Here is a 57,671-nt window from a genome sequence, read left to right as displayed (position 1 = left end):
TATCAGCAGGTCTTGAATTTCTTGAGGTATTACAACGGGTTCATAGCTGATATCTAGGTCTTTCATAATGCGTTCAGCAGCCGTGATTTTGATATACACTTCTGACGCTGTTTGAGGCGTTAATTCATCATGCTCAATGTCCCATAGCATATGAATTTCAGCTTCCTTGCGCTTAGCTTCGGCAAAAACGGCATCGACAATATAGTCGTTCTTACAGTCTACACATTCTAATAGGTTAACTTGTGTACGTAGGCTACAACCTGTTGAAGTGCAGTAAACGCCAGGGGCGACGGCGTGGATGTGGCGCTTTTGATCTCGGATTTGCTTTTTCCAGTAGTTGACCGAGAGCATGTCGTTATCGACCTTATCTTTAAACAGGTTACGCTCAGCCTTCATCATATTTTTGGCAAACTCTTTGCCCTTGCCGCCAGCGACACGTTCTTTATTTGCGAGCTTCTTGAAGATGTTCAGGTACACCTGCGCTTTTTGAACAATCCTTTCTTGATCAATGTCGTGAGCCAAGTTTTGCTTTTGCTTTCTGATTTTCTGGAATTTACTGGCGTTCTTAGCGTAATGGCGTGTCATTGCCATCGATACATGGCTGAACTGCTGCTTGAGCTGGGGGAACGCACAAAGCTCGAAGCCGATAAGATAGTAGGCAAACGAGCGACGCAGCTGATGTCCTGAGAATTCATAGTCATCCCCCACATTAAACGAAAGGTTAGGGTCAGAAACTTTCAAATCGATGACATCGTCATCGGTTAGCGCTAGCTTCTCTCCCAGTGCGCCTTCAAACCAAGCCGTTAGATGCTTTCCTAATTGGTTTTTATTAATTGCACCACAGTCCCCTTTAGTCTTGTGGAAAAAGGCTTGGCTATCAGGGTGACGCTGTCTAAGTGGCGAATGTAGCGCTTGCAGTATCTCGTAAGCCCTTTTGCCGACCTCTGTGCTGACAAACTCATCTTGCTTTGACTGAGAGCCTTTGGTGGTTTTTGAGAGGTCTGCATGAATAACGTGAATGGTTTGCCCTGATATGATTTCTGTTGTGCACCCATTTGCAGTATGTAGGTGAAAGGTTTCATCTGAGCGCATACCTGTGCGGGACATTAATGCCCAGAGGCAACCACCATTGAGTTGTTTAAATAATGATTGCGCCTCTCTAAGTCCGGTCACCTTCCTGTTGCCAACCCTCAATGTTCGCTCAGGGCGGAATTTGTCGATGTAGTTAGTCATGGTCGTAGGTTTGTACTTGCTGAGTAGTTCAAGGGTCGATTCTTGTGTCGGGTTATTGAGTGCACGAAAAGCAGCTTGAAAGGATATTTTCTTTTCCTTATCACCTTTATTTGATGAAGATAAATACCACTGAAGCCCGCCATTTTTCAGCTTTGCCTCATCGCAGACAAGATAGTTTGCATATCCTATATAGGTTTTATCAAAGTAGGTGGCTATGTAATCAGATAGTTTGCTCAGTTCGTCACGAATGGGGTATAGCTCGTTCACTAATGCTTCTGATTGTTGAAGTCCCAAATAGTACAGTCGCTGCGGGATAACCGTGAACTGCTCTTGCTCTTTAATGGTTAAACCAAAATCCGAGGCAGATAACGTTTTGGTCAAATTAACCTTGAACGGTAGTCGTGTTGCCTCTATGAACAGTTTGTTGAGTGGTGTATAAGTTTTTTCTCGTTCGAAGTCCAAATCGGTAACATCACCTAATACCCAAGCCTCTAACAGCTCAAAACTTAATAACTCAAAGCTATTGTGACCTTCATTCAGTAGAGCGGTGGCGACTTTCTTTAACCCAGTGATAGTTTTCACAATGCTCATAAATGAATAATCTTTGGGTGAGAGCCAGATCATACTCAATGCAAGTGCTCTCAATTGGTTTGTCAGGTTGCGCTCCATCACCTTTCCGTCTAGAAAGAAATCTAGAGTAAACGTTGCGGTAACATTAGGCTCAAAGAACGGTTGGAGATGACGCCAAGCGTTGTTGTCTCCAATTTTACCCAGTGACTCACCTGTGACGCCAAAACCAATATCTAGCGCCTCAAAGTTATCCCACTCGGCCGATTTAATGGCAGGCTCTAACACATTTTTCAGGTAATTTGTGTAGCTTCCAACGTGATTTTGCGCACTTAACAGGGCATCTTGTTGGCCGATGTTGTACTTAGGTAACTTTATCATGATTGGCTCCCAACTAACGGTGTAGGGCTAAAATGGCGTGTTCCATAGATACCCGAGGGTGACGCCCGTTTTGGTTAAATAATGCCATCGCATTGTCGTACACATCCTTGCTGGCGCCATCGAGAGTAACCTCAAAAGCGGCGATTCTTTCATGGACTTCCTCTTGCGCGTTAGGGTACAGGTTTACTGCCTCCTTCAGCACATCTATGAAAGAGATAAGTTTATAGATGGATTGAGTCTCATTGACGGCTTTAGCTGATTGGCATTTATGGCACATGTCGTATTCAGCACAAGGTAGTTGTAGCTTCATGGCGTTATTGGTTTCACGCTGGGTGTTTTTTCCACCTACAATGTTTTGTTGCCCATTGCAATGAATGCCATTGGGATTGGTTTTTGCCCTTTCTTCCTCTTGCTTCTTTTTCCATTCATCATGCGTCAGCATTGTGATGCCAAGTTTGGCTGCAACTATCTCTTTTGCCAGCTCTAACCCCGTGTCTTCATCCAATAGCTCCATCACTTGTAGAGCTTGTGAGATGATGATTTTGTTGAGTCTTGGGTCACCATTAGCATAATGTTTATCAATGGTTTGAAGAAGGTTTTGCAGGAGGCTTTGAACGCCTCCAGCACCACTCACTGAGTACACTTGGTTACTGGTCATTTCTCGCCAGCGGCTTGATTGAAGCGATATGAAGTATTCGTTGGTTTCAATTGACCATGTACTCATTAGATTAGCGCTGATAGGGCTTATTCCGTCCCAGTCTTTAGGGGCCTCATTCTGATGGCCTCGCTTGAGCAGCAAACGCTCAGCTCTTTTAGATTTTTGCTTATCGGCTAACTCTGTGGCGAATTGTTCAATATCTTTGATCAACGCCTTGTCAGCAGCAGGAACAGAGAAGTGGTGGCTCTCGCCATTGCGGTATTTGAACGACACACTGATGTTGCCCTCTGCGTCTTTATCCGAATAAGTCAGCGGCAGTAAGATGCCCTTGAGGGGTAAGTCTGTGTAACACGATAGAATGCAGTAGGCGCTATTTGTTGCGCCTTGAGTGGATTTTGTTTTTGAGCAAGGGCGAGTGACTTTACTTACGACAGTTCGGCCTAGCGTATTCGTCTCTTTTTTTAGCTCGATAACATGCTGGTTTCGATAGCTGTGAAACAACTCCTTAAACCATGGCAGGCAAGATGCACGAGTGGGTGAGAGTAAGTTTAATTCTACCATTAGATGCTTATTTATTTCCTGCAAATCAAACGAGCTATTTTTCTCCCCTTGGTTATTCAGCTTGAACAGTAACTCAGAGCCTTCTGCGCCACCGCCGTAGAGAGCTGAAAGCGTTTCAAGGGTTTTAATAAACTTCACTCCATCCCGTTTATCAACATCGAAGCTTTGGTTGGTAAGTACAGCGTCTACCTCTTTATTTGCGCGTGCCTTAAAGCTCGATACCTTAACCACTTGTAAGCTTTTATCCCGCTCATCAGTATGAATCGTGGTTGGATGAGCGATGCTCTGTATGTCGCCATCGTTTAATGAGGTAAAAAAACACATAAGGTGATAAGCCGCCCCCATCGCCATGTTAAACGCAGCGGAAGACCTTACGGATATTCCCGTTTTACTCATCCAAAGGTTTCGGGGTTTGAGAGACGTTTTAATTGAAATGATTTCTTGGTGGCCACCAAAGCCAATAACGACAGGCAATTCGTCAGGCAGGACAAGGTTTTCTTTTTTTGCCGCAATGAGCTGTGGGGCTAGGGTGAAAAATAACTCACTCAACCGAGCAACAAGCAACTCTTCTTCAGCGTTAGAGTAACCCTTATATGATGTCGTTTCGCCAGTAAACCCTCGGTGATGGGTTGCCCATGTTTCAGCGGGTAATCCACACAATGAAAGGGCGGTGCGAAGTTCTGAGGTTATTTGACAGGCTGAGGTTTCCATAATACCCAACTCATCGCCATGACTCATCTCCCATAGCCTTTTGGATGGGCGGTACATTTTCATCCGGTGCCGCAGTTCGCCATCATTGCCGGCATATTTTAAATAGCCAGCTTCAGAAAAGGGGTCAACGTTTACGGCGTCACAAAAGACAATGAAGGCTCTTAATATATCGTATAACTCCGAGACGGTTGCTGCCGACCTGCCATTATCAACATACTGGTGGGCTTTTTTACAAAAGTTCCTTAAAAAAGGAATACGGCTGTTGATTTTGACTTTATTGCTGTTTGCGGCAAGGTGTAACAGGTGTGATATATCAAACTCGGTTGCATTCCTGCTTTTGCTGTCCTTATAGGGGATGGTAAGGTGCAACGGAACCACATTCTTACTATTTCTAACGTGCTTAACCGTCTTTGAGTTCTTCGCGAGTGGACTTTTTCCCATGCTACCACCCCTTGTTAATCTTGTTGTTTTTGCTCTTTGCAACCCGTAACTGCTCATCAAACTTATTCATGAACTTAATGTACTTTTCCGTCGTTGCGGTGCTTGCATGCCCCATCAGTTCCGCCAACTCATCCATCAGGAAGTCATAGGCAACATGTCGCTTTTGGGATTCACTCCAAAGCCAATGAGTCGCAAAGGTTGAACGCAAATCATGAACTCGGTAGTACCAAGTAGGTTCTATCGTTTGGATTAGCCTTCTCAATACTCCAAAATGGACTTCCACAGTGTTTTCTGTATACGGGCGTCCTTTATTGGAAACAAAAAGGTAATCAGTGCAATCCACCTCTTCTTTAGAATCAATCAGCTCTTTGCGTTTAACTAGGTGCTTTTGTCGTTGTTTACTTTCTTTGTATTGCTCTAATTCTTCGTAAAGCTCGATAGGGATTTCAACAATACGGGGCTTACTGCCCTTGGTGCGTGTAATGTGAACGGGTACAACGTCTAATTCACTAAAATCCTTGTTACCAATGTTGTGTGCTGGGAAGTGAGTGGCTTCTTCAACCCTAAGTCCTGACTCCTCACACAACCTTAGCATTAGGGAGATAGGCTTTGGCAACGTATCGATATGTTGGTTGAACAACGCTTTCTGTTCGAACGTCATAGGTTTTAATTTTTTATCAGCAGGCGTTTTATCATTCTTTGGAAACATCTTCATGATGTTTGACATTTCATAAACACGTTTTGAACCAGATTGAGTATGTGCAAGCATATCGTGTTGATTAATGCCTTCATAAATCTCAACGGTAGTGAAATGCGTTAATACATGTTCATCATCATTTTTGAGGTAACCATGTCTGTACATCCACTTGTAGAAGCCAATAACGGCCCCCATATAGCTTCTTGCAGTGGCAAGAGAGTATGCTTCATCACCTGTTGAATTTTGTTTAGCACGACAGTTTGCTAAAAGGTGTTCAGCAAAGCGCCAAGGCGCACCTTCTTCTTCATACTTCGTTAGAGACTTATACGTTAAATACTCAGTTGGTATTTCGTTACCATCGTCATCAAATCGAGGGTAATGTGTAGAATCTAAGTAGCGAGTATAAGCCAGTAACCCCTTTGCAATTGAGTCGGTGTCCTTAACGGCTCCCTTACCACGTAACTTAGAGACTAGGTAAAGAGATTGTGGGTAAACAACACTCCCATCAGGCGCAATGATAATATCTGTTTTCTTGGAGTATGATTGAAGTTTGGAAGGGGAAAGGTAGGGTGAATAAGTCACCTCTCCAGAGTCAGTATTTATGCTCTCTGAAACTTGGAGTTTTGCTAATGTATCAACCTCTATTGAAAGCAGTTGGTAGTCATCATAAATATTAGAATGTTTTTCATCATGTGTTCTTATCACAAACTATCCTCAATATGTTTACCACATATTAAAGATAGTTTCGTCATAAAAAACTATCAAGGTTTTTTGTCATGAAACTTTATCAAGGGTAAACTTTTTCTCGCCCCATACCCCAAATGCATCTGCAATAGCATGGTCTTCATCGCTTAACAGGGAGAAATTCAGTTCCTGTTTCTCGGCAAAACGGCTGAGTTTAGGTACAGGATCAGGGCTAATGCCTAATACCGTCACATTCAACGTATTGAGCGCTTTTTTACTGTCTCTCAGCCCACAGGCCTGTACAGTACAGCCTGGAGTCGATGCTTTCGGGTAAAAATAAACGAGTACCGGACCGCTCTCAAGGCATTGTGATAGTGAGATAAGCTGGTCGTCTTGGTTTTTCAGCTCAAAAAGAGGGGCTGAGTCGCCTTTTATCAGTGTGTTCATTGGTTTTCCTGTGCGGTCTCGATTATTTTGATGTTATGCCTTGCATACGCTTGATTGTGCAGTCTAACGCCACCTCATCAGCGAGTTCATTAATGCTGGTTTCTAATTTATCCAGATCAACTTTCTCTGGAACATTAATGGTGAGGAAAACGTTTTGGGACGGGTCGCCTTGATCATCCTCATCGGCGTGGGATCTCACGGCTGCCAGATCCAAGGAGCGGTCGGCAAGAAATTGAGTTATCTTCTTCATGGTGCCGCGTTGGTTGCTACCGCTGAAAGTGACTTCGAGTCTGGATATGTAATTTTGAGCTGTATGCTTCGAGGTTCGCTTCATCACTGTCATCAATTCGAGTTCGACACTGAGGCTCGGAAGATTCGTTTCCACCTTAGTGATTGAAGCCCAAGAGCCGGATAGCATCATGATTAATGTGAATTCGTTACCAAATAAGGCCATTCGACTATCGACAATATCGCAGTCACATTCACTTGCAAGTCTTGCAAATTTACTGACAATTCCAGGGCGATCGGCACCCAGCGCAGTAACAACAAGATGGTTGGACATGAATTCTCCTTATCTATTCGAATTATTAGAAAAAACGTAATATGTAACACCACGTTTAATAACAGCCGCTAATGTTACCATAAGTTGCGCAAGATGAGATCCCCATCTTATCCCTTGGTGTCTCCAAAGTGTTAGGCTCTGTGGTCTGCATATTGAATCGGATTGGCTCTATCTAACATTGAGGGTGTTGAATACTTTTCATGATGAAAAAGTCTTAACGCTAACCAAACGCTGAAATGCTTGTTTTTAGCTGTTAGCATCAGTACCATAGCGAATCCTGAATTCTTGGGGAAGTCACATGATAAACGGAAGCATCGTAGCCTTAATCACACCAATGAATAGTGATGGCTCAGTAGATTACAAAAGTCTTGAAAATTTAGTTGAGTACCATATTGCTGAAGGTACAGATGCCATCGTTGCCGTAGGCACCACAGGTGAATCTGCTACTTTACCTATTCCTGAGCATATCGAAGTCGTATCTCAGACTGTTAAATTTGCCGCGGGTAGATTACCTGTAATTGGCGGGAATGGCGGAAATGCAACGGCCGAAGCTATAGAGCTAACCAAAGCCCAGTCTAAATTGGGAGTCGCCGCTATGTTGGGTGTGACTCCTTATTACAACAAACCTAGCCCTAAAGGGATCATCGCGCATTATAAAGCCGTTGCAGCGAGTACTGATATTCCTCAAATACTCTATAACGTACCGGGTCGTACCGCTGTCGATATGTTACCCGAGACAGTGGCTGAATTGGCTGAAGTGCCAAATATTATCGGTGTCAAAGAAGCTACCGGTGATCTTAGTCGCGTTAAACGTCTGCGTGAGCTGTGTGGAGATGATTTTCTTCTCTATAGTGGCGATGACGCAACGGCCAGAGAGTTTCTGACTCTGGGCGGCGATGGTGTCATTTCCGTTGCTAATAATATAGTACCGAAACAGTTTAAAATGATGTGTGACGCTGCGTTAGCGGGTAATCTTCAGGCCGCGATGGCGGCCGAAGATTCAATCAAGGGGTTATTCAGTGCTCTGTTTTGCGAAGCGAATCCAATACCTGTGAAGTGGGCAGTTCATCGAATGGGGCTTATCAGCCAGGGCGAAATCCGTTTACCTTTAACGGAACTTTCTACCGAGTTTCATGGTCTGTTGTTAGATGCAATGAAAAATGCTCGAATTGAGGTTAAATAATAGATGTTAAAGCAAGTGACTCCTTTAGTACTCATCGCCGCAGTGACGGCCTGTAGTTCACCGATCGAACGCAGACAAGCGAACGGTGGGGACGAGTATACCAATGTTAAAGTACAACCCGCTTTGACCATTCCAGAAGGGTTAAATACTCCGACTTATAGTAAGGAATTTGATATTCCAAAGCTTAATTCGAAGGCCGATGACAAATTGGTTGGTAAGCTTTTGGATATCAGACCGCCATTGCAAGTGTTACCCATGGCGGAAGGCACTCATGTAGAAGAGAGTGGTGATAGCATCAAGATCGTTGTCGAGTCCATCGATAAAGATATCGATCTGAAACAAGAACTCTATACCGTGTTGAATAACTATTTGGCGAGTCAGTCGATTACTGTCCTCAGTGAAGATTACGACAAAGGCTTAATAGAAACGGATTGGATAGAAAACCAAGAGGTCATCGATTCAAGCTTCTGGGGCAGTGATGAGATCTATGAACTTCGTCAACGTTATCAGTTTGAGGTGGATGTTCGTCCCCATGGACGCAGTGGTAACATAGCTATAAACTTGATTGACCATGAAGAAAGTTTTGATGGTAAGCAGCAAAATATCCTCCTGAGTGGCGAAGATAAACGTCGCTATACCATTGATATGTTAAATAGTGCTGTTGCTTATATGAGTGTAAAACGCACTCAGGCTATCAAGGCCAAACGTCTCAGAGAGAGCCTGGGTATCGACGTTAATATTGTACAAGGTGCACCAGCAAGTGTTGAAGGAGAAGCGGCTGAACAGTCTTATTGGTTAGCCGATGCACCTTTCCAACGTACCTGGGATCGCTTACGTATCGTATTACCGGAAATGGGTTTCGAAATTGTTGATATGGACAGTAATAAGGGACTTTATTATATCAATGTTAACGATGATTCAGGCTTCTGGAGCTCACTATGGAGTGAAAAGAAACTCCCTGTTGAGGAAGGTTCTTATCGAATGTTACTCAAAGAGGGTGACAGCGAAGATAAGACACGCATCTACCTCCACAACTCAGAAGATAAACCCTTGGATAATGTAGTGGTCGAAGCTGTGTATGAAGGCTTCTCAGAGCTTATGCAAGAAGATCGTAAAATTCGTTAGTTAGTTTCAGTTCAATAGAACCTAAAAGGAGGCTAATGCCTCCTTTTTTTTATTTTTAAATAGCCGACTCAGTAGAGTAAATGACTCGATACAGCATCTATTCCAGTCGTTAGCATTAATCATCTCACCTCTGTTCGAGTATACCGATACCTTAAGTTGGTGTAATGAATGTGTTTAATTGTAAGTAAAGGTAAAACAACTTGATGCTGTGTTGCGCAAGGGTAAACTGTCATATATCAAAAGAAGTAGTACCTTGGACAGTTAATGAAAAAAATAATAATAATGATCATTTTGGCTTCAGTAGCTTGGTTTGCTTACCAAGAGTTTGCCCCCAATTCCCCCTCTAAAGTAAAAAAAGCCAGACCCATTGCTAATGTTGTCGTAGCCAAAGCCGCTATGGAGTTGGTTAGGGATGAGGTTGAGGCGCTCGGTACCAGTAAAGCCTATGAGTCAATAACGGTGACTCCTAAAGTCACCGAGGTAGTGACTAAAATTAATTTTAGCGATGGTGACAGTGTTGAGAAAGGACGCTTACTTGTCCAGTTACAGGATAGAGAGCAAGTTGCCAGAGTAACAGTCGCAAGGGTCCGCGTAAGTGATCATATGAGAGAACTTGAACGGATCCGCTCGCTGGTTACCAGCCAGACGATTGCAGAGCTGGAAAGAGACAGGCTTCAAACCTTAATCGACACCACGAAAGCTGAGCTGGTCCAGGCGCAGTCGGCGCTAAAGGATCGCACCATTACAGCCCCCTTCAAGGGCCGATTAGGTCTGCGTCAAATCAGCGTGGGTAGCCTGGTTTCTCCGGGTACTGTGATCACCACTCTGGATGATATTTCGATAATTAAGCTGGATTTTTCAGTTCCCGAGCGTTTCTTACAGTCGTTAGCAATAGGTAAAAATGTGGAAGCTACCGCGGTAGCATTCCCCGATGAGCTGTTTACCGGTCAAGTGGTCTCAATTGATAGTCGTGTTAATCCAACGACCCGAGCCGTGACGGTACGCGCGGAGATCGCTAATGCCAGGCATCGACTCCTACCCGGCATGCTGATGAAAGTAAAATTGATCAAGGAGAGCAGAGAAGCCTTGATCTTACCTGAGTCTGCCATCATCCCAATTCAGGACAGACATTATGTCTATCTCGTGAATGATGAAAATGTAGTGTTTAAGAAAGAGGTTGAACTTGGGCTGAGAAAGCGCGGTTGGGTCGAAGTGCTTACAGGGGTTGAGCTGGGTGAGCAGGTGGTGATCCGAGGCATTCTCAAGGTGCGACCCGGAGACAAGGTTAAAGTCCAATTTAGTGAAAATTTTAGTTTTTTAAAAGAAGCTAAGGTAGGGCCTACCGCATGATTTTAACTGATCTGTCGGTAAAGCGGCCTGTCTTTGCCTCCGTCATTAGTATTTTGCTTATCGCTTTTGGCCTCGTCTCCTTCGATAAGCTCCCGTTAAGAGAATACCCCAATATTGATCCACCTGTGGTCTCGATTCAAACGAACTACCGAGGTGCAAGCGCATCTGTGGTTGAGAGTCGTATCACTCAGCTTGTGGAAGACCGTATCAGTGGCGTCGAAGGTATTCGCCATATTAATTCATCGAGTCGGGACGGGCGCTCCACGGTAACCTTGGAGTTCGATGTTGGAAGAGATATTGAAGCCGCCGCTAACGATGTTCGTGACCGTGTATCAGGCTTGCTTAATAACTTACCCGAGGAAGCTGAGCCGCCGGAGGTGCGAAAAGCCAATGGTGGTGATGAAGTCATCATGTGGTTAAATTTGGTCTCAGACCAGATGACGACATTACAGCTGACCGACTATGCACGTCGTTACCTGACTGACAGGTTGTCTGTCATCGATGGTGTCGCCAATATTCGCATCGGTGGGGGTAAGGTCTACGCGATGCGGATCTGGATCGATAGACAGGCACTCGCTGCGCGGGATCTGACCGTGGCCGATATAGAAAAAGTGCTTCGCTCTGAAAACGTTGAGCTTCCGGCGGGCTCTGTCGAATCAAAAGAGAGACATTTCACCGTTCGCGTCGAACGAAGTTTTCGTACAGTTGAAGATTTTACCAACCTGGTGCTCACCGAAGGGGATGATGGTTACCTGGTAACATTAGGCGATGTCGCAAAAGTTGAGATTGGCTCGGAGGAGGAGCGTATCACCTTCAGGGGGAATCGTGAGGCCATGATAGGTTTGGGTATTTCCAAACAATCCACTGCCAATACCCTGGATGTTGCCAGAGCGGCTAATGCACTTGTCGATAAGATTAACCCGACCTTACCTGCCGGTATGGAGATAAAGCGTTCATACGACAGCTCGGTTTTCATCGAAGCCTCGGTAAAGGAGGTGTATCAAACTCTCTTTATTGCCATGTTTCTGGTTATCGTGGTTATCTACCTTTTCTTAGGTAGCGTACGCGCCATGCTGATCCCCGCAGTAACGGTACCCGTCTCGTTAACGGCAACCTTTATCGTGTTATACGCCCTCGGTTACACGATTAACTTGCTGACGCTGCTAGCCATGATATTGGCCATCGGTATGGTAGTCGATGATGCCATTGTGGTACTGGAGAACATTCATCGCCGCATCGAGGAGGGAGATTCACCACTTAAGGCGGCGTATCTGGGGGCGAGGGAAGTCGCGTTTGCCGTTGTGGCCACAACGCTCGTGCTTGTTGCGGTATTTATGCCTATCACCTTCTTAGAGGGCGATCTGGGTAAGCTGTTTAAAGAATTTGCAGTTGCGATGAGCGCCGCCGTGATCTTCTCGAGTATCGTCGCGCTGACTTTGAGCCCCATGATGTGCTCGAAGCTCCTTAAACCCGCGGGTGACGATCCCTGGCTTGTCAGGAAAGTGGATGCAGGAATGAACTATGTATCGGCTCAGTATCAGGCTCTGGTTATTAAGTTGATGCGTTATCCGCTGATGGTTAGCTCTCTGGTATTAATTGCTCTGGCTTGTAGTGCCTTTCTGGTTAAAGAGGTGCCTCAGGAGTTTGCGCCAAGAGAGGATAGGGGGTCAATGTTCCTCATTGTTAACGGCCCTCAAGGGGCGAGTTATGAATATATTGAATCCTATATGGATGAAATTGAAAATCGATTGATGCCTCTAGTGGAATCGGGTGAGGTAAAACGCCTGCTTATCCGCGCACCGAGAAGTTTCGGCCGCAGCGCCAATTTCTCAAACGGTATGGCCATCATAGTACTCGAAGATTGGGAACAAAGAAGAAGTGCATTCGAGATCACCGGGGATATTCGTAGTCGCCTCTCCGATCTCGCCGGAGTCAGAGCCTTTCCTGTGATGAGACAAGCATTTGGTCGTGGTGTCGGTAAACCTGTGCAATTTGTGCTGGGAGGCCCGAGCTATGAGGAGATTGCAAGGTGGCGGGATATTATCCTTGAGAAGGCTAAAGATAACCCTAATCTGGTGGGGTTAGATCATGATTACAAAGAGACTAAGCCACAACTTAGGGTCATCATAGATAAAGACAGGGCCGCCGATCTTGGTGTCTCCATATCCCATATCGGCCGAACATTAGAGTCTATGTTGGGCTCACGTCTGGTGACGACCTTTATGCGTGATGGTGAGGAGTATGATGTCATCATCGAGGGGAATCGGGATAATCAAAATACCGCATCGGATCTTGAGAATATCTATGTTCGTTCAGACCGGAATAAGGCATTGATCCCTCTGTCTAATTTAGTCAGTGTCGAAGAGTTTGCCGATGCGAGTCAGCTAAACAGATACAACCGTATGCGCTCTATTACATTGGAAGCAAACTTAGCCGACGGTTACAGTCTGGGAGAAGCACTGGATTACCTCAATGAGCTATCGAGTACTTATCTGCCTGCCGAGGCGGTGATCAGCTATAAGGGGCAGTCACTCGATTATCAGGAGTCGGGCAGTTCGATGTATTTTGTCTTTATTCTTGCACTCGGGATTGTCTTTTTGGTGTTGGCCGCGCAATTTGAGAGCTTCATCCATCCAATGGTTATTATGTTAACCGTTCCCTTGGCCACACTTGGAGCCTTGGTTGGCTTATGGTTAACCGGACAGAGCCTGAACATTTACAGCCAGATTGGTATCATCATGCTGGTCGGCCTGGCGGCTAAAAATGGTATCTTGATCGTAGAATTTGCCAATCAGCTCAGGGATAAAGGGGTCGAGTTCGAAAAGGCCATTGTACAGGCGTCGGCGCAAAGATTACGTCCTATTTTAATGACCGGGATCACCACCGCTGCCGGTGCCGTACCTCTGGTATTGGCTCAGGGAGCAGGAGCTGAAACAAGATTTGTTATCGGGGTCGTGGTGCTATCGGGGATAGTGTTGGCCACTATGTTCACCTTACTCGTGATCCCTGTGGCCTATTCGCTATTTGCACGAAATTCAAGTTCACCCGAAGCTGTTGCACGCGAACTGGCAAAAGAGTTAGAAATAAAGTAATTACATAAATACAGCGTTAGATGTGTAAAGTAGCAAAAGGCCTGTCAGTGAAACTGGCAGGCCTTTTAATTGTTCTATAAAGGTAAATGGTTAGCCGAGCGGTATATCCCGCAACCTACAAACTTTCTAGTTTTCAGGATAATAGACCGTTTTGGCACGTCTTATTTTCTGCATCTTATACTTTCGATGCTGCACCATGATAGTTACCACCTCTTCAATATCATCTGTTACGGTAAGTAACTCTAGATCTTCGGCTGAGATGAGTCCGTGCTTGAGTGGCTGAGCTGTCATCCAATCTAATAACCCTTGCCAAAAATCTTTCCCAAACAGCACGATAGGAATGGGGTAGATTTTATTAGTTTGCAATAAGGTCAGTGCTTCGAAGAACTCATCAAAGGTCCCAACCCTCCGGGCATACAGACATACCCCATGGAGTGTTTGACAAACATGACTTTTCTGGCGAAAAAATAACGATAATTGAGGGAGATATTTTGATAGGGGTTAGGTGACTGCTCCATGGGGAGGTCAATGTTCAGTCCGACAGATTTACCCATGCACTCATTGGCCCCTTTATTGCCCGCCTCCATAATTCCCGGGCCGCCACCTGTGATGGTGGCAAATCCCTCTTGGGCTAAACGCCGCGCCAGTTGCTCTGCTTTTTCATAATAGATGTTGTCGGAAGTGACCCTCGCTGAACCAAAGATCGATATGGCAAAGCCTAGATCTGAGAGGGCATCAATGCCTTCGGTAAACTCTGCGATAATCCTGAATAGACGCCATGACTCATCGCCTTTGAAATCATCAATCATATTTTGATACTCGATAGCTCATTTTGATAGTTCATTGGATAGAACATAAACATTATGAAGAGAGTGTCGACTTATTCTAAGTCTAGGTCAGAGTGATAAAATTCGCAGGATTAACAATTATAATTTATTGGTTAGGGTAGAAGCTTGATTCAAATAGAGAGCTGATTGGCGGATACAAAAAAGCTTACAGCTTAATTCTACAATAAGAATAAGCTATAAGCCTTTTCACTTCTTCTACGTTTTACACCTGATGGCTACTTGTCAGAATTGTGTTTGTCTGATGAGGCAACACCTGTACTTTTGTCAGCATTGTTTTCGCTGAGATTTTCAGCTTTACCCGCCTCATCTTTAGGTTTAGATTTTGGCTTAAGTTTATTGCCCTTGCCAAATTGAGTCATCTTATATTTGGCACTGTATTTCAAGACTGCAAGATTACTTGCAATCACACCAATCACTAAGATGATGATGAGCCAGGTTTCAAGATCTGACATCGATACTCCACAATTAACAAGCTATCAATATACCAAGTCGTTTAATCGACCGCTAAACGAGACTCACAGACACGAATATCTTCAGGTGTATCAACTTCCGGTGAGTCAAAAGCACTGATAGCGACCTTGATTTTATAGCCATGTTCGAGCGCTCTTAGTTGCTCAAGTTTTTCTAAATCTTCTAAACGTCCGAGCGGTAACTTAGCAAATGTAGAAACAAAACTTCTGGTGTAAGCGTAGACACCTAAGTGTTTATAAACAGGATGGTCGTTGGTATCTCTGCCGAACGGGATACGTGCACGAGAAAAATAGAGTGCATTAAAATCGTTATCGAATACCATTTTAACGTGCTTAGGATCGTCAAGTTCACATTTTTCTGTGATTTCAAAGCCTAAGGTTGCCATCCCAAATTCGCCTGGATGACGTTCAAACAGACTGATGATCTGTTCGATAGAGATGGGGTCGATTAAGGGCTGATCGCCTTGCAGGTTAACCACAAGATCGTCATCTTTCAGGCCTAATTGTGTAATGGCATCTTCGATACGATCTGTTCCAGAAGCGGCGTCAGGACTCGTCATGACCACTTTCCCACCGAATCCTTCAACTGCGTCTTTAATGCGGTCATCATCGGTCGCAACGTAGATAGCGGTTAAGCCTTTTGCCAAAGATGCACGTTCATAAACATGCTGGATCATCGGCTTACCGTTAATCGGCGCCAAAGGCTTGCCAGGGAAACGGCTTGAGCCATAGCGAGCTGGGATTAACAGGGTTACGTTCATTCGTTATACCTATGGTTTACAAAATCGAAAAGGGTTTACTTATAGAAAAAGGGCTCAATTAGAGCCCTTATCATATGGGTGACTAGATGCGGCGGAACAGCTTAGTTAGCATCTCGTCGGTCACTTTCTCTTCCCAACCTTCGCCATAAACGTTATCCCAAAGTGGTCCCATGCTCTTAGTCACGGCGACCATCTTAGCGATAGTTTCATCGGGAAGATCTTTACAGATGTTCTTCGGAAGCACGATGTTGTGCTTGTCCATCATCTTACGGAACTCTGCAACGCCTTCTGGGTAGAACTCTTCGAGTACATCGAAGGCCAGGCAGTTACCGATACCATGATGGTAGCCTAATACATAGCCCAGACCATAAGAGACGGCATGACAGGCACCAACCTGGCTATATGCGATACTCATTCCGCCCATATAGGAGGCCATCATCAACTTATCGGCTTTTTCAGCATGATCGTCGATGTAGACTTCACGACATAGATCCATCGATTTTTCAGCGAAGGCCTTAGCAAATTCGTTAAGGTAAGTCCCCTCCAATGATTCAACACAGTGAATATAACAATCCATACCCGTGTAGAACCATTGATCGGTTGGCACACCGGAGATGAGCTCTGAGTCCATGATGATCTGATCAAATACTGTGTAGTCAGAGTTTAGACCCAGCTTACGAACAGGACCACAAAGCACGGCAGTACGAGACGCTTCAGCACCCGTACCGGAGACAGTAGGTATACCGATATGGTGAATCGCCGGATTTTTAATCAGGTCCCAACCTTGGTACATCGCTGAGCCACCTGGGTTGGTTAGCATCAGAGAAACGGCTTTAGCTAAATCCAGTGTCGAACCGCCACCCAGACCCACAACGCTAACAGGCAGATTTTTGCTGAAAGCTTGAACCTGCTCAGTCAAGGCATCGACTTGCTTAGTCGTTGGTTCGTCATCTACGTTGACATAGATAAGCAGATCATGAGTTTTTACCGGAACACGGCCACCCAGTGGCTTGTCTTGATGGACATCATCTACAAGAAATACGACGAAATCTTCTTCAACTTTACGTTCTTCGCCCAATACTTTATCAAGGTCGGCAAATGAACCACGGCCAAAAATCATCTTGGGTACGCATTTGAAATTTTTAAAACTCATTACAACATTCTCCGTTGAAATGTGACCACGCCTTAGACAAGCTAAGGCGTGGTACAAGTATGGGTTAATTAAGCAAAGGCTTTCTTAATATTCTCGATACGCTGTGCGATCTCTTCTTCAGTCCAAGATAGCTTGATCAACATAGAGATAGTTCGGCTCATGATCGCATCAGATTTTGGTACCGACACGTTAGTATAGTCAGGGCGGTCTTCAATTAATGTGATTGGCAGGGCAGAGCAGGACTTGAGTTCTTGAATGTGCTTCCAATTACTTAGGTAGTGCCAGTTGTTTACATACCAGTAGAAGCAGCCGTCGACGCCATTTTCAGCCAGCTTCTTGTTGATCTCTATGGTACGTTCTTCTGTTGGCATCATAAAGGTTAGGAAACCCGCTGAATCACCTTCGGCATCTGGTAGTTCGCGGAAAGAGAGTTCAGCGATATCTTTTATGCCATTTTTGATGGTGCGCTTGTTTTTACGTTGAATATCGATAATGGTATCGAGTTTACGTAGTTGAGCCAGACCCATTGCTGAGTTCATCTCAGATATACGGAAGTTCAAGCCCATAATTGGGTGATCTTCGGCGCCACGATCGTTACCAACATGGTCATGACCATGGTCGGAGAACATGTGAGAGTTTTTGTAGATAGTTTCGCTGTTCGTGATCACAGCGCCGCCTTCACCACAGGTGATGGTTTTCACTGAATCGAATGAATAGCAACCCACGTCACCGATAGTACCCAGTGCCTGACCTTTATAGGTGCCACCAATGGCCTGACAAGCGTCTTCTAAAAGAACAAGGTCATGTTTTTCACATACGGCCTTAATCTCGTCAAGCTTGCCCATAGAGCCACACATATGCACTAAGTTAACCGCCTTAGTACGTGGTGTGATGGCGGCTTCAATGCCTTCAGGAGACAAACAGAGAGTCTCATCTATCTCGGCAAAAATGGGAACCGCACCGGCCATAAATACGGCTTCTACAGAGGCGACGAACGTGAAAGGAGGCACGATAACTTCGTCTCCGGCACCAATACCTGCAGCGGCAAGTGCCGTTTGAAGAGCTGCGGTACCGCTTGATAGAAGGTGTGCGTGTTTAACGTTCATCTTTTCACACAACAACTGCTCCATTTCGCGCGTCTTCCAACGATCATTACGCATATGATCGAAGTTATAACGGAAGGTGAAACCGTTCTCCATTACATCTGCAACTTCCTGCTTCTCTTCAGGACCAAATAATTCAAAACCAGGCATGGAAATTTCCTTAGAATTCGCTGCGCTTTTTGCGCGAGAAATAAAACATAACTAGAGGATTATAACTGGGATGGGCGGAAAACTGCGATGTTTATTAAGGATTATTTAGTTAATTTCGGTATTTTTTTCGATGATAGTATAAAGCGTGTACTAAAGGCCCGTTAATTTGGGGAGTTTAAGGGCCATTCGCTTTTTAGAGATTGAACGCTAATGGTAGAAAATATCGAGCCAGTGGCGACAAACGTCACCACTCAAAGCCCTATGGGTAATGAGCAAACACCCTTTACCCCTTTGACCATTAAACTTAGGGTTTAAATTTATCGTTATCGACAGTGACATCCAGATCAGACAGTAGTCCGTTATCGATACTGTAGATCCAACCATGAATGGATACGTTTTCCCCTCTCGCCCAGGCATCTTGAACTATGTTGGTGCTACTGACATTGCCAACCTGTTCGATGACGTTTAGCTCACAGAGGCGATCAAACTTCTCTTCACCCTCAAGCTTGTTCAGCTCGTTACTGTGAAGGCGGTGAATATCTCTGATATGGCCAAGCCAGTTGTCAATGAGTCCAAGTCTCTCTGTGCCCATTGCAGCCTTAACCCCACCACAGCCATAATGTCCAACCACCATGATATGTTTAACTTTTAGGACTTCCACGGCATATTGAAGTACCGATAAGCAGTTCAAATCTGTGTGGATCACCATGTTGGCAATATTTCGATGGACAAATACTTCACCGGGCATTAAGTCGATGATCTGATTTGAGGGAACGCGGCTGTCGGAGCAACCGATCCATAGATATTCAGGGTTTTGTTGAGTCGCGAGCTGTTCAAAAAAATCAGGTGTCTCTTTAACGATACGTTCAGCCCAGCGGCGATTATTTTCAAAAAGGGGAGTTAGTATTTTCATTTTTCTCAACAATTCAGTAAGTAAGGGTATTCCTCATTGCACAAAGATAATAGCATTGAAATACACCTTTGGTGGTCCATTCAGTAAAATACCCAATTAATATTAATTAATTATTAATACTTTTCTTTATCTGGTTGTTAACGTGGTTTTGTTGCGGTTGCGACTCAGGTTTTTTGGTAACTATTTATCATCAAAAGTGGCCTCTAAATCGGCAAAAGCGTTTAAGTTGGATAGTTGCCTTGTTACGCTACAGGGATAGCGTGAGTCATTAACCAATGACTCACTTAGATAGATATTTCGTTATGTCGTTTAAGGCTTGAGATGTTTATTTAGAAAATTAGTGAGTTGCTCATTGATAAATTCTGGTTGTTCCAGGCTGGAGATATGCCCCGCATTAGGAATATGAATATACTCACTGCCATCTATGGCGTCATGCATCAAGTATCCCTCGAGAACCGGACGCACACTGTCTTCGACACCTGTCATAATTAAGCAGGGTAGAGTGAGCTTTTCTACCTCTTCCATGGTATCTCGTCTGCCGAAGATGATCTTGCCTAGTCTGAATAGTGTTTCGACCAGTTCAGGGTTTAATTCGGCAAGAGATTGTTTGAAGTGAGCAAACAACTCGGGGGTATTTTGAGCCGCATCTTTAGCAAAAAACAGTGGAGCGATCTGTTCGATCAAAGGTGCAGGAACACCCTGGCTGGCTTTAATGATATCGAGCATATTGTAATACTTGGTTCGCGACACCTCGGGTTCAAAGCCAATAAAGCAGCCCATCATCACGAGCGTGGTAACACGTGTCGGTGCTTTTAATGCCAGTTCAGCGCCCCACATGCCTCCTACAGATAATCCAATGACCGAGAACGTCTCTATTTTCAAGGTATCCATGAGTGTTAGCATCTGATCGGCAATATGCTGTAGAGAGTGCGTGCTGTCCGGAATCGGGTCTGAATGACCATGACCCCATAGATCCGGAACAATACAACGATAATGCCGGGAAAGGTGAGCGAGTTGAGGCGCCCACATCTGTGAATCCCAAAGATAACTATGGCCAAATAAAAGCACCGGGCCATCGCCTATATCTAAATAGCTAAGACGTTTGTTATCTACTGTTATCTGATTTCTATAGGAAGAAAAATTCATATTTCCTGCTGCGTTAATGATTGATGAAAGTCGATAGTCGATTGAGCTAACCAAGATTTGGCGGTGGTGCAACTTTAAACACATATTCATCGACTAAAGATTGGATTCTGGTCATGATCTCTGTTTTAAGCTCGAGCTCAGCCTCGTTCAGAATTTGCTCTAATGCGTTAACATCGAATGCTCTGAGAATGTCAGATGAGACTGGGTAATAACTCAAATGCCAAGGTTCTGCATTGACGCCACTCAAGCCTTCCTGGAAGGGGAAATAGAAGCCAAAATCGCCGGCGTGCTTGACCAGCCAGCGATGCAGGTCCCCACAGGGGCCGGAAGAGAGGTATTCTGATGACACCAGCTGTAATTGACTACGCTCGATGCCGTTTTCATCATACACATCGATATCGGTGCCCCAATGATGCCTGGATGTGCCGGGCAGTGCAGACCAGAGCATGATGAGCTCTACGATCTCTTTATCACTCTTTTGCGTTAACTCGACGGGTTGTGAGTCTTTGTCGAGGACAGTTCGTTTGCCCAGGGCTTTATCATTCCAGATTTTTAACTGTTTGGAAAAGTCCCGGTAGCCAGAGCAAACCTTGATTTTAATTCCATCCAGACTCGCCGCTAACGCCATCTGTTCGAGGGCTTTAGCAGTTTCTCTTTCTAATAGATGGCCTTGATAGTCCACGAAATTGGCGTGTACAAGGCCATAAGGCGACGTCGTCGGTGTTAGCAAAGTAGCTTTTCCAAAATGACTTCATAACAAAGGGCGAGCTGTTCGAGATCGGCGACTTTAACACACTCATTCACTTTGTGAATGGTCGCATTGACAGGGCCAAGCTCGATGACATGTGCGCCGGTCGGTGCGATAAAGCGCCCATCGGATGTCCCACCAGTGGTTTGCGGATCGGTATCAGTGCCTGTCACTTGCTTTATCGCCTCTCGCGTCGCATCGAGTAGAGGCCCCTCTCCGGTCAGGAAAGGGAGGCCATTGAAGATCCAACTAATGTCATATTCCAGTCCATGGGCATCTAATATGTTGAGCACTCGTTTAATCAACTCTTCGGCGGTCACTTCAGTCGAATAGCGGAAATTAAACATGACCTCCAGTGAACCAGGAATAACATTTGATGCACCGGTACCCCCGTTAATATTGGCGATTTGGAAACTGGTTGGCGGGAAAAATTCGTTGCCATTATCCCACTTCATACGGGCCAACTCATCGAGCGCTGGGGCCGCATTGTGAATTGGATTATCGGCAAGGTGAGGATAAGCCACATGACCTTGGATGCCGTTTACCGTTAAGTTTCCGGTTAAGCTGCCTCTGCGGCCATTTTTAACGATATCACCCAGCTTATGGGTAGAAGACGGTTCACCGACTAATGCCCAGGTTATTTTCTCGTTACGTGCTTCAAGCGTATCTATGACCCGAGTTGTGCCATTGATAAATGGCCCCTCTTCATCACTGGTAATGAGAAAGGCGATTGAGCCGTTATGATCCGGGTGCTTCTCTACAAAACGTTCGGTGGCAACCAACATCGCCGCGAGTGAGCCTTTCATATCCGCGGCGCCCCGGCCGTGAAGGTATCCATCGATAACGACGGGATCGAAAGGAGGGGTATGCCAGCGGTTCAGATCGCCCACGGGAACCACATCGGTGTGACCCGCAAAACAGAACAGGGGCCCGCTATTACCACGTCTTGCCCACGTGTTGGTTGTATCATCAAAGACCATAGATTCGATGTCGAAGCCTTTGGCACTCAACCGTTCGGCCATCAGTTGTTGGCAGCCTTTATCTAAGGGGGTGACAGACTCTCGAGAGATAAGATCTTGGGCAAGGGTTAATACATCCTGACTCATAGGTTAAACCACGCTTTATATTCGGCTTCTTTAAAGCCTACCATGACTTTATCATTGGTGACTAAAACGGGCCTCTTGATCAATGTCGGATGTGTCAGCATCAACTCGATGGCCTTCGCTTCATCAATATTGGATCTGTCTTCATCGCTGAGATTTCTATAACTGGTGCTGCGCTTGTTGAACAGGATTTCCCAACCTAAATAGGCAGCCCAAGTCGCAACTTGATCTTTAGTCAGGCCATCAACACGAAAATCATGGAAAGGAATAGTAAGATCGTTGGCTTCAATCCATTTACGGGCCTTTTTGACCGTATCACAATTTTTTATGCCGAAAAGCGTCAAGGTGTTATCTCCGTTAATGGCGCGTTGAGTACGCCGGGTAGGTTATTGTCGTTAGTATTCTTAATGCATTGTGTCATTGCCTCCTTGATGTCTCAAGTTCTGTTAGCGTGAATAGCTGAACTTTTTTCATGAAGATAAACATTGGCGATGACGTAATTGGCAATGTTTAATTAACGCGCCATCGTATGGAACAACTATTTTTCAATCGCTTTTTAAATGACTTATTGCCTAGATATGGCTGGATGACAAGCAGGAGAAGGATGATATAGAGGGCTTTGGGGCGTTGGCTATTATTTATTGCAGCTGACGGGAGATAGAGAGAGCATTCGCTGGTCAAACTGGCTGCATAATAGGGAGGATAGGGCGGCTCATTCTGTCAAATAGAATAAACCGCAATAAGTATCAGAGTTCTACCGAGAAAATCACGTCTTTGCCTGCTTCTATGGAGCCCTGACGTTTATCCAATGAGCGGATATCTTCCATATTAGCCAGTACTACAGGGGTGAGCAGACTCTCTACCTGCTCTTTAAGGTACGCAAGGTCGAACTCAAGAATAGGCTCACCCACCTTAACGACTTGCCCCTCTTCGGCGAGACGTTTAAATCCATTACCACGCAGCTCTACTGTGCCTACACCGAAATGGACAAATAGTTCGAGCCCTTGAGGCGATTCGATGCTGAACGCATGATTTGTTTCGAATATTTTCCCGATGGTTCCGTCGATGGGAGCGACAATCAAGTGACCTTTTGGTTGAATGGCCAGGCCATCACCGACAATTTTTTCGGCAAAGACGACATCGGGAACCTTCTCAATGGCGACAATGTCGCCTGAAACGGGAGCAAAAACATCAATTCCGCCAACTAGGTTGGTTTGCCCCGACATTAAACGTCTGATACGGCTTAAAAATCCCATTTTTATCCCCTAGTACAAATAGTGTTATTCGCTATAATTTTTATTTTGACAAGCATACTCAATAATCTTCACTAGTAACAGTGCGATACGTAATGATTTAGTTCATCTATGCGTTGTATCAATAATGCTTCTTCACTGCATTTGATATAAGTGGCAAGTTCTTTATTACAAATTGTCGATTTCAGTTCCAGTAGTGAGTTTAAATTTACACTTAATTCATCGATTCCCATTCCGATAAGAATAGGCGCAACGAGTGGGTTGCTCGCCAGTTCGCCACAAAGTGAGACCGGAATACTCGCCTCTTTTGCTGTATCGATGGTTATCTTGATCAGCTTTAAAATTGAGGGAGATAAAGAGGGGTAGATTTTGGTTAAATCGGGGTTGGTTCTATCTGCGGCCATCGAGTATTGAGTAAGATCATTGGTTCCGATACTGATGAAATCCAAAAACGGTAACATGGAAGCCAGGTTTAACACTGCCGATGGGGTTTCAACTACGATTCCATAACTTAATTCACCGAAGCCCCGTTCATCCTCTATCAGCTCCGTTTTACACTCCTCAATCATGTTAAAGAGCTCATCTAACTCTTCAACTTGATTTATCATCGGAAACATCAGCCTGATACAGCCATGGTTAGCGGCGCGAAGTACCGCCTTTAATTGACTCTTAAACAGATCCGTATGAGCGAGGGAGTAGCGTGCACCACGAAATCCTAATGCCGGATTCACTTCTTGAGGGAGAGAAAGGCAGGGAAGTTCTTTATCTGCCCCGATATCAAATGTTCTGATGGTAAACGTTTTGCCATCGAGCAGTTGTAAGGCATCACAATAAAGGCCGTATTGAACATCTTCACTGGGCATGTGGCTTGCGTTCATCAACATGAACTCAGTCCTGAATAATCCTATGCCGTCGGCACCCACATCAGAAACATGGCTTATATCACTTAAAGAACCCACATTCGCCAAAAGTGAAATTCTATGTTTGTCGCGGGTTTCGGTAGGAAGATCTTTAAATTTTTGTAATCTACTCTTTCTTAACTTATCTTCCGATCCGATCCGTTCTAAACGGTTAATAACCTCTTGGTCTGGATTCACATGCAGCTGGCCAGATAATGCATCGAGTGCTATTTGTTGATTGTTGGTCAGTTCTTCGTCGAAATCACAACTGAGCAGTGCCGGGATCCCAGCACTTCTGGCTAAGATAGCCGTGTGGCTCGTGAGGCCACCAGTTTTCAATACAATGCCATTTATCTTATCTAACGGCAGCGTTGCAAATTCGGCGGGGGTTAAGTCTGTGGCGAGCAATATGGTGGGGTAAGTTAAGTTTTCAAGATCATGTTCTAAGCTGCCATTGATGGCCGCGATTAAGCGACTGCCGAGGCAGAGGACATCTTCGGCTCTGTTAGCCAGGTAAGGGTCCTCCATGGCTAGCATTTGGTTAGCCTGTTGAGCAAAGACCCGCTGTACTGCCACACTGGCGGTAAACTGTTGCTCGCCTATGCTGGTTAACAGTTGATGAGTTAACTCTTCATCTTCGAGTAGTAAAATATCGGCTTCAATCAGTTGGTAATTGTCGCAATCGGCTTCGAGTCTGTGTAATCCGGTCTGTAATAGCTGTAACAGTTGTGCGATAGCGTGAGATAACGTTATTTGTTCCGCTTTTACATTGGATAAAGGAAGGAGTTGATAGTCTAATTCAGTGCTATGTTGATGCAGTATTCTCGATTGGCCAAATGCGATGCCGGGTGAAACTACTATTCCCGAAGTGGACATACTCAATTCCTGTATAAGACAAGTTACAGTGTAATATACGCAAACTCCTTCAAAGTGCAAGATTCACACTTTTGAGGTGGGAGGCATTTATGATCAGAGTTGGGAGTTAAGTGTCAGCCGGGCTTGGAGTTTTCGTGTTTTTGAAGCGAAGCTTTGTAGATGGAACCGAGGGTCAATTAGCTAAGTGTGATTAATAGTTCAGATACTTTCTCAACGGCTTGCTCCGCTTGAGGTCCATCTGCCAGCACTTTTACTGTCATCCCATGGTACAAACCTAAGGTTTGTAACTTAAATAAACTTTTAGCACTCGCCTGTTTACCATTACATTCCACCAGAACATCACAGTCATAGGTTCTGGCTTCCTTGACAAGCAGCGCAGCCGGGCGAGTATGAATACCATGCTTGGCGGTAATAGTGACTGATTTTTCATACATAGGATTAATACTCTTAAATAGTTTGAACGGAATAAACTAATATTCCGTGATCTGATAGTTTTTCTTTTTTAAAGCGATGATAGCCTTAGATAATTTATCTTTCTTAACTAAGATGTAATCGGTGTCGAACGTCGAAATAGCAAAGATACTAATGTCTGCGTCGGCCAAAGCACCCGATACGCTGGCCAGAATTCCCGTCATAGAGAAGCCTAACGGACCTATCACTTCGATGCAGCGCCAGTTACTCTCCTCTTCGAGACTATCGAGATTAAGTTCTGCGGGAACGACCACGGATAACTCATCTTTGGTTTTTCCAACAAAAAACATCTCTTGTTGGAATATCTCTGCTGCAATCGAAGCGTCAGGGCTGAAGCTGTGAATGCTATAGAGTTGAGAATGAACGGCTAGAGTCATTCGCGCCATGGGTAGGTGTGACCTCAATTGAGAATAAAAACCTTATTCCATAAGCTTATCACACTTTATCTAACAGATTGGAGGCGAAACGCCCCCAACGACCCCATTTGAAACTTAAACTTTAAATTGGCCAAGGGTCTGCGCCGTGTCTTTACTGATGTTCTGCAGGGAAACGGCTGCACAACGATTGCTCTCGTTAGCCTGTACCGAGACCTCTGTGAGCTCGGTAATGCTACAGATATTTCGGTTAATCTCTTCGGTAACCAAGGATTGTTCCTCGGTGGCACTGGCGAGCTGGGTATTCATATCACTGATATGGGCGATAAGCGCTAAAATTTCTCCTAATGCATCACCTGCTTCCCTGGCTTGCGACTGAAGTTGAACCGAGGTTTGTTGCGTGCCAGCGTTGCTGGTCATGACCGAAGAGACACCCGATTGTATTTCGGTAATAATCTTTTGAATTTCATTGGTTGATTCTTGAGTTCGGGTTGCCAGAGCCCTGACTTCATCGGCTACGACCGCAAAGCCTCTGCCGTGCGTGCCGGCTCGTGCGGCTTCAATAGCTGCATTGAGTGCTAATAGGTTAGTCTGTTCAGCAATGCCTCTTATGACGTCCAAAATACTGCCGATCTGCTGTGAGGAGTTGCCTAAATCATGTGTAATTGACTCTGCGGTTTGCAGCGCATCGACCAATTGCTCAGAATTGGACACCGTCAGGTCCATCATGGCTTTACTTTGCTGAGCCTGGTTTTTTACGCTGTTAGCGGCATCTGCAGCCTGTTGAGTATTACTGGCCATCTCATGGGTTGTAGATAACATTTGATTGATGGCTGTGGCAACGCTGCTTGTTTCTTGATGAAGATTGTCGACGCTCAGGTTCGTCTCCTCGACAGATGCGAGTAAGCGGTTTGCATCTTGATTCAAGCTAGATCCTAGTGGCTTTAGATGCCCGACTGTGTTTCCAATCTTTTCAACAAAAAGATTAAAGGCAATAGCGAGCTCGACCACTTCATCATTACCTTTTGTCGGCAGACGTTTAGTCAGGTCGCCTTCACCTTTGGCAATATCTTCCATTGCTGCAATGGCTTCTTTTAATGGCGTACTGATGGAGTGGTTGAGAACAAGGAAAAAAGCAAATATTGGCGCGGCAATCAAGGTCATGATGACCAGATAACCGGGGAGTAGTGCGATCGTGGCGTCGTTAATGTCGCTCATGTAAGCGCCGGTTATCAGCGTCCATTGCCAGGATGGATAATACCTGGCCTCAAGCATTTTCTCTTCTACGACACCAGATACCGGTTTTTTAAAGGCAAATGTCTGTTTAGCAACAGAGTTTCTCTGTGCTTCTTTTACCATATCAGACAGTGTGATATGACCATCTTGTGCTCGAATAATGTCTGAAGTTTGGCCAATGAGTTTTGGAGAGACGCCATGGGAGATGATGTTATTCTCTGCATTAACAAGGATAAAAAATCCATCATGACCAAAGTTTATTTTATTGACTAAGTTTGCCGCTTCCTGTTTGGCATCATCTAAGGTTATCTTGCCTTCGAGTGCCTGTTGGCGATGCGCCTCTATAACACTGAGAACGGTACTGAGTTGTGCATCATTTTGAACCCATTTCTGTTCAATCAGGTTATTTCTTTGTTCAATGATGGAGAAACTGGCAAAAACAAAGGTGCCTATAGCGGCAAGCGCTAACATCAAGATTAAACGGTGAAGTATAGTGAAACGTCTGAGTATGGCTATCATAGATATCCTATCTAAAAATGGGCGTAACAACAGATGAAATATACCTTGATAAAGAGTGTAATTGAATGATTTACAGGTGATTTATGACTCTTTTGTCAAATATTAGAGCTTGTTCACTTTATCGAGAAAATTATATGAAATTCGTTAAAGTTCTATGAATCTATCTGTTTTAATCAATCAACTTGCACGTTAGTGCCAAAACGGTGGCTAGAAGACAATATATCCATATATTACAGCGGGTTAGTGGTGACTTGTGGTTTGCTTGTTTAGAAATTGTTTAATATATTGTTTTCGCTTTGATTTTTTGTTCATTTGAGCGCAAAATTAAACATTGTCTTTTATTGGTTTAGCCCATGAATAAATCACCTGAAATTGTTACCTCTGACGATATCTTATTGAAATTGTGCCATTCAGTTTCTCACGTACTATCGAGTACAACCGCGAGCCAAATTTCTCATGCCGCGATGGTTCAAAGCATCACTCGTACCTGCCTAAAGCCTGATCTAGGTTGTTTTTCTATTTTCGACGGTGGGTTTTCCGGTTTAGTTGTTATCAATTTCTCGGCACCTGCTGCGATTGAGATCTATCGCTCATACATGCAACAGATGGGAATGCCTGAAGCTGAGTTAGCCTTCTCTCATACATCGGATGAAGTCGGTGATGTAATGGGGGAGTTGATGAATCAAATTTTGGGTGACTTTATCAGCAAAGTGAATAAACAGCTTCAAACCTCCATTCATCAGAGTCAGCCAAAGATGTTGACGATTAATAAAGAACTCACTATCTCCATTGACACGAATTTAGATGAAGCCGTGGCGAGACGAGTCTCGTTTAGAACTCAAAACAATCATATTTTTTATCTTGAGTTCGCTATGGATAAAACCGAGTTTATCAAGTTAGACGAGTTCGATGCCGAAGATGAGTTCGATCCAGATGATCTTTTGGCTGAACATGGTAACAAGCATGAGAGTAAGCCAGAAGCTTCTCCCTGGACTCAGGCTGCAAATAAAGAGATGGCAGGTGATGATGCGGATGATCTGCTTAACGAGTTGGGAATTTAACCCTGTGTATTGATACCGTTTTGACGGCACTTAGCACTTATACCAATCGGTATTATATAGCTGGTGCCGTTAAATTAATGTTCACTTAATTGTCGCGTATAGCGATGAGTTTGAATCAACGCCGGCAATTTATCGTTAAGAATGTGTTGACTGCAGATTTTGACTTTTTAGATAGTTGTTGCATGAAATTAAAGCTTGGGGACCTTATCTGATAGTCATCTTGCATATCCTCAAGCATTTTAAGCCAGAGTTTCGCTGTCACTTCTGAATCGGCGAGCGCTCTGTGAAAAACACCGTCATTCTCAATCTGTTTATATTCGACGAGTCCCCCCAGTTTATGATTAGGGGCGGCTTGATATAGCCTGCGGGCAATCAACATAGAACAGGCAAATTCGCCGCCATAAGTTCTACCAATTCCATCGAGCTCGGCATCGAGAAATCGCTTATCGAATGACGCATTGTGAGCGACTAAATTTTCATTACCGATGAAATCTGCAAATTGAGCCATGACCTCACTGCAGGAAGGTGCTGAATTCAACATGGCATTTGTTATGCCTGTGTAACCTTCGATAAAACCACTGACTCTAAAGCCCGGATTCATTAACTGTTGAAATGTATCGACGACAATCCCATCTTGTAACTTTACGGCACCAATCTCAATGGCGCGATCGCCTTGATTGGGTGATAAGCCAGTGGTTTCGAAATCGAGGACGATTACTGAATTTGCGGAACTAGTGGTCATGGATATAGAACCTTACTTTAATTTTATCAACGGAATACAGAAAACAACGCCCATTTATTCTGACTCCTTGTGATACGGGTATAAATGTACATAAGTGTTCTAAACACAAAAGCCCGCGAGGTAAGTCGCGGGCTTTTTATATGTTTAGAAAGTGCTTAAGAAGTAAATTTACTTCTTAGCAGCAGCAATTTCACGTGCTTTAACGTCAGCAACTACTTTCTCAGCAACACTGTTTGGACATGGTGAGTAGTGAGCGAATTCCATAGAGAATTGGCCACGACCAGATGTCATAGTACGTAGTGAACCGATGTAACCGAACATTTCTGAAAGCGGTACGTCAGCTTTAATACGAACACCAGTAACACCAGCCATCTGATCTTTGATCATGCCGCGACGACGGTTAAGGTCACCAATTACGTCACCAACGTTGTCATCTGGGCTGAATACGTCAACGTTCATGATAGGCTCAAGAAGTTGTGCACCGGCTTTAGGCATAGATTGACGGAATGCGCCTTTAGCAGCGATTTCGAACGCGATAGCTGACGAATCAACTGCGTGGAAAGCACCATCAAGAAGCTCTAATTCAACATCTAGTACAGGGAAACCAGCAACAGTACCGGTATCCATCAAAGATGCGAAACCTTTCTCAACTGCAGGCCAGAATTCCTTAGGAACGTTACCACCAACAACTTTAGAGCTGAAAGTGAAGCCAGTGTTTTGCTCACCAGGACGGATAATATAGTCAATTTTACCAAACTGACCAGAACCACCAGACTGTTTCTTATGCGTGTAGCTATCTTCAATTTCTTTAGTGATAGTTTCACGGTAAGCAACTTGAGGCTCACCTACAATTAGGTCAACGCCGTATGTACGCTTAAGGATATCTACCTTAATGTCCAGGTGAAGCTCACCCATACCTTTAAGAATAGTTTCACCTGAATCTTCGTCAGTCTCTACGCGGAAAGATGGATCTTCTGCAATCATCTTACCGATAGCGATACCCATTTTCTCTGATCCGCCTTTATCTTTTGGCGCAACAGCGATAGAGATAACTGGCTCTGGGAATACCATAGCTTCAAGAGTACAAGGATTCTTAACATCACACAGAGTGTGACCAGTTTGTACATTCTTCATACCAACGATAGCGATGATGTCGCCCGCTTGTGCGTAATCAAGTTCGTTACGCTCATCGGCTTGCATCTCAACCATACGGCCAACACGTTCAGTCTTACCTGTGAACGAGTTAAGGATGGTATCACCTTTGTTGATCTTACCTGAGTAGATACGTACGAAGGTAAGGGCACCGAAACGGTCATCCATGATTTTGAATGCTAGTGCTTTAAATGGCTCGTCGATAGCAACAATTGCATGTTCGCCAGTCTCGTTACCTTCTTCATCAGTAAGAGGTTGTGGATCAACTTCAACTGGGTTTGGTAGGTAATCAACAACAGCGTCAAGAAGAAGCTGCATACCTTTGTTCTTAAATGCAGAACCACAGTATGTTGGGAAGAAGTCCATTGTACGAGTACCGCTGCGGATACAACGCTTAACGTCTTCCATAGATGGCTCTTCGCCTTCCATGTAAGCTTCTAATAGGTCATCGTCTTGCTCAAGAGCAGTTTCGATTAGCATCTCACGGTATTCTTCTACAAGCTCAACCATGTCAGCAGGAACGTCTGAGATCTCGTAGTTCTCAGCTTCACCAGTTTCGTCCCATATCCAAGACTTACGAGTTAGCAGGTCAACAACACCACAGAACTCATCTTCGATACCGATAGGAAGAACCATAACTAGTGGGTTAGCCGCTAGTACATCTTTAGTTTGCTTAACTACACGTAAGAAGTCAGCACCCATACGGTCTAACTTGTTTACGAAGATAATACGAGCAACTTCTGATTCGTTCGCATAACGCCAGTTTGTTTCTGACTGAGGCTCAACACCGCCTGAACCACAGAATACACCAACACCACCATCAAGGACTTTAAGAGAACGGTAAACTTCTACAGTGAAGTCAACGTGGCCAGGGGTGTCGATAACGTTAAAACGGTGATCTTTCCAAAAACAACTTACAGCAGCAGACTGAATGGTAATACCACGCTCAGCTTCCTGTTCCATGAAGTCAGTTGTAGATTCACCATCATGAACTTCACCGATCTTATGGATCTTACCGGTAAGCTTAAGAATACGCTCTGTTGTGGTGGTCTTGCCCGCGTCAACGTGAGCGAAGATACCAATGTTTCTGTACTTTGATAAATCAGTCATTTTTCTACTCTATTGGAGTTACGTTCTAAAATTCGGGGGGAAGTATATCAACACTTTTCGAATTGTTTTATAGATTTTTATCAAAATCGTTCAATTTTGGCTAAATATCCAAAGTTAACGCTAAAGTCTAATGACTTACACCTTTCTGATACCCTTGCTGGGTGAGACTTGTAGCCATGTGGCTGGTCAATTGTTAGGGTCTGTTTTTGCTTATATCATTTTTCCCAAATGTGACCTTTGTTCAGTACTAATTTATTTGTAATTCCTTTTTCGTGTATTACGACTTGCTGTTTTATGATCTTATCGAGTGTTTCAATCCCAATTAATTGTTAGCATCGACAAAATTTTTTATGGTTAATAAACTATGCAACTTGTGTTAGGTGCACTGACACCGGAAATCTTTATCAGAGACTATTGGCAGAAGAAACCACTGGTTATTCGACAAGGATTCAATAACTTCAAAGACTTGCTTACACCTGAAGAGATGGCCGGACTGGCATGTGATGAACTCGTTGAATCACGTAGGGTATATAAGAGTGAGGGTGAGTGGCAGGCCGAATTTGGGCCGTTTGAGAGTTATGAGCACTTGGGTGAGTCAGACTGGACCTTAGTGGTTCAAGCCCTCAATAATTGGTTACCCGATGCTGAGAAACTCATTCAGTGTTTTGACTTCATCCCCAGATGGCGCTTCGATGATGTGATGGTGAGTTATGCTACTCCAGGTGGAGGTGTCGGGCCCCATATCGATCTGTATGACGTATTCATTTGTCAAGGTTCGGGTCGCCGCCGCTGGCGTGTAGGTGACCGCGGTTCACACAAGGAATTTGCGGCCCATCCTGCATTACTCCACACAGAAGCCTTTGACCCGATTATTGATGTAGAGTTATTACCGGGCGATATCTTGTATCTACCGCCGGGCTATCCTCACGACGGGATAACTTTAGAGGCATCGATGAGCTTCTCGGTCGGTTATCGAACCGCTTCGGCAAAAGATATGGTCAGCGCGTTAGCCGATCACCTTATCGATAATGAATTAGGCTGTGAGCAGATAGAAGATGCTGACAGAGAGTTGAGTCAACAAAGCGGGCGAGTTAACGCAACAGACTTAGCGCGAATTAAGGCGCAATTGCTGGCAACTCTGGATGATAAATTGATCAGTGAGTTTTCTGGTCGTTACCTGACCAACTCAAAATGTGAACTGGACCTGCCTGAGGACAATCTCGGATTTCAGTGTGACGATGTGATTGAAATGTTCAAAGAGAATGAGTTAACCAGATTGGGTGGACTCAGAGCGCTTTATTTCGACACATCAGTATCGCATGGGATACTCTACATCAATGGGGAGCAGGTGACTTTGCCCCAAGAGCTTGCGGACGCGATACCTGTGTTATGTGACAATCAGATGCTGAGCGCCACCAGTTTAGCCCCCTGGTTAGCTAATCAGACATTTATTGAAAAGTTAACCGATTGGATTAATAGCGGATATTGGTATTTCGAAGAGGATTGAATTCCTCATACTTAAAAAATTGGCGCCTTAATTGGCGCCATTTTTTTAAGGTTACTTCTGCTCACTTTCACCCGTGAGTGATAATAATCTAGAGTAAAGTTCGGGGCGTCTGTCTCTGAACAGGCCCCAGCTATGGCGTGCTTGGCGGGTTGCTTGCAGGTCTATCTCTGCATAGATGATCTCTTCATCGTTTCGGCCCGCTTCGGCTAACATTTTGCCTGTGTGGTCGGTTATAAATGAGGAGCCATAGAATTGAGTCTCTATACCATCATCTGTTTCGACGCCGGTTCTGTTTGCTGCTATAACAGGAACTAAATTCGCTGCAGCATGTCCTTGCATCGTACGTTGCCAATGTCCTTTGGAATCTAAGTCAAGGTCTTGTGGCTCTGAGCCAATTGCGGTGGGGTAGAAAATGGCTTCGGCCCCGGCGAGTGTCAGACTGCGGGCTAACTCAGGGAACCATTGATCCCAACAGATCCCTGCACCGAAACAGCCATATCGTGTCTGCCATACCTTGAGACCTGTGTCTCCAGGGCTGAAGTAATACTTTTCGCAGTAACCCGGACCATCGGGTATATGGGATTTTCTGTAGTTATCCAATATACGTCCGTCTGCATCGATCATCACCATCGAGTTAAAAAATGTGTTGCCTGATTTTTCAAAATAGCTGACCGGGAGCACCACCTTGAGTAACTTAGCAAGCTGACTCATCTTCTCTATTAATGGGTGTTTTTCTCGCTCCGCGGCTAATTCGAAATATTTTGCCCTCTGCTGCTTACAAAAGTAGGGGGCGGCAAACAGCTCTTGCAATACAATAACCTGCGCGCCTTGCTGCGCCGCATCTGTGATGGCCTGGGTGACTTTAGATAGATTACTATCCAGATCCCATGATATCGAGAGTTGCACCGCGGCAAACTTAATGAGTGTTGACATCTTAATGGCCTCTATTGAATATTTAGATATAGTTGAAGGGCTCAATCGATATTGAGCACCTCGAAATTACCTCATGTCTCTTCATTTGAATATTACAGGCCCGTCTTGACCCGAGTCCACATTCGATTCATTGCGCGTTCATATTTGAGTGTGCGCCCCTTATCGGCAAAGAGGTTGTCACGTGTCTTGTTATCCGGATAGATGCCGGGATGTGAGGTGATATCACTGTCGACATATTCGAAAGCATCTTGGTTGGCATTGGCATACCAGACATAGTTTGAGATCCCGGCTATCACTTGTGGCTCTAAGATATGGTCGAGAAAGGCGTAGGCCGCATCCACATTTTTAGAATCTATGGTGATATTGAAGGTGTCCGCCCAGCCTTGTGCCCCCTCGCGTGGAATTACATAGTTGACGTTAATCCCATTTTTCGCTTCGATAGCGCGATTTGCTGCCATAAACACATCACCACTCCACCCCATTGCGAGGCAGATGTTACCGCTGGCCAGATCCGTAACATAGGAAGAGCTATGGAAGTAGGTGATATAGGGGCGTATTTTCAATAAATGCTCCTCAACCAGCTTAAGATCGGCTAAATCTTGAGAGTTGGGGTTCTTGCCTAAATATTTGAGCATGGCGCTGACGACTTCACTCGGGGCATCGACCATGGCGACACCGCAATCGGTAAATTTAGATACGGTATCGACTTGAAACAAGAGCTCCCAGCTGTTGACTGGCTTGTTTCCCAGAATTTGACTGGCCTTATCTATGTTGTAACCTATCCCTGTCGTTCCCCACATGTAGGGAATGGCATGTTGGTTACCTTCATCGAAAGAAGCGACAATTTCTAATACCTTAGGATCCAGATGATGGTAGTTTTTAAGGCGACTCTTATCCAAGGGTTGAAATACCCCTACCTTGATCTGACGTTGTAGAAAAGAGCCCGATGATACGACAAGATCGTATCCTGTCTTACCTACCAGCAGCTTGGTTTCTGCCAGCTCCTGGGAATCATACACATCATAATTGACCTCAATACCGGTTTTGGCCTCAAATGAGGCTATCGCTTCTTCACTGATGTAATCGGACCAATTGTATATGTTGAGTGTGTTTTCAGCCGCCGAGACCGAGGTGGTACAAAGTACTAATGTAGCGAACAGTATTTTTGTTTGAGTTTTCATCTTTGCTTCCTGTTGCAAGTGTCTGTTTTTATTTCTGTCATGATATTCAGGCTGTTTGGTAGATAAGTTGTTAACCTGCGTATTGCGGTTGGGTGATGCAGGCGACATTGCCACCGCCAAGTAATATCTCACGGGCATTTCGGATCCCGATCACCTTATGTTTTGGAAACAGGGCTCTGAGCACCGCTTGAGCGGGTTCGTCCATGGGGTCGTCGTAGGCGGGAACCATGATAACGTCGTTGCCAATGTAATAATTGATGTAGGAGGCGCAGATTTGGGTGCCGGCGACACGGGCATGGGTCCCCGTGGCGCCATCAAGCCCTGATGCTTCCTCTTTCGTCCACTCGAGTGCTTTAGGTTGCGGGATCTTATGGATCGTAATTGAACGGCCTCTGGCATCGGTGCTGCGACTCAAGATCTCATAGGCCTCTTGATAGATCTCATATTGGGGATCGTGTTCATCGTCCGTCCATTGGAGCAGAAGTTCTCCGGGGGCAACCCAACAGGCAAGATCGTCGATATGGCCATCGGTTTCATCAAACTTGCAGCCTCGGGGCAACCAGATGATCTTCTCGACTCCCATATAATCCCGTAATTGCTGCTCGACCGCCTCTTTGCTCAGATGACCGTTGCGATTGGGATTGAGCAAGCATTGCTCTGTGGTGAGTAGGGTGCCTTGTCCGTCACACTGAATGCCACCCATTTCGGCAATCAATGGGGAGCGGTATCTATCGAGATTTTCTATTTCGAGGATCTTCTGCGCTATCTGGTCGTCTCTGTCCCATGGGAAATAAAGCCCGCCATTGAGACCTCCGTAAGCATTAAATGTCCAATCAGTGCCTCTGATATCCCCTCTATCGTTGACCAGAAAAGCGCAGGCCGAGTCTCTGAACCAGGCGTCATTGGTGCTCATCTCTATCACGCGAACCGTATCGGGCAACATGGCACGGGCGTTTTCATACTGTTCCCGGGAAACACAAACCGTTACCAGCTCACTTTGTGCAATGGCGGTGCATATCTGAACCCAGACCTTTTGTGCAGGCTTTGCACCGTTACGCCAAACGTCACAGCGCTCAGGCCAACCGAGCCAGCAACCTTTCTTGGGTTCAAACTCTCCGGGCATACGAAAGCCGTCCTGACGTGGTGTGGAGTCTAATGTACGTGGCATATCTTTACCTTGTCGTTTGTTAGGATAACTTCAAACCTAACGAGGCAAAGGGGGAGGGTCTACTGATAAAAACTGTGCTAATCGGTTAGATTTTTTCATCAATAAGTATAGGATTTGCAAAATATCACCGTAAAAGTAGAGAAAATCTCATCTTAATTCGTGCTGTTATGGGGTATGAGTGGGCGAGACCAGACAGGTATCTTCCTGGCCAGATACACCGGGCAGATGACCTCAACCTTGCGGATAGAGGTTAAGTGTTTAAAGCGCTTGGGTCGTGTCGATGAACTGGGCATTTATCCGGGTCAGCAACCAGTCGATAAAAGCGTTGAGTTTTGCGTCACCGGTTTTGCGCTTTTCGGCAACCAGATAATAATTGCCAAGGGAGGGGACACTTTGTTCGAAAGGACGCACTAAGTTACCGCTCGCCAGGTCTGCCGAGGCGGTGTAGTTGTCACCGATGGCGAGGCCGTAGCCCGCGATGGCAGCCTCCAGAGAGAGTCCTGCATGTGAGAAGTTGAGGTGTTGAGGAATATTAACAATGTGTGGAGCGTGGGCGCCTAGCCAGGTGGCCCAGGTTTTACCATCCCGGTCATCGTGTAACAGTCGTTGGTGTGCCAGATCCAGTGGTTCGGAGAGAGAATGGCTCTTCTCTAGGAGTTGTGGGCTACATACGGGAAAAAATTGAATAGGATGCAGTGGTGTTACCCAATAACGGTTCCAGTCTCCATCTCCGGCCCCATAGATGATACTCAGATCTGCTTCTGAATTGATGATCTGCTCATCACTGGCGTGTTCGAGTAAACTGACATCGATGGAAGGGTAACGGTCGGCAAAATCACCTATCTGCCTAATCAGCCATTTGGAAGAGAGTTCTGGCGGGGCTGAGATAATCAAGCGGCCGGTCAACCCGGGTTTGACCGCTTTCTCGCACGCCTCACCTATGATATCGAAGGCTTCCTGTATTGCAGGAAGTAAATTTTTACCCGATTGTGTCAGTTTGGCATTACGCCCTTGTTTTTCGAATAGCGTGATCCCTAAAGCCTCCTCTAAAGTCCTCACTTGATGACTAATGGCGCTGTTAGTGACACATAACTCATCGGCAGCACGAGAGAAATGCTCGTGTCTGGCAGCGGATTCAAATGCCCTCAAGGGGTTTAGTGGAGGAAGACGACGCATAAGCCTCTAATATGGTTATTAAATATAATGGTCAATGTGTGGTTAGACTAAGCCAGAACGAGTGGGATTAACAATAACAATCTTATAACGCTGTGTTTTAATGAAAAAGTGAAGACAACTAAATATTATTTATGCAGCATGAGAAGCGTATATTTGCTAGAGTCCGGATGATAATAGCATTCGTGGCGGCGGGAATTTTCTCAGCCAGAGTCAACACATTAGGAGCGTCCCATTGGCAATTGAACACAGCGAATTGATGGCTGAGTTAAGTTCACTCAACTGCAGAACAAATTTCACCATTAAGAAAATCACCGAATATATGTTGCCGGAGCTCAAAGAGCCTATCTACCTTCATGGTGCCGATAAAGATTGCCAACTGGTCATCAGGCCTGCTTATGAAGTGTTTCTGGCCGATCTTTCTGAACTCGAAGGGGTAAAACACAAAGAGGGCTATTTCCATAATAATGAGATGACTCGATTTCCTAAACGTGTGCAGAAGAGCCTCAACGGTATTCATTATGGTTTAGCATTTAAGTTTTCCGATAAAGAGGCGGTCAAACGATTTATCAATAGACTTCTCGGCATTATTAATGGTGGTTAAATTTGTTGGTGTAACAGTAAGCTAAATAGGTGAACTTTAATGGGTAGTGAAAGTAGCCACCGGGTTAATTCATAAAAGCTCAGTGGGTTTTCACTGCCAAAATATCGAGTTTTATCACCACAACATATATCTGAAATCAAGATGAATAAATCAATATTACTCTCCGAAATACTCAAACAACTCGATGCCATCAAGTTGTCCGCTGAAAAGGCGGCCAATCAAGCCCATGAAACTGCCACCCATAGTGAAGCGGTCGCCAGGAGTAAGTACGAAACATTTGGGCTGGAAGCATCGTATCTTGCACATGGACAAGCTCAGCGTGTGGCAGAGTGCTCGATGGATCTCAAGGCGTTTACAGGACTTAAACTCTGCTCATTTAATGATGGAACGCCGATAGGGCTAGGGGCTTTGGTTGTCATCATGGATGAGAAAGATGATGAACAATCTCTATTTATCGGACCCGGCGCCGGTGGCGTAAAATTTACTATGACGGTGGATAGTCTGGCCTCGTCAAAGGAGGTTGAGATAATGATCATCACGCCTTCCTCTCCCCTTGGTAGTGCGTTAATTGGTCGAATGTTGGACGACACAGTGGTTATAAATATCGGGGCTAATCGAAAGGAGTATGAGATCATCGGCGTTTACTGATGATTGATTTTTTACACTTAATCCTATGCCGCTTATCGCCACACTGTTGTTTGGCTGCAACTTCAAGGTATTATCATCTACTCCTCCAATCATAAGGCAAAATATGAAACAGTTAGCAACCTATTCGATCGGCATACCGGGCAATAAATGGGCTGAAGAGGAGAAAAGGTTATGGCTTCTTCAACAAGAGGTCAAACGCTCCTATCAAAAAGAGGTGGTATCAAAACTTGAGCCTCTGAAGGAGCGTTTCGATGTCGAACAATATGGTGAGCTCTCTTATGATGCGGGCACATACCCACTGTTTGTCGTGAGGAGCCGTCAATGGGATAGCAACAAGGCGACCATGTTGGTCACCGGAGGCGTACATGGCTATGAAACCAGTGGTGTTCAGGGGGCCATTCGATTTATTGAAACCCAAGCTGAGTCTTATAGCGAACAGTTCAACATTATAGTTGCGCCATGTCTGAGCCCCTGGGGATATGAAACCATTAACCGTTGGAACCCTAATGCGGTCGATCCCAATCGCTCCTTCTATGAAAACAGTCCATCTGAAGAATCGGCTGCCTTGATGCGATATATCGCCGAACTTGACCTTAAGCTCACTGCACATATCGATCTGCATGAAACCACTGACACAGATAACAGCGAATTCAGGCCTGCACTGGCTGCCAGAGATGGCAGTGTGCATAACAATTGGAACATCCCTGATGGTTTTTATCTTGTGGGGGATACAGAGAACCCGGTTGATGAATTTCAACAAGCGATTATTGAGGTCGTCGCCCAGGTGACACATATCGCGCCGCCGGATGAGGAGGGTAAACTCATCGGCGTCCCGCTTTCTCAGGAGGGGGTGGTAAATTACGCGACTAAGGCACTGGGCTTATGTATCGGTTTTAGTGACGCGGCCTTTACGACGACAACTGAGGTTTATCCTGACAGCCCTCGAGTCGACGATGAAAACTGTATCCTTGCACAAGTTGCTGCGATAACAGGTGGGTTGGATTTTATCTTAAAGACAGGCTAACGGTTTTTTGTTAGGTTTATCAGCAGTACTATTAGATTTTAGGCAACAATATGTCGGAGGCTACTCTTTGAATCTACGTCATTTAGCACTAAGTTCAGCACTATTAGTGTCACTGTTATTGTTAACCGGGTGCAACTTAGCTAACCATGGTTCATTCGTGACGCAAACATTTGTGGGAAGCAATGAAATAGAGGAGCAGGGTCTGACAAATCTTGGGCCTGTAGAAGGTAAAAGTTGTCAAACGGCAGCGCTTTACTTCATCCCACAAGGTGACTCTACATCAACGAACGCAGCGATAGCCGATGCAAAGGGGCAAAGGGAGGGGACACTATTTTTAACCGACGTCTCCATAGATGATAAGCTTTGGCTGGAGTTTGGTTATTCGGTGCAATGTATCTTAGTCAGTGCCACTGCCTACGGCGTCGAGCCTTAATACCAATCGGTATAATAACATTAAGTACAATTAATCGCCTTTAATCAGCCAGTTGTCGAACACAACTGGCTTACATTACAAATTACCTCGTAATAGCAATAAGCAATTAAACACTCAGCCCCCACATTTCGAAGGTTTCTTTACAAAGCTGTTCTCTGAAATCCGGGTGGGCTATGTCGATCAGCATTCTGGCTCGCTCTCGTAGCGAGCGCCCACGAAGATTGGCGATACCGTACTCGGTGACAATATAGTGAACATGAGCTCGGGTTGTCACAACGCCGGCGCCCGGGGAGAGGACTGTCGCTATTCTCGAGACCTTGCCACCCGCGGCGGTACTCGGAAGCGCGATAACCGAACGTCCCCCTTCCGATAAACCCGCTCCCCGAATAAAGTCCATCTGACCGCCCACACCAGAATAGATGCGAGTCCCTAAAGAATCTGCACAGATCTGACCTGAAATATCGACCTGAAGCGCGGAGTTAATTGCCATCACATTCGGATTTTTTCTGATAATGGAGGTGTCATTTACCTGCTCAATATCCATGAAAATGACCGAAGGGTTATCATCAACATAGTCGTAGAGTCGCTGGCTACCAAGGGCAAAGCCAGTAACAAGTTTACCGGGATGAACCTTTTTCTTACTATTGTTGATCACGCCGCTCTCGACCAGTTTTAGCACTCCATCGGAAAAGAGCTCAGTGTGGACCCCGAGGTCTTTATGTCCACCAAGGCAGCTGAGTACCGCATCCGGAATTGCGCCAATCCCCATCTGAAGACAATCGCCATTTCTGACCAGTTCGGCTACGTTGTTACCAATCGCCAGGCTGGTTTCATCGCTGGCAGCGAGTGGGTGCTGGGGAAGAGGAGCACTGGCCTCGTAGACCGCGGCAAACTTGTCGTAATGGATAAAACCATCACCATGGGTACGCGGCATCTGCGGGTTGATATGTGCAATGATCTTTCCGGCCATCTGACAGGCGGCCAGTGTCGCTTCCACCGAAATACCTAAGGAGCACATGCCGTGCTTGTCGGGTGGCGAAACCTGAACGATGGCGGTGTCTATTTTCTGTTCGCCCGAGCGAAACAGTTTAGGAACTTCCGAGAGAAAGATGGGGACATAGTCGGCATCACCTTGCTGTAGCAATAGACGCGTCGGTAATCCACCAAAGAAACAGCGGTGGCGCAGGTGTCCTTTGAGTTTTTCATCGCTAAGGGATTCGGCGCATTCGGTATGAAGTTGTAACAGGGTGAGATCTTTCTTGGTTAGAGCATGCTGAGCCAAGGCGTTGAGCAGTAATCTGGGAGTCGCTCCCATAGAGTGGGTCCAGAGGGTCTCGCCATCTTGGATGAGGGAAACTGCTTCGAGTGCACTCTTACAAATGATTGGAGCCATTAAGGATATCCGTTGATTAAGTTATTGTTTAAGTTCTTCTTTAGATATTGATAGTGCTGGGAAAATAATTTGTTTATCGAGCATTTAGCACTTTTAAATATACTGAATTGCTCAATTTGAGATATACCATACGGAGAAGTGAAAAGAGAGTCATTGATTAAGATCAGGCTTGCCGATTAATGTTGGTACCGTCAACCCTTGATGTAGCAATTGGTTTTGCACCCTGGTTAGCTCTGATTGAGTGAGCGGGGCATAAGTTCGTGGATAGCTCCAGCCATAACCCCAGCGAAAACCGGAGGGCAGGTAGGGAGAACCTCCGATACGCACTCCCGCCAGCATCAGTTTGCCTAATGCTGGTTCACCGAGGCGGGTAACACAAAGTTTTAACTCCAGATCCGCCTTGAGACGTGTTTCATAGGTGCCTCCTTGCCAATAGGCCCGATCATGGGCCGTACAGCAGCTTAGCCATAAGGTGTTTTGAGTAAAGCTCCCATCCGGGAATAGGCTGCAACCATCACTGGTAAAAGGCTTAAGTTCATCGGCAAGACTAGGTAGCGTCATGCTAAGACTCATAAATAACAGTAGAGTCAGCTTAGTCAGACTTCTGCATCCAGAGTGAAATGTTTTTAGTACTTTGTATTTCATTGATATTTTCGTCAGAAATAGTAACAAAATGGAAATAGATTATTGTGTTGTACACTAGCAAGCCTTATAGGCCCAATACAAGAACTGTTTATTGCCATTTTCAAGGCAGAGATAGCGTCATCAGGGCTTTATACCGATTGGTATTATCCCCGGTCTGGAATGTTAAGCTTAAGAGGAAGTAAAATGAAATTAAGCCCAAACTTATTTAAACGATTACTTAATCTTTACCCGCCTTACCTCGGAGCGGGCATTAAAATTGCCTATTTGAGCCAGGATTGGCGTGAGCTGCATGTTTCCATGTCTGTGCGTTGGTTTAATCGTAATGCGGTTAATACCCACTTTGGCGGTAGTCTCTACTCCATGATCGATCCACATCTGATGTTACTATTGATGCAGTTGCTCGGTGATGGATACTGGGTATGGGACAGTGCAGCAAATATCGAGTTTTTAAAGGCGACCAGAAAAACGGTTCGATGTGTGATAACAATTTCAGATGACCAATTGGAGCAAATTAAACTAAACACGGATAATGGCGAAAAGTATTTTCCTATGTTTTCATTGGCAATAGTTGACGAAGATGATGAGGTCGTCGCTAAAGTGAATAAAACCCTCTATGTAAAGAAAAAGCCGCATAAGACTTAAGTGTCTGGTGTACTTCTATTTTGAGCATGGGCAGGTGTTTACTTGATTAATATCGGGAGGGCGTACTCTTGCTTCGTAGTCGAGGGCTTTGGCTCAGCCCGCCTTGTGCAATCCCTGCAAGAATAATTAAGCTACACCCAAAGAGTTGTATCGGCGTTAAGCTCTCTGCAAACAGCCACCAGGCTAAAAAGACAACTGCGACAGGCTCAAGATAAGCCAAGGTGCCAAAGGTAACAGCGGGAAGATGTTGAAGGGCCTTCACCGCGAATAGAATCGCTAAGAATCCCGGGATCAAACCGATAGCCAGTAACCAAGCCAGCTGCTCCGCATCGATCGGTACGGGTTCCATTATTACCAGAGGCAACAGGCACAAGGCACCGACCGATAATTGTACTAACGTACTTTGATAGGGTGAAGCTTGGCTGGGTTTTCGGTTTATCAGCATAAAGCCGCTATAGGAAAGCATGGCCACAACAGAGAAGAGTAGCCCTTTTGATTGGCCTGCATCTGGTATCTCAGAGGCGCTAGGGGCGGTACTCATCAGGCTAAACCCTGTCAGGGCGACGGCGATGGCGATAATATTAACCAGTTTGAGTCTCTCGCGAAATACAAAGTGCGCCACTATGGCGGTGAGTAGTGGCGCTAAATAGATCACCATAATGACATTTGCCATGCTGGTGTACTCGATGGCCTTCACATAAAAAGACATAAATCCTGCCAGCATAAGACCATTAAACAGGTGACGTTTACTCGGTTTGTGGAAAATGTCCCCTTTCTTACCTGAGATAAACATAAAACTGATTAAAAACAGTGAACCCAACAAGAGCCTGAAAAAAGTGATCTGTTCGGCGGGCAGAGCTGCATATTTAGCGAATACCCCTATGGTGCCCATTATGATTGCCGACAACAGAGCCAATAAGATGTATAGCGCTTGAGATTGCATCGCACCGTCCTAATAGATCACAGACTCTAAGATTAACTCACACCAAAACTAACTCACACTAATGTTTAACTGGCACTAAGATATCACTGGTACAAGATATCACTGGCATAGTGTGTGATTCATTTCGTCATAGGTTTAATGGCTAATCATTATGGATATAGGGAAGCGGTTTAACAAACCTTTTTAAAATCCGGCAAGTAAAGTTATTATCATCTCGGAAGAATTTAACAGGGTAACAGATGAAACAATCAATTATTCATATCGCATTGGTGGTCAAAGACTATGATGAAGCCATCGATTTTTATGTTAACAAGCTGAAATTTGAGTTAGTCGAAGATACCTATCAGGCAGAGCAAGATAAACGTTGGGTTGTCGTCTCTCCACCCGGCTCTAAAGGTGTAACCTTGCTGTTAGCGCGTGCCTCTAAAGCGGAACAGGAAGGATTTATCGGTAACCAAACAGGTGGCAGAGTGTTCCTTTTTCTTAATACAGATGATTTTTGGCGGGATTATCATCGAATGTGTGCCGAAGGTATCTGTTTTATCAGACCGCCCAAAGAGGAGGACTATGGCACCGTTGCCGTGTTTGAAGATCTATATGGAAACCTTTGGGACTTAGTGCAGATGAATGACAATCATCCCATGGTCATGAGAATGTCATAACCTTGCTTGTTCAGATCCAAAAACATCAGGCCCTTTATTGATAAATAAAGCCTTTTGATATGTCTGTAGTGCATTGGACTTCATTCCAAAACGAGAGGCGAGTTTGTTTAGTTTTGAATTTGAGACTTGAACCTAATTCTTGTGAGTAGTCAGTGATTACTTGTGTACCTTTTGGTTGTATTCTAGTAACTTGAGTAGTTAAAGAAGGGAGATTTTTGTCGTTAAAGACCTTAGGTTTTGCTTCGTGTAGACATGGGCTTAGCTCTTGAATTATTAGCCCTTGAATTAGTTATGAACTCTTAAACCTGTCAGGTAAATTGAAGGCTAATCTGTTTATTCTATGTCCCTGATGCTCAAACCGATGACTGCGCTAAATTTTATATGTAAAGAACTATGTAAAGAACTATGTAAAGAACTATGTAAAGAACTATGTAAAGAACTATGTAAAGAACTATGTTATTCAATATGTTATAGACTATCAACTTATGGATTACACGATAAGAGTGTCTATAATGAGTATGGTAAATGGATTTAATACCAAGGATGAGCATACTTTTGAGATTTAATCTTACTCCGTGTGTAGCAGTTATTCTTCTCTCTTTGTTTACTCAGATCTCCTATGGCGCTGAGAGAACGCTGACGATCCTTAATTGGAGCGAATACCTGGATCCGGAGCTCGTTCAGCGTTTCGAGCAAAAGTATCGGGTCAAAGTCTCCGAAGTATTTTATGGCTCCGATGAGCAACGCTCCGATCTTCTACTACAAAATAACGCCGATGGTTACGACCTCATCCTCTCTTCGGGTGTAGATCTGCAAAATTATATAAATCGTGGTTGGATTGCCAAACTCGACAACAACAAACTCCTCTTTCTTGAACAATTGAGCCCTAAATGGAGAAGCGCATTTCCCGGAGCGGTGGAATATGCCATTCCATATTTTTGGGGAACCGTAGGTATCGTCTATCGCCATGATGTCATCAAAGAGCCTATCACTCATTGGAAACAGCTATACAGCCCTGCTCCTGAGTTAAAAGGTAAGGTTGGCATGATTGACGAGCCCCGCGATCTGATCGGTATGGGGCTTAAATCCTTAGGTTACTCGGCTAATACCGAAGTGAGTATGCAGCTCAATGAAGTTGAAAAAGTGCTGCAATCACAAAAGGCTATGGTTAACTCCTATATCTATATGACGCTCGATGAACACTCCCCCATAGTGACCGGGGAGATATTAGCATCCATGATCTACAACGGTGATGCCATGATGGTAAAGGAGCACAGCGAAAACCTGACCTTTGTGCTGCCTGAAGAAGGCGGGGCAATTTGGGTTGATTACCTCACCATAGGAGCAAAGGCGAAAGAACCGGATCTCGCCTATTCTTTTCTTAACTTTATTAATCAAGCCGAGCATGCGGCTCAACTCGCTCAATTTGTCTATTATGCAACGCCGAATCTTGCGGCTGAAAAACTATTACCCGATGAGTTTTTGAACGATAAGGTGATCTATCCCGATGCCGAACACCTTAAAAACTCCGAGTTCTATAAGCCTCTTTCAGCCAAGATCCAGCGTAAACGTAATATTATCAGTATCAACATTTTGCCTTAGGCGCCTATGAAACTTAAGACGAAACTACCTCTATTATTGACATCGCTGGTTTGCATCCCGCTCATATTGCTGGGGGCCATGGCTTTTGTTGAACTCAAGAGTGCAGCAGAGAAAAGCAGTGTGACTCAGGTGACTAAGTACCTTGAACAAGTCGTTGCTCAAACGGACCGTCTAGTGAGCACGGCGCAAGCTAATGTAGAGTTGATTGCAGATGATTCCTTGTTACATAACTACATGTTGACCGAAAATGAGGATGAGCGATATACGCTGATGCAGCGCCCCTTGCTGCGGAAATTGAAAAGCATCATGAAGGTATTTCCTCAATACTACGAAATGCGGGTAATACTCCCCGATGGTTATGAGGATCTCCGTTTAACTTCCTATTTTATCGCGAACCTTAAAGAGGAAGAGGAGGCGAGTGAACTCTTTATTTCAATGGGGCATGATGAACATAATGAGAAAACACAGTTTCTGACTAACCCGGACAATGACAAATTTAGCCTATATGTGTCAAAGCGTGTAGATATCATCAATAAGGCCGTAGAGTCATTTAATGCCGCGCCTAAAATGCGAGGCTATTTTGTCATCACGGTTAGCCTGGATGCCATAAACAAAGTGCTTCTTGACTCTCCCTGGAGTGGAGGACGTTTTATCATTACTGATCAATCGGGGGCCGCGGTTTTACCCTATTCTGCTAAAACGGCGACAGATATCACCTCGGTTTACCAGGCTTTAAAACAAGACTCAGAGAGGCCGTCTAGTTTTAGCGTTCATGAACTCGATGGCGAAAGCTATTACCACACCAGCATCTCCCTGAAACAGGGTTTATGGTTACATGCCTTACTCCCCGAGAACATTTTGCTGCAATACAGCAGAGATATGAGCTGGTTAGTGACCATTATGACGCTTTCCACGGTCGCATTTTCCGTTCCTCTGTTGATCTTCCTGAGCCATTTCCAAATCGTACGTCCACTCAATAAATTGCATCACGCATTTCTGCGTTTGGGTAATAATGTCGAATTGATTCAGGTGAAAACATCGGGTGATGATGAGCTTAATGAGTTAGGGAAAGAGTTTAACCGGATGAGCCTTAAGCTTTTTAAATCAAATGAGAAAATCCGTGAATTGGCTTTTAACGATCCTCTTACCGGATTACCCAATCGGTTTATGTTTACCAAACATCTGAACCTATCTTTGGAATCGGCCAAGTGCGATCGGGGACAACTTGCTGTCATGTTTATCGACTTAGATAACTTTAAACATATTAATGACAGCCTAGGGCACCAGTCGGGTGATCAACTTCTGCATGAAATTGGTGACCGTTTACAACACAATCTGCGTAGTAAAGATTTCTGTGAGCACTTTAGCGATAGCGATATGGTAGCCAGACTCGGTGGGGATGAGTTTACCGTCTTCCTTGGTGAACTGCCTTCCATTGAAACTGCTGAAAAAGTCGCGAAGCGGATCCTGGAGATCATATCTCAACCAATTTTACTTGGCGGAAAGAATTACTATATTAGCGCCAGTATCGGTATTGCCTGCTATCCACAAAATGGAGTGACGACTCAAGCGTTAATAAAAAATGCAGATATCGCCATGTATCATGCAAAAAAGAAGGGGAAAGGAGGCTACCAGCATTTTTCTGATAACTTGAGCCGTCAAAATGATGAGTTTTCTGTCATAGAGCAAAAAATGCATGAAGCGGTAGAACATGAGCTATTTGAGCTGTACTACCAACCCATCGTAGATAGCAATACTCACCGTATTGTCTCACTGGAAGCCCTTATTCGTTGGTATGACGTTGAGTTTGGTTTCATTCCTCCTGACAAGTTTATTCCCTTAGCCGAAAAAAATGGCTTAATCACGGTAATAGGTGACTGGGTCATTCGTGAGGCATGTCGTCAACTAAAAATTTGGCAGGATAGTGGAATCGTCGATATCCAACTCGCTATCAATGTCTCGGCGATACAGCTGAACAACCCCAAGTTTGCCCAAGAGTTGTACCAAACTATAAAAAATAGCGGGATAATTCCGGGTACTCTCTATATCGAGCTAACAGAGACAACCATTATCAATGGTGAGCAAGAGATCTTTGTGACATTAGAATGGCTTCGCAGTAGAGGGATCAGGGTTGCCCTGGATGATTTCGGAACCGGCTACTCCTCCTTGAGCTATTTGAGAAACCTGCCCATCGACATTTTGAAAATTGATCAGAGTTTTATTCGTGATATTAACGATAAAAACAACAATGTGATCTTATCCGCCGTTATCGTTATGGCGCATGCGCTTGGCTTTAAAGTCGTAGCCGAAGGGGTAGAAGAGCGAGGACATCTTGCCTTTTTGGTCAAGGAAGGCTGCGATCTACTTCAAGGTTATATGTTTAGTCGACCACAAACGGCCGATGATATTACCCGATTACTGCTTAAGGAAACCTCCGAAGAGGAGAGCCAAACGGGATAACTAAACGATAAGATAAATCTATCCGTTTCGTAGCATGCCCTGTTTGAATACTCTTCAATGTCTCTCACTGGAGCAATTCAATTTTTACGCTTACAAACGCTTACGCCTCGTTACCCAAAGCACCCACAAATCATAACTATAGTGATACAAAATGTGCCTTTAGCTTCGATAGAATTTCGTAAGCGTGGAGTCACCACCAATATTCCTGCCGATGGCAGGGGTGGTGCAGACACGATCTTAGTCGGGGTAAATCGCACCATCTAACTTTGATCTTGGTCGATGTCAGCATCAAACTCAGAGGACTTGATCGCTTTTCAATTGAGTCTTAGTATTCATCGCATGTTTTATCTTTATGAAAAGGCTTTTTTTGAACCATAAAATCGCGGGAGTCCTACTCTGCTTAATAATGCTGAGTGGCTGTGTTGCCTACCCAACTACGAGAACCTATTTCAAGCCTGATCTAAACGATGGCCAACTTACGCCATCTATGGGTTGTGGTTACCATACAACAAGAAATGATGCGGTTGAGAAAATTCTTGGTGCTGCGACTCTCACTGTTATGCCCGAATATGTTTCCGGTGCGAATTTGAAAATCACCTTGTTGGTCAGAGCAAAATCAAAGGCTGATGCACTGTTACCTGATAACGTATTTGTCAGCTCATCGAATTTTTCATCCAAACTCTATCCTGTTGATATTACTGTTATCGAGCAGGAGTCGAGCGAAGCGAACGACCATTTCAGTCAATGGTATACATTGACATTTCCGGTTTCGGTCGATGGGATAGAGGAGTTCGAATTAACTATTCCCTGGAATAACTCGAGCACAGCTAAGGAAGAGGATGGGTTACTAAATTTCAGTTTTGAGAAAGTCGAACTTGCAGATTTTTACTATAACTCGATAAACTGTTAGCACTTTTAAAAGCGCTGGCAGGGCCTTGTGTTGTGGTTGGCCTGTCGTGATAAGTCAGTGATAACTTGCTTCCGGTTCTTCTGTTATAATCACCCCCTATTTTTCTGTTAGTGCCTTTTGATTTTTGTCTATCGGCCTTTTCAGCTATTTATCAATCATCACTCTGAGACTTTACATGTCATTTTCTACACTCGGATTAAGCGCTCCAATCTTAAATGCTATTAGCGAACTGGGCTATCTGACGCCTACGCCTATTCAGGCTGAAGCCATTCCGCTAGCGCTTAAAGGCAAAAACCTAATTGCTGCTGCGCAAACGGGGAGTGGTAAGACTGCCACTTTTGTGTTGCCAATCCTTGAGACGTTGGCCAGAGGTGAAACGCAACGTAAAAAACGTGTTCGTGCGCTTATACTTACACCGACCAGAGAACTCGCGGTGCAGGTTTGTAAGAGCATTGAGGCGTACGGTAAAAATCTTAACCTTAAGTCCATAGCCATCTATGGTGGTGTCGATTATGCGCCGCAAAAACAGGCGTTAATCGATGGCGTCGACATCGTCGTCGCAACACCTGGCCGTCTACGGGACTTGTATACCCAGCGCGCGATCCACTTCGATGAAATTGAGATGTTAGTGCTCGATGAAGCCGACAGAATGCTGGATATGGGTTTTATCGAAGATATCACTAAGATTATCGATACACTACCTGAAGAGAGACAAAATTTACTGTTTTCAGCCACACTTTCCAGACAGGTAAGAGAACTGGCTAAAGACACGGTTTCCAATGCGATCCAGCTCTCCTTTAATAAAGAGCGTGCGGGTAAGCCAAATATTGACCAGTGGCTCATTACTGTCGATAAAGATAAGAAGTCGGCGCTGTTAAGCCACCTTATCAATGAAAATAACTGGCAGCAGGCACTCATTTTTATCGAAACCAAACATGGTGCCGGTAAATTAGTGAGCCAGCTTGAAAAGCGTGGTATTGAGGCTGAATGTATTCACAGCGGTCGTACACAGGCCATTCGTGAGAAAATATTAGCCGACTTTAAAGCGGGTAAGATCAAGTATTTAATTTCGACTGGAGTATCTGCACGCGGTATCGACATCGACGTTCTACCGCTGGTGATTAACTATGATCTGCCTTTCCCTGCCGACGAATACGTACATCGTATTGGCCGTACGGGACGTGCGGGTGCTGCGGGTGAAGCTATCTCTTTGGTGTCGAAAGATGATTTTAAAAATCTGTGCATGATTGAAAGGCGCCTAGATCATTTGATTGAAAGAAAGGTGGTTGAAGGTTTTGAGCCGAGTAAAGTCGTACCCGTTTCCGTTTTAAACTTCGTGCCTAAAAACAAGCCAGTTAGAGATGCTGCACCTAAAGAAGAGTGCGGACGCTCTCAATCATCAAAGCCTGATTATTCTAAGCGTGACTCTTCAAAATCAAATTCTTCAAAAGATAGGTCTTCAAAAAATCGGTCTTCAAGCAATAATCGTTCAGATAACAAAGAAAGCTCAGCAGATAACAAGCTTCCGCTTAACCCTTGGAATCGTTAACTGATTTGATTTCAAATGTGTCCGCTCATTTTTGGACGGACCTGACGATGAAAAAAGCGGCCTAAGGGTCGCTTTTGTATTATTACCATTTCTGCATAAATGTATCTTGAATTGACCAGATACTTATATGGAATGGTATTATCAGTCACACTCGTGTCGTTATTCTCCTTGTTGAGGCGAGAGTTTGCTTGCGTATTGCTTGCTTAACTCCTATGATCCACACGTTTTTATTTCATGCATCTACAACAGGCAACTTCATGCTTAACTCTCCGCTTTCACCTAGCTCGACAGAATTGGTTATTAGTGTATTAGATATGGTCTTATCTGAAGGTAAACCTTTAGACAGAGCCTACTCGGTACATTTTTCTGGCCTACAACTAGCGCCATCAGAACAGGCCCGTATCACCAAGGTTGCCGGAGATATCTTACGTAGATTGAACTTGTACTGTTTCTTGTCCGATGTGAAACCCGAAGAGATGTCTCGTCTGGGTACGCGTTTGATAAATGCATGGCACCTGTTTCATGAGCTTGAACTTCCTAAGCTGCAATATTCTCTGCCACTTGTTGAAGCCGAATATTTTACTCGTCTTGAAGAGGCTAAGAAGCAACCGGCACTTTGGGATGGTTGTCCCGAGTGGCTCGATGAGATGGGTCAAGCACAGCTTGGTGAAGCTTGGGCCAAAGAGCGTGCAGCATTAAATACGCAACCTAAGCGTTTTATTCGTACTAACTTATTAAAGTGCACTCGTGAAGAGTTAGCCAAGAAGTTACGCAACGAGCAGGTTCAAACCCAAGAAGTTGAAGGCGTGGATACTGCGTTGGAGGTTACTTCTGACTCAGCTCTGTTCCGTACCGAGAGCTTTAAAAAGGGCTGGTTCGAGCAGCAAGATGCAGGCTCTCAGTTGGTTGCTGCCGCTGTCGATGCAAAGCCGGGCATGCGTGTTATCGATGCCTGCGCCGGTGCGGGTGGTAAAACATTATCAATCGCCTCTCAAATGAAAGGCAAGGGCCGCTTGTTAGCGATGGATGTAGAGCAGTGGAAGCTAGACAGCCTCAAGCAACGTGCACGACGTGCTAATGCCGATAATATCGAGACTCGTATCATTGCCAGCAGTAAGACGATTAAGCGTCTTAAACTCAGTGCCGACAGAGTTCTGCTCGATGTCCCTTGTTCGGGACTTGGTGTGCTAAAACGTAATCCCGATGCTAAGTGGCGTGATACGCCGGAGCGTCTGCCAGTTTTGGTTGAGCTACAAAAGCATATCTTGCAAAGCTACAGTCGTATGGTGAAAGTTGGCGGCATGTTGGTCTACGCAACATGTTCAATTATGCCGGAAGAAAACCGTAATCAGGTGGATGCTTTTCTTGCTGAAAATGATCATTTTAAGTTTATCGAAGATGAGAATATCAGTGTTGCGGATTCGGGTTTCGATGGTTTTTACCTAGCCAAACTCGAGCGTATTGCTGAATAGCTCAAGTCTCGATGTTAACCAGCAGAGTCTATATTCTGCTGGCTTTGTAGCCTTTATCTGTGTAACCCCTTCCTCTGTAACCAAGAGCTTTCTCATCACGCAGAATCACAGAACAGTCCACGATTCCCGCCTGAATAATACCGATTTGTATAAATACCTTCATGGCCGGAACAAAGATTATTTGTCACCTAAGATATTGTTTTGGATTTTTGTTGCTAAATTATATCGCCAATTAGCTTGACAAGTTGACTAGGCAAAAAGCCATCAATTTAACCTAAATCTCTTATTTACATAGAGTTTATGATTAGTATATCCTAATTGTTGTCGTAGGATTTTTAAGGATAGAAATCCGTCATTCAGGGGGCTGTATGAGCCTAAGTTATGAATCAATAATACCCGTTATTCCGAGCCTAACCGATTCTAATGTTAGTATAAAACGCTACGGCGCCATACTGACCATGCTGTTAGATGGCTCTCCTCTCGAAAAGATTCTTATCGCTCTGGTTCTTCTCATTGAAGAGGAGAAGCTGGGCACGAAAGGTTCTGTACTGCTATTGAGCGATGACGGTAAACGTCTTCTCAATGGTGCGGCTCCAAACCTTCCCGATGATTATAATCAAGCGATTCATGGTATTGAGATCGGTGATGGTGTCGGCTCTTGCGGCACTGCGGCATTTACCGGTCAAAGGGTTATCGTCGAAGATGTCGAGACTCACCCCTTTTGGGAGGCCTTTAAAGCATTGCCTCTGGCAGCGGGTCTTTACGCTTGTTGGTCTGAGCCCATCAAGGGCAGTCAGGGAAAAGTGCTGGGTACGTTTGCCATGTACTATGACACCATCAAGTCTCCTACTGAGAAAGACCTATTACTCATTTCGGAAGCGGCCAGACTTGCTAGCTTGGCCATCGAACGAAGCCGGGCGCTTCAGTTCGAGCGGTTAACGGGTAATATCTTCAACCATCTCCCCTTGGGGCTGGTGATCACCGATCTGCACTGGACTGTTCTGAATGCCAACCCGGCATTTTATGCGATAACAGAGCTTACTTCGGGCATTGAAACCAAATTTGATCCGGTACAGTTTTTTAAGCGATCGGGGGAAGATATACTCGATAGTATGCTTGCCAGCCTGGCTACCAAAGAAGCCTGGCAGGGAGAGCTCGTTGGCACCAGAGCGTCAGGTGAGGGTTTCTATCTGGAAGTGACGGTGAACATGTTTAAAGAGCGCGGTTCACAAGAGCTATGTTACTCGTGGTTATTCAGTGATATTACCGAACGTAAACGCGCCTCGGCCCTTATCGATTACCAAGCTAACTATGACTCATTGACGCAACTGGCAAACCGTAACTATCTGTTCAAAATTGTACAAGCCGAAATTGAGTCCGATAGCTTAACTCCGGGCTTTGGTTTTATGTTGATGGATCTTGATAATTTCAAGCAGATCAACGACACCTTAGGCCATGATAAGGGGGATCAGCTTTTAGTTGAGGTGGCAAAACGAATCGAAGCCTGTACAAAAGAGAGGGCCTTGGTTGCCCGATTAGGGGGAGATGAATTTGCGCTTTTCCTACCCGGTATGGTCAAAGAGAGCGATCTTGTCCGGCAAGCGCATGCAATCAATGACTCGGTTGTTTTGCCCTATCTGTTGGGCCAGAACAAGCGTGTATTAACCAGTATAAGTATCGGTATTGCCAGGTTTCCAGAAGATGCCATGAATCTAGAACAGGTACTAAATTGTGCCGATCAGGCGATGTATATATCAAAGAGTGAGGGGCGAAACTGTTTTCATTTCTTTACACAGCAGATGCAACAAGATGCAGAACTAACGGCAAAACTACATAACGACCTAAAATTTGCACTGGAGACTAATGCATTCGAACTCTACTATCAGCCGATTGTCTGTTTGGAAGATAACAAGATAGTTCGTGCAGAGGTGTTGCTGAGATGGAAGCATGAAGGGGCATTCATCTCCCCTGAAGTGTTTATCCCTGTCGCCGAAAGCAGTGGGTTGATTGTCGAGTTGGGTCACTGGGTTCGTAAAGAAGCCATGGCTTCTTTGCTGGAATTTAAGCGTAAAGGGATAGAGATCGGTCTGTCGATCAATGTTTCTATGTATGAGTTTTGGTCCCACGCTTTACAAGATTGTCTTGTCACCTCGATCAATGATATCGCCGTGGATTTAACCACGGATAGTTTCCCTTTTGATGGTATTACTTTGGAGATCACCGAGTCGCTCTTGATGAAGCAGCATCAGCATCTCATCGATGCACTCCAGAAGCTGAGAGGTTTGGGGATACAGATCGCTGTCGATGACTTTGGAACGGGTTACTCTTCTTTATCGTATTTAAGTCATTTTCCCGTCGATCACATCAAGATAGATAAATGTTTTATTCAAGACTCCGGCTCTTCGATGAAACAACAAGCTTTGGTAAAGGCGATCACGACATTGAGCCATGCGCTGGATCTACACGTGATTGCCGAAGGGGTAGAAACTGAAGAGGAATTTCAGTTTGTTCGATCTGCAGGTATAGAGGCCGTTCAGGGCTATTATTTCTATAAACCTATGCCCAAACAGGACTTGCTGACTTTGATGGAGTAATACATTTTACCGCTTTGAGGTTTGACACATCTTTCATTAGTACATTTCCTGAATACATTATTTTTAAGTGATTGTTTCATTAATGAATATTAACTGAAATTAGTTTAAATCGGCGTAAGCTACGGCTAAATAACTTTTATGCTTATTGGGGAATAGCGATGAAAAACAATGACAATGACAAAAGAAATAACAACTCTGAAAAGATCACAACTTACCAAGTCTGGGACAGGCCGAGCCGATTATTTCACTGGGTGAATGTATTACTGGTGTTAAGCTTAGTTTTTGTCGGCTTAATCATGTTGTTTCGTAAAGATCTAGGCATCGACGCGCTTGAGGCCAAGATTAAACTGAAAGAGTTACATGTCATCATAGGTTACCTGTTCGCGGCTAATTTGTTGGTACGGATTATCTGGGGCTTCATTGGGAACCGCTATGCTAAATTCTCGCATAACACCCCTAATATTCGCGCCATCAAACAATACAGAACGGCACTTAAAGATGGCCAAAATCCGCAGTATGTTGGACATAATCCATTAGGTAAGCTTGCTGTCGCGACCATCATGTTGATTTTGATTTTGATTATGGCAACAGGCCTGTTCAGGGCGGGTACCGATATCTATTACCCCCCTTTCGGCTCCGCTATCACTCAGTATATTGCGGCCGATGGCGTCGATGCGACGTCAATCAAACCTTACGATGAGACCGGGGTAGATAAGAGCAAGCTTGCAGAGATGAAACCTGTTAAGAGTATCGCAGGTAAGGTTCACCTCTATAGTGTTTACTTTTTAATGTTCTTGATTGGGCTTCATGTTGCCGCCGTTATACAGGCCGAACGCCGTCATCAACCCGGGATTATCTCAGCGATGTTTTCCGGCAAGAAGCGTATAAAAGGTCCGATAGAGGATAAAGACTAGTTTCTCCGGTTTCTGACTCGGACATTTTTCAGGTCTTGAGTCGAATGGTTTACTTGAGCCACCCTTTTGGGTGGCTCTGTCATTTAGTTTATTCATTTAGTTATTTGATTCGGCTGGTCTGAATTGAAGGGCTCTAATCAATATCTGGTAGGGCACTCCTGTTCTGACTGACAAATTCATCCTTCTTATTTCATTTCTATCTTCTCTTCAAGGCTGCAGGTGATTGTTTTAATGGAAGCTGAGTGCATCTTTTTCTATTGGTACGGGTCATACCTCAAAAATTGATTAAAATAACCTGTAGTCGTTCAAAATCAATGTTATAGTTCTCCCTTTCGGTTTAATTTTAATGGGCCATTCACTATTTGGCCGCATCTATTAAGTCATAAATAGTCATCAAGATTAGAGCAAGGCGATCTCATTGGTACAGCTAGAAGCGTATTTTAGTCAGTCTGCAATATTTCATGGTATGCAGCTGCTATTAGCAGGAACGTTAGTTAAGAGCGAACACTCAGGTTTGATTATTAGTGCCGAGTTTAAGTCCGATGACCTGAATGCAGTCAATTCTCAAAACAATACTCAAAGCAGTAGTAAAAAAGCATTGAGTAAGAGTTCGGCTAGGAGCATTAGCTCTATCTATGCAACGCTCGATTGGTCTGCCGGACCGGTTGTCAAATCGAGCCTCTCTCACTGTACTTGTCAAAATGAAGAGGATAAGGCTTGTAAACATCTGGCCGCCATTGCAATCGAGCATATCGCGAAACAACACCCGATAACTCCTTACGCCAGTGATAAAAAAAGACCCGATACGGCAAAAAGGTTGCTCAGGACTGAGCTAAACCAACGCTTCGATCCCTATCCCAATATGGCTCGTCACCGGATCATCTATCTCTTGTCTGAAAACCAAGATGGATTACATCTATCTGTACATAAAGGTTACCTGAGTAAAACCGGCATCTATTCGATTAAGAATGATCTGGGATTAGACGTGTTCATGAAAAGTGTATTGCCTAAGTTTGTCACTCAGGCAGACAGATACTTACTGGATAAGCTCTCTATCTTGATTGAGCAATGCAGTGAAAAGGACAAAGTAAAACAACGGGAGGCCGTTTCAGTAAACCTGAGTGCACTGACCGGGCTCGACTTTATTCGGCATCTGGTTTCGACTCAACGGTGTTTTTGGGAAACCTGTTCAAACCCTGCATTAAAAATTGAGCAGCACTATCACCAAGATTTTGTGGATCCGGCACCATTTATTGAGATCGATGTCGATAGCTATCTTGATCTTGCAAGCATGAGCCTGATCCTCACCTCCGCCCCTTTTTCGATGCCGGATATTAACCTCGATGCCGAGTTTGATTGGCAACCACAGTTGAGAGTTACCCGGCATCATGTGGAATTCCCTTGGGATGATATGCATGCGTTGTCACTGGACCT

49 protein-coding genes and 1 pseudogene (2 of these 50 only partly in view) are annotated in these 57,671 nt (G+C 44.7%); 20 read left to right on the top strand and 30 right to left on the bottom strand.

The annotated features are described in order from the left end of the window. The 5 genes and pseudogenes from EKG38_RS12315 to EKG38_RS12295 form a co-directional block, all read right to left on the bottom strand. On the bottom strand, positions 1-2,181 hold the 5' portion of the coding sequence (locus tag EKG38_RS12315) for a site-specific integrase (protein WP_126520538.1). It extends 21 nt beyond the left edge of the window; only the first 2,181 of its 2,202 coding nucleotides appear in the window; the start codon lies at positions 2,179-2,181; its stop codon lies beyond the left edge, outside the window. 13 nt (positions 2,182-2,194) lie between these two features. Next, positions 2,195-4,612 carry a hypothetical protein gene (locus EKG38_RS12310; protein ID WP_221767757.1) on the bottom strand — a complete coding sequence of 806 codons (2,418 nt, stop codon included), beginning with the start codon at positions 4,610-4,612 and terminating at the stop codon, positions 2,195-2,197. Beyond that, positions 4,554-5,954 carry a tyrosine-type recombinase/integrase gene (locus EKG38_RS12305; RefSeq protein WP_126520537.1) on the bottom strand — a complete coding sequence of 467 codons (1,401 nt, stop codon included), beginning with the start codon at positions 5,952-5,954 and terminating at the stop codon, positions 4,554-4,556. Before EKG38_RS12305 ends, EKG38_RS12310 begins: the two co-directional genes overlap by 59 nt. A 90-nt stretch (positions 5,955-6,044) precedes the next feature. After that, positions 6,045-6,380 (bottom strand): annotated as a pseudogene (bcp, locus tag EKG38_RS12300) (thioredoxin-dependent thiol peroxidase); the annotation flags it as partial. 22 nt (positions 6,381-6,402) lie between these two features. Then, positions 6,403-6,942: a glycine cleavage system transcriptional repressor gene (locus EKG38_RS12295; protein WP_126520536.1), complete on the bottom strand. Its 540-nt coding sequence runs from the start codon at positions 6,940-6,942 to the stop codon at positions 6,403-6,405. Between the two features lie 298 nt (positions 6,943-7,240). Between EKG38_RS12295 and dapA the strand changes: the two genes are divergently transcribed. From dapA to EKG38_RS12275, 4 genes are all read left to right on the top strand, one after another. Then, positions 7,241-8,125, top strand: coding sequence for a 4-hydroxy-tetrahydrodipicolinate synthase (gene dapA / locus EKG38_RS12290; RefSeq protein WP_126520535.1), 885 nt, complete (start codon positions 7,241-7,243; stop codon positions 8,123-8,125). A 3-nt stretch (positions 8,126-8,128) separates the two neighbouring features. Beyond that, the gene (gene bamC / locus EKG38_RS12285; protein WP_126520534.1) at positions 8,129-9,250 is read left to right on the top strand and encodes an NlpB/DapX family lipoprotein; all 1,122 of its coding nucleotides are present in this window, start codon (positions 8,129-8,131) and stop codon (positions 9,248-9,250) included. A 264-nt stretch (positions 9,251-9,514) separates the two neighbouring features. Beyond that, positions 9,515-10,600: an efflux RND transporter periplasmic adaptor subunit gene (locus EKG38_RS12280; RefSeq protein WP_126520533.1), complete on the top strand. Its 1,086-nt coding sequence runs from the start codon at positions 9,515-9,517 to the stop codon at positions 10,598-10,600. Continuing rightward, positions 10,597-13,692, top strand: coding sequence for an efflux RND transporter permease subunit (locus tag EKG38_RS12275; protein ID WP_126520532.1), 3,096 nt, complete (start codon positions 10,597-10,599; stop codon positions 13,690-13,692). Before EKG38_RS12280 ends, EKG38_RS12275 begins: the two co-directional genes overlap by 4 nt. A 126-nt stretch (positions 13,693-13,818) precedes the next feature. On the opposite strand, the gene EKG38_RS25400 is transcribed toward EKG38_RS12275, so the two are convergent. The 16 genes from EKG38_RS25400 to EKG38_RS12200 all read right to left on the bottom strand — a co-directional run bounded on the left by EKG38_RS25400 (position 13,819) and on the right by EKG38_RS12200 (position 27,715). Continuing rightward, a complete protein-coding gene (locus tag EKG38_RS25400; RefSeq protein ID WP_342775842.1) occupies positions 13,819-14,058 on the bottom strand; it encodes an LOG family protein in 240 nt (79 codons plus the stop codon). Positions 14,059-14,063: 5 nt separating this feature from the next. Continuing rightward, complete coding sequence (locus EKG38_RS25395) at positions 14,064-14,501, bottom strand: LOG family protein (protein ID WP_342775841.1); 438 nt, start codon at positions 14,499-14,501, stop codon at positions 14,064-14,066. Between the two features lie 254 nt (positions 14,502-14,755). Further along, on the bottom strand, positions 14,756-14,992 hold the full coding sequence (locus tag EKG38_RS12265) for a DUF2897 family protein (protein WP_126520531.1): 237 nt from the start codon (positions 14,990-14,992) through the stop codon (positions 14,756-14,758). A gap of 41 nt (positions 14,993-15,033) precedes the next feature. Continuing rightward, entirely contained in the window at positions 15,034-15,771 is a 738-nt protein-coding gene (gene kdsB / locus EKG38_RS12260) for an 8-amino-3,8-dideoxy-manno-octulosonate cytidylyltransferase KdsB (protein ID WP_126520530.1), read from the bottom strand. 82 nt (positions 15,772-15,853) lie between these two features. Continuing rightward, entirely contained in the window at positions 15,854-16,924 is a 1,071-nt protein-coding gene (gene kdnB / locus EKG38_RS12255; protein WP_126520529.1) for a 3-deoxy-alpha-D-manno-octulosonate 8-oxidase KdnB, read from the bottom strand. A 68-nt stretch (positions 16,925-16,992) separates the two neighbouring features. Continuing rightward, a complete protein-coding gene (gene kdnA / locus EKG38_RS12250) occupies positions 16,993-18,177 on the bottom strand; it encodes an 8-amino-3,8-dideoxy-alpha-D-manno-octulosonate transaminase KdnA (protein ID WP_126520528.1) in 1,185 nt (394 codons plus the stop codon). 304 nt (positions 18,178-18,481) lie between these two features. After that, a complete protein-coding gene (can, locus tag EKG38_RS12245; protein ID WP_126520527.1) occupies positions 18,482-19,090 on the bottom strand; it encodes a carbonate dehydratase in 609 nt (202 codons plus the stop codon). A gap of 309 nt (positions 19,091-19,399) precedes the next feature. After that, entirely contained in the window at positions 19,400-20,236 is an 837-nt protein-coding gene (locus EKG38_RS12240) for an alpha/beta fold hydrolase (protein WP_126520526.1), read from the bottom strand. 46 nt (positions 20,237-20,282) lie between these two features. Further along, a complete protein-coding gene (locus EKG38_RS12235) occupies positions 20,283-20,966 on the bottom strand; it encodes a M15 family metallopeptidase (RefSeq protein ID WP_126520525.1) in 684 nt (227 codons plus the stop codon). Continuing rightward, the gene (gene dapE, locus EKG38_RS12230; protein ID WP_126520524.1) at positions 20,960-22,090 is read right to left on the bottom strand and encodes a succinyl-diaminopimelate desuccinylase; all 1,131 of its coding nucleotides are present in this window, start codon (positions 22,088-22,090) and stop codon (positions 20,960-20,962) included. The genes EKG38_RS12235 and dapE overlap by 7 nt, the downstream gene beginning before the upstream one ends. Beyond that, positions 22,087-22,431, bottom strand: a complete 345-nt coding sequence (locus EKG38_RS12225; protein WP_126520523.1) for an ArsC family reductase — start codon at positions 22,429-22,431, stop codon at positions 22,087-22,089. Before EKG38_RS12225 ends, dapE begins: the two co-directional genes overlap by 4 nt. Positions 22,432-22,833: 402 nt before the next feature. Continuing rightward, a complete protein-coding gene (gene crr / locus EKG38_RS12220; RefSeq protein ID WP_126520522.1) occupies positions 22,834-23,343 on the bottom strand; it encodes a PTS glucose transporter subunit IIA in 510 nt (169 codons plus the stop codon). 71 nt (positions 23,344-23,414) lie between these two features. After that, positions 23,415-25,115, bottom strand: coding sequence for a phosphoenolpyruvate--protein phosphotransferase (ptsP, locus tag EKG38_RS12215; protein WP_126520521.1), 1,701 nt, complete (start codon positions 25,113-25,115; stop codon positions 23,415-23,417). Between the two features lie 176 nt (positions 25,116-25,291). Further along, positions 25,292-25,549 (bottom strand): HPr family phosphocarrier protein, encoded by a 258-nt coding sequence (locus tag EKG38_RS12210; RefSeq protein WP_012142758.1) that lies wholly within the window; start codon positions 25,547-25,549, stop codon positions 25,292-25,294. Between the two features lie 36 nt (positions 25,550-25,585). Then, the gene (locus tag EKG38_RS12205; RefSeq protein WP_126520520.1) at positions 25,586-25,972 is read right to left on the bottom strand and encodes an ACT domain-containing protein; all 387 of its coding nucleotides are present in this window, start codon (positions 25,970-25,972) and stop codon (positions 25,586-25,588) included. Between the two features lie 105 nt (positions 25,973-26,077). Then, complete coding sequence (locus EKG38_RS12200) at positions 26,078-27,715, bottom strand: methyl-accepting chemotaxis protein (protein WP_126520519.1); 1,638 nt, start codon at positions 27,713-27,715, stop codon at positions 26,078-26,080. A 353-nt stretch (positions 27,716-28,068) separates the two neighbouring features. Between EKG38_RS12200 and EKG38_RS12195 the strand changes: the two genes are divergently transcribed. Beyond that, positions 28,069-28,776 carry a DUF3334 family protein gene (locus EKG38_RS12195; protein WP_126520518.1) on the top strand — a complete coding sequence of 236 codons (708 nt, stop codon included), beginning with the start codon at positions 28,069-28,071 and terminating at the stop codon, positions 28,774-28,776. Positions 28,777-28,891: 115 nt separating this feature from the next. On the opposite strand, the gene EKG38_RS12190 is transcribed toward EKG38_RS12195, so the two are convergent. After that, positions 28,892-29,518, bottom strand: a complete 627-nt coding sequence (locus EKG38_RS12190; protein ID WP_126520517.1) for a 3'-5' exonuclease — start codon at positions 29,516-29,518, stop codon at positions 28,892-28,894. A gap of 168 nt (positions 29,519-29,686) precedes the next feature. Further along, complete coding sequence (fusA, locus tag EKG38_RS12185) at positions 29,687-31,780, bottom strand: elongation factor G (RefSeq protein ID WP_126520516.1); 2,094 nt, start codon at positions 31,778-31,780, stop codon at positions 29,687-29,689. A 364-nt stretch (positions 31,781-32,144) separates the two neighbouring features. On the opposite strand from fusA, the gene EKG38_RS12180 reads away from it, so the two are divergent. Continuing rightward, positions 32,145-33,287 (top strand): ribosomal protein uL16 3-hydroxylase, encoded by a 1,143-nt coding sequence (locus tag EKG38_RS12180; protein WP_126520515.1) that lies wholly within the window; start codon positions 32,145-32,147, stop codon positions 33,285-33,287. Positions 33,288-33,338: 51 nt separating this feature from the next. On the opposite strand, the gene aguB is transcribed toward EKG38_RS12180, so the two are convergent. The 4 genes from aguB to gcvA all read right to left on the bottom strand — a co-directional run bounded on the left by aguB (position 33,339) and on the right by gcvA (position 37,745). Then, positions 33,339-34,220 carry an N-carbamoylputrescine amidase gene (gene aguB / locus EKG38_RS12175; protein ID WP_126520514.1) on the bottom strand — a complete coding sequence of 294 codons (882 nt, stop codon included), beginning with the start codon at positions 34,218-34,220 and terminating at the stop codon, positions 33,339-33,341. Between the two features lie 92 nt (positions 34,221-34,312). Beyond that, a complete protein-coding gene (locus tag EKG38_RS12170) occupies positions 34,313-35,401 on the bottom strand; it encodes a polyamine ABC transporter substrate-binding protein (protein WP_126520513.1) in 1,089 nt (362 codons plus the stop codon). A gap of 70 nt (positions 35,402-35,471) precedes the next feature. After that, the gene (aguA, locus tag EKG38_RS12165; protein ID WP_126520512.1) at positions 35,472-36,569 is read right to left on the bottom strand and encodes an agmatine deiminase; all 1,098 of its coding nucleotides are present in this window, start codon (positions 36,567-36,569) and stop codon (positions 35,472-35,474) included. Between the two features lie 258 nt (positions 36,570-36,827). After that, positions 36,828-37,745: a transcriptional regulator GcvA gene (gene gcvA / locus EKG38_RS12160; RefSeq protein ID WP_126520511.1), complete on the bottom strand. Its 918-nt coding sequence runs from the start codon at positions 37,743-37,745 to the stop codon at positions 36,828-36,830. Positions 37,746-37,977: 232 nt separating this feature from the next. Between gcvA and EKG38_RS12155 the strand changes: the two genes are divergently transcribed. From EKG38_RS12155 to EKG38_RS12140, 4 genes are all read left to right on the top strand, one after another. Then, the gene (locus EKG38_RS12155; protein WP_126520510.1) at positions 37,978-38,346 is read left to right on the top strand and encodes a hypothetical protein; all 369 of its coding nucleotides are present in this window, start codon (positions 37,978-37,980) and stop codon (positions 38,344-38,346) included. A 141-nt stretch (positions 38,347-38,487) separates the two neighbouring features. Beyond that, complete coding sequence (locus EKG38_RS12150) at positions 38,488-38,994, top strand: GreA/GreB family elongation factor (protein ID WP_126520509.1); 507 nt, start codon at positions 38,488-38,490, stop codon at positions 38,992-38,994. A gap of 103 nt (positions 38,995-39,097) precedes the next feature. Continuing rightward, entirely contained in the window at positions 39,098-40,018 is a 921-nt protein-coding gene (locus tag EKG38_RS12145; RefSeq protein WP_126520508.1) for a M14 family metallopeptidase, read from the top strand. A 67-nt stretch (positions 40,019-40,085) separates the two neighbouring features. Then, on the top strand, positions 40,086-40,451 hold the full coding sequence (locus EKG38_RS12140; RefSeq protein ID WP_246033156.1) for a hypothetical protein: 366 nt from the start codon (positions 40,086-40,088) through the stop codon (positions 40,449-40,451). A gap of 106 nt (positions 40,452-40,557) precedes the next feature. Here the strand turns inward: EKG38_RS12140 and EKG38_RS12135 are convergent, their stop codons facing one another. Both EKG38_RS12135 and EKG38_RS12130 read right to left on the bottom strand, forming a co-directional pair. After that, entirely contained in the window at positions 40,558-41,844 is a 1,287-nt protein-coding gene (locus EKG38_RS12135) for an acetyl-CoA hydrolase/transferase family protein (protein ID WP_126520507.1), read from the bottom strand. A 150-nt stretch (positions 41,845-41,994) separates the two neighbouring features. Next, on the bottom strand, positions 41,995-42,489 hold the full coding sequence (locus EKG38_RS12130) for a hypothetical protein (protein ID WP_439332654.1): 495 nt from the start codon (positions 42,487-42,489) through the stop codon (positions 41,995-41,997). A gap of 183 nt (positions 42,490-42,672) precedes the next feature. Between EKG38_RS12130 and EKG38_RS12125 the strand changes: the two genes are divergently transcribed. Next, on the top strand, positions 42,673-43,131 hold the full coding sequence (locus EKG38_RS12125) for a DUF4442 domain-containing protein (RefSeq protein ID WP_126520506.1): 459 nt from the start codon (positions 42,673-42,675) through the stop codon (positions 43,129-43,131). Between the two features lie 46 nt (positions 43,132-43,177). Here EKG38_RS12125 and EKG38_RS12120 read toward each other — a convergent pair whose 3' ends face one another. Beyond that, complete coding sequence (locus EKG38_RS12120) at positions 43,178-44,074, bottom strand: DMT family transporter (RefSeq protein WP_126520505.1); 897 nt, start codon at positions 44,072-44,074, stop codon at positions 43,178-43,180. Positions 44,075-44,313: 239 nt separating this feature from the next. Between EKG38_RS12120 and EKG38_RS12115 the strand changes: the two genes are divergently transcribed. The 9 genes from EKG38_RS12115 to EKG38_RS12070 form a co-directional block, all read left to right on the top strand. Continuing rightward, positions 44,314-44,736, top strand: coding sequence for a VOC family protein (locus tag EKG38_RS12115; RefSeq protein ID WP_126520504.1), 423 nt, complete (start codon positions 44,314-44,316; stop codon positions 44,734-44,736). Between the two features lie 555 nt (positions 44,737-45,291). Further along, positions 45,292-46,338 (top strand): polyamine ABC transporter substrate-binding protein, encoded by a 1,047-nt coding sequence (locus EKG38_RS12110; protein ID WP_185826845.1) that lies wholly within the window; start codon positions 45,292-45,294, stop codon positions 46,336-46,338. Positions 46,339-46,344: 6 nt separating this feature from the next. After that, on the top strand, positions 46,345-48,798 hold the full coding sequence (locus EKG38_RS12105; RefSeq protein WP_126520502.1) for an EAL domain-containing protein: 2,454 nt from the start codon (positions 46,345-46,347) through the stop codon (positions 48,796-48,798). 367 nt (positions 48,799-49,165) lie between these two features. Continuing rightward, on the top strand, positions 49,166-49,708 hold the full coding sequence (locus EKG38_RS12095; protein WP_126520500.1) for a hypothetical protein: 543 nt from the start codon (positions 49,166-49,168) through the stop codon (positions 49,706-49,708). 175 nt (positions 49,709-49,883) lie between these two features. Beyond that, positions 49,884-51,257: a DEAD/DEAH box helicase gene (locus tag EKG38_RS12090; RefSeq protein ID WP_126520499.1), complete on the top strand. Its 1,374-nt coding sequence runs from the start codon at positions 49,884-49,886 to the stop codon at positions 51,255-51,257. A gap of 257 nt (positions 51,258-51,514) precedes the next feature. Continuing rightward, positions 51,515-52,729, top strand: coding sequence for an RsmB/NOP family class I SAM-dependent RNA methyltransferase (locus EKG38_RS12085; protein ID WP_126520498.1), 1,215 nt, complete (start codon positions 51,515-51,517; stop codon positions 52,727-52,729). Between the two features lie 368 nt (positions 52,730-53,097). Continuing rightward, positions 53,098-55,323 (top strand): sensor domain-containing phosphodiesterase, encoded by a 2,226-nt coding sequence (locus EKG38_RS12080; protein ID WP_126520497.1) that lies wholly within the window; start codon positions 53,098-53,100, stop codon positions 55,321-55,323. Between the two features lie 158 nt (positions 55,324-55,481). Further along, on the top strand, positions 55,482-56,237 hold the full coding sequence (locus tag EKG38_RS12075; protein ID WP_126520496.1) for a cytochrome b/b6 domain-containing protein: 756 nt from the start codon (positions 55,482-55,484) through the stop codon (positions 56,235-56,237). A gap of 418 nt (positions 56,238-56,655) precedes the next feature. Continuing rightward, positions 56,656-57,671, top strand: partial view of a DEAD/DEAH box helicase gene (locus EKG38_RS12070; RefSeq protein ID WP_126520495.1) — the start only. Its footprint extends 2,269 nt past the window's final position; 1,016 of the gene's 3,285 nt are visible here — the first part of the coding sequence; it begins with the start codon at positions 56,656-56,658; the stop codon falls past the right edge of the window.

Origin of the sequence: Shewanella canadensis (genome assembly GCF_003966225.1) — a bacterium.
Classification (GTDB): Bacteria; Pseudomonadota; Gammaproteobacteria; order Enterobacterales; family Shewanellaceae; genus Shewanella; species Shewanella canadensis.
Note: the sequence above shows the minus strand (reverse complement) of the source record. Positions and strands in the feature narration are given on the sequence as shown.

Excerpts from the sequence above, each read along its gene's own strand:
- EKG38_RS12295 (WP_126520536.1), bottom strand. The coding sequence starts at position 6,942 with ATGTCCAACCATCTTGTTGTTACTGCGCTGGGTGCCGATCGCCCTGGA.
- dapA (WP_126520535.1), top strand. The coding sequence starts at position 7,241 with ATGATAAACGGAAGCATCGTAGCCTTAATCACACCAATGAATAGTGAT.
- bamC (WP_126520534.1), top strand. The coding sequence starts at position 8,129 with ATGTTAAAGCAAGTGACTCCTTTAGTACTCATCGCCGCAGTGACGGCC.
- EKG38_RS12280 (WP_126520533.1), top strand. The coding sequence starts at position 9,515 with ATGAAAAAAATAATAATAATGATCATTTTGGCTTCAGTAGCTTGGTTT.
- EKG38_RS12275 (WP_126520532.1), top strand. The coding sequence starts at position 10,597 with ATGATTTTAACTGATCTGTCGGTAAAGCGGCCTGTCTTTGCCTCCGTC.
- EKG38_RS25395 (WP_342775841.1), bottom strand. The coding sequence starts at position 14,501 with ATGATTGATGATTTCAAAGGCGATGAGTCATGGCGTCTATTCAGGATT.
- EKG38_RS12265 (WP_126520531.1), bottom strand. The coding sequence starts at position 14,992 with ATGTCAGATCTTGAAACCTGGCTCATCATCATCTTAGTGATTGGTGTG.
- kdsB (WP_126520530.1), bottom strand. The coding sequence starts at position 15,771 with ATGAACGTAACCCTGTTAATCCCAGCTCGCTATGGCTCAAGCCGTTTC.
- kdnB (WP_126520529.1), bottom strand. The coding sequence starts at position 16,924 with ATGAGTTTTAAAAATTTCAAATGCGTACCCAAGATGATTTTTGGCCGT.
- kdnA (WP_126520528.1), bottom strand. The coding sequence starts at position 18,177 with ATGCCTGGTTTTGAATTATTTGGTCCTGAAGAGAAGCAGGAAGTTGCA.
- can (WP_126520527.1), bottom strand. The coding sequence starts at position 19,090 with ATGAAAATACTAACTCCCCTTTTTGAAAATAATCGCCGCTGGGCTGAA.
- EKG38_RS12240 (WP_126520526.1), bottom strand. The coding sequence starts at position 20,236 with ATGAATTTTTCTTCCTATAGAAATCAGATAACAGTAGATAACAAACGT.
- dapE (WP_126520524.1), bottom strand. The coding sequence starts at position 22,090 with ATGAGTCAGGATGTATTAACCCTTGCCCAAGATCTTATCTCTCGAGAG.
- crr (WP_126520522.1), bottom strand. The coding sequence starts at position 23,343 with ATGGGATTTTTAAGCCGTATCAGACGTTTAATGTCGGGGCAAACCAAC.
- ptsP (WP_126520521.1), bottom strand. The coding sequence starts at position 25,115 with ATGTCCACTTCGGGAATAGTAGTTTCACCCGGCATCGCATTTGGCCAA.
- EKG38_RS12210 (WP_012142758.1), bottom strand. The coding sequence starts at position 25,549 with ATGTATGAAAAATCAGTCACTATTACCGCCAAGCATGGTATTCATACT.
- EKG38_RS12205 (WP_126520520.1), bottom strand. The coding sequence starts at position 25,972 with ATGGCGCGAATGACTCTAGCCGTTCATTCTCAACTCTATAGCATTCAC.
- EKG38_RS12200 (WP_126520519.1), bottom strand. The coding sequence starts at position 27,715 with ATGATAGCCATACTCAGACGTTTCACTATACTTCACCGTTTAATCTTG.
- EKG38_RS12195 (WP_126520518.1), top strand. The coding sequence starts at position 28,069 with ATGAATAAATCACCTGAAATTGTTACCTCTGACGATATCTTATTGAAA.
- EKG38_RS12190 (WP_126520517.1), bottom strand. The coding sequence starts at position 29,518 with ATGACCACTAGTTCCGCAAATTCAGTAATCGTCCTCGATTTCGAAACC.
- fusA (WP_126520516.1), bottom strand. The coding sequence starts at position 31,780 with ATGACTGATTTATCAAAGTACAGAAACATTGGTATCTTCGCTCACGTT.
- EKG38_RS12180 (WP_126520515.1), top strand. The coding sequence starts at position 32,145 with ATGCAACTTGTGTTAGGTGCACTGACACCGGAAATCTTTATCAGAGAC.
- aguB (WP_126520514.1), bottom strand. The coding sequence starts at position 34,220 with ATGTCAACACTCATTAAGTTTGCCGCGGTGCAACTCTCGATATCATGG.
- EKG38_RS12170 (WP_126520513.1), bottom strand. The coding sequence starts at position 35,401 with ATGAAAACTCAAACAAAAATACTGTTCGCTACATTAGTACTTTGTACC.
- aguA (WP_126520512.1), bottom strand. The coding sequence starts at position 36,569 with ATGCCACGTACATTAGACTCCACACCACGTCAGGACGGCTTTCGTATG.
- gcvA (WP_126520511.1), bottom strand. The coding sequence starts at position 37,745 with ATGCGTCGTCTTCCTCCACTAAACCCCTTGAGGGCATTTGAATCCGCT.
- EKG38_RS12150 (WP_126520509.1), top strand. The coding sequence starts at position 38,488 with ATGAATAAATCAATATTACTCTCCGAAATACTCAAACAACTCGATGCC.
- EKG38_RS12145 (WP_126520508.1), top strand. The coding sequence starts at position 39,098 with ATGAAACAGTTAGCAACCTATTCGATCGGCATACCGGGCAATAAATGG.
- EKG38_RS12135 (WP_126520507.1), bottom strand. The coding sequence starts at position 41,844 with ATGGCTCCAATCATTTGTAAGAGTGCACTCGAAGCAGTTTCCCTCATC.
- EKG38_RS12130 (WP_439332654.1), bottom strand. The coding sequence starts at position 42,489 with ATGAAATACAAAGTACTAAAAACATTTCACTCTGGATGCAGAAGTCTG.
- EKG38_RS12125 (WP_126520506.1), top strand. The coding sequence starts at position 42,673 with ATGAAATTAAGCCCAAACTTATTTAAACGATTACTTAATCTTTACCCG.
- EKG38_RS12120 (WP_126520505.1), bottom strand. The coding sequence starts at position 44,074 with ATGCAATCTCAAGCGCTATACATCTTATTGGCTCTGTTGTCGGCAATC.
- EKG38_RS12115 (WP_126520504.1), top strand. The coding sequence starts at position 44,314 with ATGAAACAATCAATTATTCATATCGCATTGGTGGTCAAAGACTATGAT.
- EKG38_RS12105 (WP_126520502.1), top strand. The coding sequence starts at position 46,345 with ATGAAACTTAAGACGAAACTACCTCTATTATTGACATCGCTGGTTTGC.
- EKG38_RS12090 (WP_126520499.1), top strand. The coding sequence starts at position 49,884 with ATGTCATTTTCTACACTCGGATTAAGCGCTCCAATCTTAAATGCTATT.
- EKG38_RS12085 (WP_126520498.1), top strand. The coding sequence starts at position 51,515 with ATGCTTAACTCTCCGCTTTCACCTAGCTCGACAGAATTGGTTATTAGT.
- EKG38_RS12080 (WP_126520497.1), top strand. The coding sequence starts at position 53,098 with ATGAGCCTAAGTTATGAATCAATAATACCCGTTATTCCGAGCCTAACC.
- EKG38_RS12075 (WP_126520496.1), top strand. The coding sequence starts at position 55,482 with ATGAAAAACAATGACAATGACAAAAGAAATAACAACTCTGAAAAGATC.